Source organism: Psychrobacter fulvigenes (genome assembly GCF_904846155.1).
Taxonomy (GTDB): Bacteria; Pseudomonadota; Gammaproteobacteria; order Pseudomonadales; family Moraxellaceae; genus Psychrobacter; species Psychrobacter fulvigenes.
Genome location: NZ_CAJGZP010000001.1, coordinates 1,094,992 through 1,152,662 on the forward strand (window position 1 = coordinate 1,094,992; position 57,671 = coordinate 1,152,662).

The window sequence follows — 57,671 nt, forward strand, 5'->3', positions numbered from 1 at the left end:
CTCTGGCACATGGAACTTCACGGATAGTAGCATGATGATAGCCAACGCACCGATGGCGTAATGCGCACCGTGTTCAAGATAAATGAACTCATCAAGCGTACCTTTGTCCACCAAAAAGATGGTCATAGAGCGGACAAACATGGCACCAATCGCTAGACCTAACATAATGACAATCACGTCGTTGGTAATGGCAAAAGCACCAATCACACCGTCAAAACTGAATGAGGCATCAAGTACTTCAAGGTATAAGAAACCGATAATACCACCTTTCATAATGGCACTGGTTGCTGCTGCACCCGATCCGTCTTCTTCTAGCCCTTCCTCAAGGTCGCCCTCAAGCATACCAGATACAACCTGTACACCAAGGTACACCAAAATACCCCAGACACCCGCAATCAGAACAGCCGCTGACTGATCAGCGTTGGCCCACGATACGGCAATCATTAAGATAATGAGTGCAACAAATACGCTCATGGCATCAACTTTGCCCAGCTTCGCAAGGCGGCTTTCAAGCCAGTTGAACCAGTGCACGTCTTTGTCATCGAACACGAAGTTTAAGAATACTAATAGTAAGAAGATACCACCAAAGGCTGAGATTTCTGCATGGTGTGCCATGAGTCTGGCAGAGTATTCTTCTGGGTTATACAACGCCAGATTGATCACTTCCATCATGCCAAGGTCTGCGGTAACCGCAACGATGACAATTGGGAATACCAAGCGCATACCAAATACCGCGATCAAAATACCAACGGTTAAGAAGATCTTTTTCCAAAACTCGTCCCAGCCCTTAAGTACTGAGGCGTTGACCACCGCGTTATCAAACGATAACGAAATCTCCATGACGGCCAAAATGGCAGTAATCGACAGCGTGGCTATCAGCCCGCCCATACCGCCATGTGAATATCCCCACCACGCCGCTACCGCTAAGGCAATGGCCGTGAAGATAAAGTCTAAATAAAAATGTCTCATGACACATCCTGTCTGGTTGCGTAAAGCTAAGGTCGGCCTATTATAGACACAAACCGCAAAAAAGTGGCTATTGCTAACCACTTTTTATGCATAATTTTAAATGGAACATAAAGCATTATTGAACGTTTTGCTATAGAAAATTGTGACTGTTTTGCAACTATTTGCGCTTTACATTGATCAGCACCCATTGGCAGTATATTGACGACCAATAAAGTGCTGAAACCAGCCTAGATTCAGTATTAGATATTGACGCCATACTGCTGACACATTGCTTGTAGACCACCTGAATAGCCTTGGCCTACCGCACGGAATTTCCACTCACCGTTATGACGATAAACCTCACCAAATACCATCGCGGTTTCGACAGAATAGTCTTCTGCCAAATCAAAACGTACGACTTCAGTACCAGTCTCTTCGTTAACGACACGGATAAAGGCGTTGGCGACTTGACCGAAGTTTTGACTGCGTGCAGCAGCATCATGAATAGTCACTGTGACGACAATTTTATCGACGTCAGCAGGCACTTGAGTTAAGTTTACTTTGACCACTTCATCATCACCGTCACCTTCGCCAGTACGGTTGTCACCAGTATGCTCAACAGCACCGTTGTCAGACTTTAGCTGATTGTAGAAGATGAAATCATGGTCGCCGCGCACTTTGCCCGCAGTACTCAGCAAGAACACGCTCGCATCAAGATCAAACTCAGCACCCGAAGTGGCGCGCTCATCCCAACCAAGACCGATAAGCAGTTTGGTTAGGTTTGGGTCGGTTTTCGTTAGCGATAAGTTACCGCCTTTATTCAGTGATAAAGCCATGAGTATTTCCTTATTGTAAGTGTAAAAGTTACTGCCGATTTATATATGCTAATGGCAACGCACTATCATAACAACAAAAAATGACCCAATCAAAGTGGGATGGGTCATTCTTAATGAGAATAAATTTTTAAGCTTAGGGTCTGTTGAATACAACTATTATGGGTATTCATTTGCTATTTTTTAGGTGAGAGCTACTATGTCTTATCAGTTTATGTTTCTTGACGATGGCGAATCTCAAAGCTTTGATGAATGGGCTTTTTGATATTAAAATCAAAACCAATCGTCTGATGGGTAATATTGGTAACGTCATAACGCTGAGAGAGTTGTTCATCCAGCTCAAAACGGGTGAAATTGTTAGAGAAATATAATACTCCATCAGAAGTCAAACGGTTCATGGCGCGGTTGATTAAGGCGGCATGATCGCGCTGCACATCAAAGGTTCCTTGGAACTTTTTTGAATTTGAGAAAGTCGGTGGATCAATAAAGATAATATCATATTGTTCGGTATTGTCTTTAATCCACTCAAAAATATCGGCAGCCACAAATTGATACTTGTTACGGCTTACATCCAAACCATTCAGGACAAAGTTTTGCTTGCCCCAGTCCAAGTAATTCTGTGATAAATCGACACTGGTGACTTTTTTGGCGCCGGCAAGCGCAGCATGCACACTGGCAGTACACGTGTAAGCAAATAGATTCAACACGGCTTTGCCGCGACTATTGGCTTTGATGCGCATACGCATATTACGGTGATCAATAAATAAGCCAGTGTCTAGATAATCAGTAAGGTTGACATAAAAATATGCACCATCTTCACGGGCGACATAGAACTTGCCACGTTTATCTGTTTGACCTTGCTTACTATATTGCTCATTACCTGATTGACGGGCGCGGGTTTTGATAAAGACCTGCTCGCGGTTGATATCAAACACCTCACGGATACCCATCAGGGCGAGGTTGAAGCGTTTTTTTGCGGTCTCAGGCGGGATGGTTTTGGGCGGTGCGTATTCTTGCACGTGCGCATAATCACCATACAGGTCAATGGCAACTTTAAAGTCGGGCAAATCAGCGTCATAGACACGAATATTGCTGACATTGTCTTTTTTGGCGAGTTTTTTAAGCTTGGCGAGGTTTTTTTGTAGACGGTTGATAAAGTCTTGCCCGCCCTCTACCGTGATGTCACGCTTCTCAAAACGACTGACCAGATGGCCTATTTGCCCAGCGATAAGGGAACCATAACGAAAATAAACCGTAATGGCACCGTTGTGACAGCGCAGAGTTTTTGGTTCTTTGATTGGTAAGATATCGACCTGTTCGACACGAGCGGCCAAGATGCCAAGCATTGGATTAATGCCACTACCTGCAAAGCTGTCTTGCAAAATAAGCCCGATTGACTGGTATAAAGGCTTGATAATGTCTTCATCGCCCAAGCGCTCGCCATAAGGTGGGTTGGTAATGACAAGCGGATTGCTCAAGCGGTCGTCATCGACCAGCGGCTTTAGCACACCGCCTAGTTGATTGAGCGCGCGCGTCTCGATATCAAGCAGCGGCAACAGCTCTTGCAACCCTGCGGCGATCAGGTTTTTTTCTGTGGCGAGTATCGCACCGCTATCAGCATCAAAACCCAAAATCAACGGCAAGGTATCTGGCTGCTCTTGAGCAATGGCGAGCGCCTCGCGAAAACGGTTTTGGGCATCCTCAATCATCTGCTGCCAGAGCGCATCATCATGATGTTGCCATTCATAAAATCCGAATTGATTGGCTGCTTTATCGATACCGACAGCATAATCACAATGCATCAAGAGCGCTTCGATAATAAACGTACCTGAGCCGCACATAGGATCGATAAGAGCGTTATAAAAAGGCGCGTTGCCTGCGTCGTTTTTCTTATGCCAACCTGCGCTATAGAGTAGCGCTGCGGCTAGGTTTTCTTTTAAAGGCGCATCGGTCATGGCCACACGATAGCCGCGGCGATGCAAGCTGGTACCAGATAGGTCTAGATACAGCTCGGCTTGCTTGTCATTGACAGTAGCAAACACAGAAAAATCTGGGTTTTTGCTGTCGACGTTGGGGCGGCTGTCATATACTTCATTGAAGGTATCGGCGATGGCGTCTTTGATACGCAGCATCGCAAACTGCTGACTGACCGCCACGCGCTTATCGACAGACAGACGGATGGCAAAGGTTTGCTCTAAGTCAAACTGCTCAGTCCAGTTGACAGACTTTGCCAAACCATAGAGCTGCTCAGCCACATCATATTCGGTGTTGATGTTTTTGCGTTTGATCAGCATCAATACCCGTGAGGCCACACGTGACCAGAGGCAGATCGTATAGAGATCACGCAATGTACCCGTAACAGTCAGACGACCTGTGCTTTTGATTTCGCTTGCAATGCCAAAGCTAGTCAGTTCAGTCTGTAGCGGTGCCTCAAGCCCATCAGCACAAGTAACGATAAGATTGAGCGACATGGTTTGTGAGGATGCTTGTACAGAGGGAGGCGTGCTTGATGCGGTCATACGGATACCTGTGGCTAAATGTGCTGAACGAATAATAAAATAGGAGATTCAACCGGCAATTTTACCATATTTCAAGAGTGGATGGTTCAAAGCGTATAGGTTTAATATAAAGCTCATCTCAACACAATAAGGGCGTACTCTAGTCATCTTTTGTAAGAGTGACTCCTTCTGTGAGCACTTGCGTCGTCGTGGCAAACGGTTTAGTTGCAATAGGGTAGTCGACGTCCTTTGGCATGAGCAGGCGCATATGCGGGTAAGGGGTTGAGATGTTGGCCGCATCAAATGCAAGTTTGATCTTTTCTTGCAGGTCTTCTTTTATCTTAGGCATGCGAGCAACTGACGCAGGCTTGACCCAAAAACGCACGATGAAAAACACCCCATACTCCCCAATCTCAGCTACTGTCGCTGAGGCCTCAGGGCGGCTGAGCACCACATCAGTATCGGACAGAACTTGCAAAATCTCCTTACGAGCAAGGTCAATATCATCCTCAAATGCAATACGCATACGAATATCAAAGCGTATGAAGTTTTTGGAGGTCAGGTTGGTCACCTCGGAGGAGGCCACGTTAGAGTTTGGAATGATGACCGTAATATTGTCTCGGGTCAAGATATGCGTGGTGCGCAAGGCGATAACCACGACACGACCTTCATTGTCATTAATGTTAATCCAGTCGCCCACTTGAAAGGATTGCTCAAGTAGGATCGTAATGCCAGCGATGAAGTTGGCAAGCGTCGACTGGGCAGCAAAGCCCACTGCCAAACCAACAATACCCAAACCTGCGACTAAAGAGACAATGTCAAAGCCAAATTGCGCCATGACACTGGCCGTTCCAAGTATCCAAATCAGTACTGAAAAAACATTCTTAAGCAGCTGTTCAATAGAAGCATTGAGTCCATAATGCTGCAATACTTTATGGATAATATGATCGGATGTCGTCCAGAGGACATAATAGATACCCGCCCAAATACTGGCTTTTGCTGTGGCTTTAACGGTATCTGGCTCAAAACTCATTTGACTCATGACGGCAATTACACTGGCAACCACCCACATATAACGCAGAGTAGAGCGTGCCATTTTAATGCGGCGCTCATTCAAGCGCAGACGCGTTTTGTTTTTCTTAATAATATAGGTCGCTAACCAATAAAAAAATCCCAATACCGCAAGCAGTATTAGGATTTTGATGCCAGTACTGACTAACTCAGCTGCATAAGAAGACCAGTTGAGTGAATCCTCTTCTATCGAGCCACCAATGGCGAGATATAGGCTGGTATGTAAATCACGAATGATTTCTTCAAAAAAATCAGTAATACCAGCGATTGCCATTATGTTATCCATGAGTATTGGGTAGTTGATACTTATCTAAAATTGTAACCGAGTCATTGTTTAAAAGCCATCTTCCTCTCTCTTTTCAGCTTGATGTGGGATAGACATTTGCTTTTGTACATCTCGTAGTGCGCTGCGTAGTCCCTCTAAAATAGTTGGATGATAAAAAGGCGTGTCCAGCAGCTCCTTAACGCTCAACTCATTGGTAACGGCAACGGCCAATATATGGGCGACATACTCAGCATCAGGACCCACCATACATGCGCCCAAAATCTTATCGGTTTCTTTGCAAGCATAGATGTGCAATAGACCACAGTTGACTCCCATAATACGGCTACGCCCTTGGTTATCGAAACTGACTTTACCAGTGACATGCGTGCGCTCTGAACGTTCAATCTCTGGTAGTGACATACCAACGTTAGCGATTTGGGGCTCACAAAATACAATGCCTAGTGGGATAGCAGGTGGGCGAATATAAGCACCGACATTATCACGGCAAACCTCGCTTCCTGCACTGAAACCTTCGTCACTGGCGACATGAAGAAGAGGTAAATGTGCATTAGCGTCGCCAACGATATATAGCTGCAAGTCGCCGATCTGGCCAGTATTGATGTTTAGGTTTTTTGGACGATTTTTGTCATCGAGCTCGACTCCTAGGTTTTCTATCCCTAGCTGATTGATATTGTTGCGACGTCCAGTCGCTACTAGAACGCACTCACCTTGCCACTGCTGCGATTGGCCAGCACTGTCTTTATAATCAATAAATGCTGATGGAGCTTCATTGTCTGCATTGGTTTGCGTGCCAACGTCTATGATTTTACTGTCGAGCTGCATAGTGAGCTCATGACCTAGGCACTCAATGGCTTTTTGATTGATGTCTTCATCTCTTAAACCACCGACACGATTGACACGATTGAATAAGGTGACATCGACGCCCAAGCGAGTAAACGCCTGTGCCAGCTCTAAGCCAATAGCACCCGTGCCAACGACAGCCATAGATGCTGGCAGGTCTGTTAGTTCAAACACAGTATCGGAGGTAATCAGAGTTTTACCGAGCTTATCTACCCAACCTTCTGGTACAAATGGTGAGCTACCTGTGGCGACAATGATTTTATCTGCGGCAATCAGCTCATCGTTTACCTCGATCAGTCCTTCTTTATTAATATAAGCACGCCCTGATATCTTTTTATCCTCAGGCCAGCTCTCAACTTGTCTTTTGACGAACCCAGCAAACCGATCACGCTCAGCTTGTACTCGGGACATGACTTGCTTGCCGTCTATCTGCACATCTGCATGAACGCCAAACTCCTTGGAGCTCTTTGCTTCATGGGCGCGAGCTGCTGCTGCAATCAGTAGTTTGCTTGGCATACATCCAATGGTGGCACAGATTGTGGTCCAAATCCCATCATTGATAATTACAATGTTTTCAGTGGTTTTCTGTGCTTGGCGAAAGGCGTTTTGCCCAGCTGTACCAGCACCAATGACTGCAACTGAGACTTTGCGGGTTGTTTTTTCAGAGGTATTCGTAGAGGCGTTGTTAGATTTTTGGTTCATATTACTCTCAAGTTAGTGATTTTAGTTATGATTTTGATAGCTAGATTTTCGGAGGTAAATTTCAATTATTAAGGCATCCTTTATTATCACTCAGCAGCATTAGGGTAGCAAGGAATAGAAAAAACACTGCCATCATCACTACTTTAATTAACAAATACTTACTATTTCTGTGGCATATAAATTGCAGTGAATTGCCGCATTTAATGAATAAACATGCATTATTTTAGTTTGTATGTAATGGAGGTTTGAAAGAAGAGCTGTGCATTATTTTTATACCACAGCTTTGATTGAATCATAAATTAAAAATATTAAATTATATAATTGAAGGCGACTTAATGGAATGTTTTAGCAAAAAGCCATTGCTATCTACTATTGATAGCACTGGTAGCGATGCTGTGTTACAGCAAATAAAGTTTGAACCTACTGATAAGAGACAAAATTTTTATTCATTTGACTTAAAGTTGCCTATCATAAGCTCTACCGCTTTAATGCTCGCTGCCTGTGGAGGCGGAGGTGGAGACGAATCGCCAAGCACAAGTTCTGGGAATACAAGTTCTGGGAATACAGGTTCTAGCAATACGGGCCCTGATAGTAGCAAACCCACTCAAAAACCTAACAACCCTTCCACCCTTCTGACTGATACTGACGCTGCTAGGTTCTTACAACAAGCCCAATTTTCATCGACGAAAGCTGAAATTGAATCGCTTAAAAGTATCGGTATCCATCAATGGTTAAATAATCAATTTGCTATGCCCATTGCGATCACAGGTTATGACTGGTTACTGCAACGCGGTGTGAACAATGAAAAGTATCGCTTTGATAGAAACCCTGTGGATTGGATGGCATGGCAACAACTGTTCTCTTCTAAAGATACTTTACGTAAACGTACCGCTTTAGCTCTTTCTGAAATTTTGGTCGTGTCTTCTCATGGCGTGTTTTTGCCCTTGCATTCTTTTTCTATCGCTGCCTACTGGGATGTTCTCAATGAGCATGCTTTTGGTAACTTTAGAGATCTTCTAAAGGCGATTACCTTAAACTTAGCGATGGGAGACTTCTTAGATTTAATCAGTAGCAAAAAAGCCAATGATAGAGGGCGTAGGCCAGATGAAAATTTTGCCCGTGAGCTTATGCAGCTGTTTACTATTGGGCTGATAGAGTTAAATCTTGATGGTACACCTAAGTTAAATGGTGGCCAGCCAATAGAGACTTATACTCAAGAGACGGTGACTAATGTTGCTCAGGCATTGACTGGATGGAGCGTAGATGAATCTTATGATACACACTACACTACTACAGATCCTAGCGCGCATCGTGCTCCCATGGTTAATTCACCAGACAATCATGATACTCGTAGCGTGAGTTTTTTTGGTATCACTGTACCAGCAGGAGCAAGTGGCGAGCAAGCGTTAGATATTGTAATGGACACCTTATTTAACCACGCTAATATTGCTCCTTTTATCTCAAAACAACTTATTCAGCGTCTGGTAACCAGCAACCCAAGTCCTGACTATGTCAGAAGAGTAGCCACTGTGTTTAATCGTGATGATAGTGGTACACGTGGTAATTTAAGGTCAGTTTTACAGGCTATTTTAACCGATATTGAGGCGCGAAAGTTGCCCGTTAAAGATATACCGGCTATTGGTAAAGTGCGTGAACCTATAGTGAGATATATCCAGTGGGTACATACTTTTACGAACCGTAAAAGCATATCAGGTGAGTGGGCTATTAGTAACACGTTAAGTAGTAGATGGCACTTCAATCAAAGCCCACTCAAAGGGCCTTCTGTATTTAATTTTTTCGATGTCGATTATGCGCCTAGTACTAGTGACTTCGTTAGTAATAACTTAGTAGCCCCAGAATTGCAGTTGCATAATGAGACTTCTACAGTGGGCTACATTAATTTTATGAAAATAATTATTCAGAATGGGGTGCATTATTTATTTGATGAGTCCCAGCCTGAGATATTGCCAGAATATAGTGAAGAAATGAAACTATATGATCAACCTGAAAAGCTCGTTGCTCATCTCAATCTGGTTCTGTGCGCGAACCAGATGTCAGACGATACTACATCCCTTATCGTTGAAGCGCTAGAAGATATAACGGACCGAGATCCTGATTGGGGTAAAAACCGTGTCTATTCAGCGGTATTACTGACAATGGCCAGTCCTGAGTACTTGGTGCAAAAATAAGAGCATTGTTATTGCTATATATCAAGCATAGTACTTCGATTAAAAGATTATGAGTAAATGATTATGAGTGAACTATCAAGAAGAGCATTTCTAAAGCGTTTAGGCTACTTAACGGCAGCAGGTGTAGCCAGTCCTCTTACGCTCAATATGATGGGTGTGGCAGAAGCAGCTACACACACAGCTACCGACTATAAAGCGTTAGTCTGTGTATTTTTGGACGGGGGTAATGATCAAGCAAATACTCTTATTCCAATCGATACTACCAACTACAATACTTATAAAAAGGTGCGACAAGACATTGCGTTAGATCGATCCGCCGTGTTGCCATTGAGGCCAACGACCAACTTAGCAGATGGGTTAAAATGGGGATTTCACCCTAAGCTTACAGGCTTAAACAGTTTGTTCCATCTTAAAAAGCTTGCGGTCTTACAGAATGTCGGCACCTTAATTGAACCAACCTCGCTTGCTCAATATAAAAGCAAATCTGTCGCGCTACCACAAAAGCTATTTGCGCATAATAGCCAAAAGGATTTATGGGAAACGACCGCTTCCAAAGCCTTTAGAGAGGGTTGGGGAGGAAAGATTGGTGATTTGATTCTGAATCAGAATACGCAATCTATGTTTACCTGTATTAGTACCACTGACAACTCTTTGTTCTTAACAGGAGACCGTGCCACTGCAATAAACGTCAGCTCTGACGGTATTATTCCTATTTGGTATGCTAGAGAAAACAGTTGGCTATATAATTCACAAAAAACCGCCGCAGCGTTGAGAAAAATTATTACCTCACCCCGTAACAATATTATGGAAAACCATATTAATTTAGTTACTAGGCGTTCTATGGAGGCTGAAAAGCTTATGTCGTCTGCCCTAAGAGAGTCTGGTGAGTTAAAGACGCAGTTTACTACTGGTAATTCACTGGCTGATCAGCTAAAGACCGTGGCAAGATTGATAAAATCTCGTGATACTCTTGGGGTCAAAAGGCAGGTGTTTTTTGTAAAAGTTGGTGACTTTGATACCCATAGTAATCTGCTCAGTAGACATGAAAAGCTGATGGCTGTGCTCGATGATGCTTTATCTAGCTTTTACCAAGCCACTGAAGAATTGGGTGTGACTCAAAATGTTACTACCTTTACGGCATCAGATTTTGGACGTACCTTTAGTAGTAATGGTAACGGCTCCGACCATGGTTGGGGCAGTCATCATCTGATCATGGGTGGCGCGGTTAACGGTAGGGAGTTTTATGGGAAAGCGCCAGAGATTGGTTTGGATACTCCTGAAGATGTAGGTCAAGGTAGATTGCTTCCAACGACATCTATTGACGAATATTCAGCGACGTTAGCAAAGTGGTTTGGGGTATCAGATAGTGATTTGGGGTTGATAGCACCAAATCTTTATAAGTTTGATAAGCCAGATCTAGGATTTATGAGTCGCTAATACCAATCCTACAATCAGTCCTGCGATAATATTCAAATAAAGTCTTGCCCAAGGTTCATTCTTAGGCAAGACTTATGATTTAAGAAGCCAGCACAGCCAATAAACGTTCTGCATAGTCTTTGGCACGTAGGTTACGCTGAGCATGAGTGAGCGTACCACTTTTATCAAACACAAAGGTAGAGCGTACGAGTCCAAGCGTGATTTTGCCATACATATTTTTTTCTTTAATCACATCAAAGTATTGACATAGCTTTTCATCGCCATCACTGATTAACGGGATATGCAAATCGTGCTTGGCAATGAACTTCTCATGTGACTCCACACTATCACGCGATACGCCGATAATATCGTAGCCAAGCGTATCAAAATCATTGATATGAGCAGTAAAGTCTGTGGCTTGCGTGGTACAACCAGGCGTGTTGTCTTTTGGATAGAAATAGAGAATAAGTCCCTTGCTAGAGTTTGTCACCAACTCTTTTAGACTGATATTATCATGGATAAAGTTACCATCGAGCTCACGTACGATAGTGACTGGAAAGTCGGGTAGGTCAATCACTTCAGTAGTAGGTTTAGCCATTATAAATTCCTTGTCATTTATATATTGTTTGTGAATGTTATTAGAGCTTTAGTACTGTTTGATGATTAGTTTCACACTTTGCTCTTACATTGGCAACTGCAAAACGAAAAAAAGACTGACGATTGCCAGTCTTTTATATGAGACATTTTACTTATGAGGTTAAGCAGGTTTTTGTGGCTGCTTTAGATCCAGCCCTTCGGTGCATTGCTGCAAGTCTTTTTGCATCTTTTTAACGTATGGCAGGCTTGAAGGATCTTTTTTATCCTTAGCATAGCTCTCGATTTCCCACATTTGACCGATGGTCATTTTACTACGGACACCAATGGTACAGTTACACAGTTTTGTCGCAGTACTTTTATCAGCGACTTTGTATTTGACGGCGCCAGCGACACACTGATTGATATTATCTTGCTTGATATCGGTAGCGTTCGCTTGTGGTATAGCCATAAGACCGATCAGCGCTAAAGGTAGTGCTTGCAACAGCTTCATAAACTTCCTCTTATTTACTATGAATACAGTGGTTCATACGATAGCAATTATATTGACTAAATAACACCGTACGCGTGCTGTCTTGATGCAAGTAAATGTTACGCTTTTGTTTATACTATCTCGAAGCCGCCAATGCTCATACATAGTTGCCACCTGAAAGCGCTTGAGCTAGCAACTAATTTTGAGACTGATATTGGGGCTGATAGTGAGTAGGATCAGAGACGCCAGCTTGAGCAAACCCTTGACGGCGTAGCGCGCAGCTATCGCATAATCCGCATGCACGGCCTTGATTGTCTGCTTGATAACAAGAGATGGTTTGCGCATAGTCAACCCCAAGCGATAATCCAAGCTCAATGGTTTTTGCTTTAGAGAGCTGTTGTAGTGGCGTTTGAATGGTTAGCCGATGACCAGTAACCCCAGCTTTGGTTGCTAGGTTGGCCATATGTTCAAAAGCGGCAATATATTCAGGACGGCAGTCAGGATAGCCAGAGTAATCCACTGAACTGACACCGATGACGATGTGATTGGCATCGGTCACTTCTGCAACAGCAAGCGCATAGGACAAAAATATCGTATTACGCGCGGGTACGTAGGTATTAGGAATGGCATCGTTATCAATCGTATCGTATTTTTTATTAGGAAACTTATCAGCATCACTGTCTGGCACGATCATACTGTGATCAGTTAGGGATGAGCCGCCAAGCTGGGCAATGTCGATATCAATAATGCGGTGATTGACTCCAGCCGTTTCGGCAATAGTCTTTGCCGCGACAAGCTCGCTATTGTGGCGCTGACCATAGTTAAAGCTTACCGCGGTGACAGCTGCATAGCGCGCCTTAGCCCAATAAAGACAAGTGACCGAGTCAAGCCCTCCTGACAATAGAACGACAGCGTTCTGATTATTCTCTAGAGTGGTCACAGTAGAGTCAGGTTCTTGATTCAGTGAGGTAGGTGGCAGCGAAACATTAGTCATAGTGTTGGGTCTATCAACAATTGGCGAAAAGCGGCTATTTTAGCAAATTTAGCCTCATTACTGAACCGTAAAGGCAAAACGACAGAGGCTATGCTAAAAATACTATGCTAAAAAGACCATACTAAAAAGACTGAGCTACAAAGCCTATGCTCAATAGCGATTATATTTAACGTCATCATTTAATGGCTATCTTTTCAAACTGTTAGCAAAATTTGTTATAATCGCTGGGATTTTTATGAGACGCTTCATTTCACCTCATTGACAGTCGCCTTCTTGCAAACCATCCCTGTAATGATATTGAGTAATTTATGACCACAGCCAATCTATATGTACCAGAGTTGGTGCCATCATCTAATGTTACATCTACTGACACCGAGCCGTTCAATAGCGACTCTGATCATGGAGATATTGGAAAGGATAATACTGAGCAAGTGGCGACTGAGTCAGCAAGCTTTCGTAAATTACAGAAAAAACTACGCAGACAAGTATCATGGGCGATTCGTGACTTTAATATGATCGAAGAGGGTGACGTGGTAATGGTTTGTGTGTCAGGAGGCAAAGACAGCTATACCTTGCTAGATATTCTGCTGTTATTAAAACGCATTGCACCGATTAGCTTTGATATTGTGGCGGTGAACTTGGACCAAAAGCAGCCTGGTTACCCAGAAGATATATTGCCTAACTACTTAAACGAACAAGGCATCGCCCATTATATTTTAGAAAAAGATACGTATAGCATTGTCAAAAGCGTGGTGCCAGAAGGTAAAACTTACTGCTCGGCATGTTCACGCTTGCGCCGCGGCTCCTTGTATGGCTTTGCCAAACAGATTGGTGCAACCAAAATAGCCCTTGGTCATCATCGCGATGATATTTTAGCAACTTTTTTTCTTAACCTTTTTCATGGTGGCGCGCTAAAAGCCATGCCACCTAAGCTGCTCAGTGATGACAAACAAAACATTTTAATTCGTCCATTGGCCTATGTTGAAGAAAAAGACATCATCGAATATGCTCGTATGAAAGAGTTTCCAATTATTCCTTGTAACCTATGCGGCAGTCAAACCAACCTACAACGTGCCATCATCAATGACATGCTACGGGAGTGGGATGACGCACATCCACAGCGTTTGGCGTCCATCTTTAAGGCAATGCAAAATGTCGCACCGTCGCAATTAGCAGATCGTGAGCTGTTTGATTTTGAGCGATTAAATTTAGAGCGTGATGATGATGAGCGCTTATTTGAAGGTGATAATATTCAGGCAGGGCAGACCGAGAGCCTCGCTGATATTGGATTGCCAGTTGCCCCAAAAACGCAGACCTATAATCCAAAATTTGCCAATAGTAAGCTATCAGCAAATGACAGTACGACTAGCGATAATTCCAGTGTAGCGCAGAAAATACCAACGATTAATCCCGTTATTTAATCAGCATCAACACAATAAAAAACCAGCTATTCAATGGCTGGTTTTTTTATTGGAAATAATTATGATGTGTTAAAGAGTCAGATCTGGCACTGTCCACTGTCGGTAGTACTTTTTATTGATTTAACCGTGGCATATAAGAGGTATCATTAAGATTCTTTTGCAAACACAGGCAATGGATTAAAGATCACTTCTGCACTGGGCAGTTTTGCGACATCCTGCATGCGCCAATCATCCTTTCCATCATTACTTACCTGCAAGTAGTATTTGGCCTTGAGTGGATCAAGATCTACCTGAGCGCTATATTTGTTACCACCTTGATGCTCGAGAATGACATCACGATCTTTTTTGATATCAGTAGCATGAGAGATAGATAACTCCAGCTTATCTGGATAAGTGAGAGGCTCACCATTTAAAAGCTTGCCAGTTTGTAGGCTTTGCTCTGGATAATTGAGCTCAAAGACAATCTCCCCTTCTGGTGAGAACTGCAAGTCACCACGTAAGTCTAAATCATAAGTGAGCTTGTCACGCGATACATCATGATACAGTGTTTTACCATCCATGTACCAGTCGTCACGTACCACGCTATCACGGATTTGATAGGAATAATAAACGAAAAAAATACAAGCCACCACGACGAAGGCTGGTAGCCCGATAACAAAGATAATCACCATGTAGTTTTTGTACCATGGCTGGCTATCTTGATGCTTAAAGTTTGGTGCTTGAGTTGGTGTAGACATAATATACCTATATGCTGTAGCAGAGGCTTACTGGATCAGAGGAAAAAACTGATAAATAACAATAAGTTCAGACAAAATTTTATACAGCCTCTAGTCCTTATTATAGCTTGATTATCCAAATCTTGCATCTGCTAAGTATGCGCTTAATGCATACCTAGCATTACAAGTTTGGCATTCTAGTCGGCTATCAGCTTATTGACCTTGAGTCGTAAAGACGTTTTGCTTACTTACTTTATATTTGCCATCTTCACTGGCGACTGTCAAAACAATGGGAGTTTGACCTGGCTCTACAATATCCGGATCACCATAAATACTAACAGACATATCGAAGCTTTCACCCGCTACAAGCGGCACATCATTAAAACGTAGCTGCAAACTTAGCCCGTCTTGCGGCTCAAGTGTAATCTTGTAGGTATGCTCATCTTGTGTTTTATTGGTCAGTTTGACGATATAGCTGTTTTCAATCATACCCTGATTATTAATCGAAGATAGCTGATTGCGGTCACGGCGAATATCAATCTCTAGCGGCACACGATCTATCAAGGTATATAAAAGTCCACCACATAATATAGTGAGCACCGCTAAGTAAGCAAAAAGACGCGGACGTAAGACACGACTTGGTTCTTTTTCGGCTAACTGTCTTTCGGTCGTATAGCGGATCAATCCACGTGGATAGCCAACTTTATCCATGATTTCATTACAGGCATCGACACAAGCAGCGCATTGAATACAAGCGACTTGCAGACCGTCGCGAATATCAATGCCAGTAGGGCAGACCTGCACACACATGGTACATTCAATACAGTCGCCTAAGTGATCTGGATTTGTGCCTTTTTTGCGGGCCCCGCGAGGCTCGCCGCGCTCATAGTCATAAGAGACAATCAAGGTATCTTTGTCAAACATTACGCTTTGAAAGCGACCATAAGGACAGATCTGAACACACATCTGCTCACGCATGTAGCCGGCGTTTGCATAAGTGGCAAAAGTAAAGATAAACATTGCTATCCATACCCACGTTGGCCAATCAGGGAATGGGATGAAGCCTATCATCTGCCAATTGCCGTACATAAAGTCAGTACCCGCAACGTAGCTGACAAAAGTCGCTGCGGTAATGACAGATAACACAAACCAAATAAAGTATATCAAGAAGCGTTTAAAGGCTTTAGTCGCGCTCATTGGCGACTTGTCGAATTTGATGCGCTTGTTACGCTCGCCAATAACCCACTTCTCTATATGTTGATACAGGTGTGTCCAAATGGTCTGTGGACATGCATAGCCGCACCATACGCGTCCAGCGTAAACCGTTACCATAAATAAAGTAAAGGCAGAAATAATCGCGAATGCCGCGACAAAATAGAAGTCTTGCGTCAAAAACGTCAAGCCAAAAATATAATAGTGCTGAGAAGGGACATCAAACCAAATGGCTTGTCTGCCATTATAACGCAGCCAAGGTAATAGCAAGAACGCTGCCAACAGCGCATACATGGTAATGACACGGATGTTTTGATAAAAGCCTGTCACAAATCGAGGATGGACACGTTTCTTTTCGGCGTTGAGATCTATTTGTTGTACGGGGATTTTATTGGGTTGTTGTGCTGACATAAACTTGCCTCTTTAAACAAAGAATCAGTCTGCTGGCATGAGTAACAAGCACCTACTAAGAAAACTGGGGTGCGTGGGCTTGAATTGTTATCAATGTCAGTAAGTAGAGAGTAGGTATGTCAAAAATAAAACCACCATACTGTCTACCAAATGAACGATTATATAATACTGATTATTATAATGACTATTTTATCATCTCCCTCATAATAATGGGGAATCAATATGAAAAAACAATCACTGAGCGCTCCAAAGCCTCAATATGTTTTGACGCTGTAGTGGGAGCATTGAAATAAAAAAGGAGAACTGTAGTGACAGTCCTCCTTTTTATAACATCTTTCAATTCCATATGAAGCAATTGCTTAAAAAACTAATATTCAGCGGCGTATATCACATAAACCATCGAATCAATATCAATTTGCAGCAGTAGCTTCAGCGGCATTAGTAGCTGTGGCTGTTGCAGGAGTTTTGTCTGATAGTGAGTAAACATAGGCAGCTAGTAGCATAATACGCTCATTACCCAGTTTAGTCTGCCACTCAGGCATCACACCAGCACGGCCATAACGTAAGGTTTCACGGAGTGATTCGCGAGTATCGCCCCATAGCCAGATATTGTCAGTTAGATTTGGAGCACCCGTAGATATCATGCCCTTACCATCTTCACCGTGACAAAGCACACAGTTAGTAGGTTCTTTAAATAAAGCCTCACCCTGTGTAACCATCGTCTGGTCTAGATCATAATCTCTTTGATTGCCAGAGATTGACAGTACATATTCTGCTACAGCACGTATGCCATCTTCGCCAAGATCGTCGCGCCAAGCAGGCATCGGCAACGCAGCAGGATTCTTGCTGTAGTCTATACCAGCATTTCGACCATTGTGTAAGGTCAGCAAGATATTTTCAGGCTTGCCTCCATGTATCCATTCATTATCCGTTAGATTTGGATAACCAATGGCACCCTTAGCGTTAGAGCCATGACAGACCGAGCAGTTCTGTAAGAAGAGACGGCTACCAACTTTCAATGCATTTGGATCTGAAGATAGCTTTTCAACATAAGGCGCTAATTCAGTGACTTTGTCATCGATCTGAGTTTGTAGGTCTGCTGGTGGTTCTTCATTGCGACGCAGAGTCGTTTGCATATCAGCAAGTGCTGCTAGCGTTTTTGTCGCGTCACTGGCACCAGCCTTTGCCAAAATGTTTTGCTCAAAGTTATCGGTGAATACTTTGTTATTGCTTTCAAGTTCACTATATAACTCATTTTTTGACGACCAAGGTACAGTCTCGCCATCGACTTCTACCGTTGCGATGCCGTCCCAGTTTGCTGGTTGAATAGCTGGGAAAAATACCCAGTATGCAGCACCCCAAATGATTGAGCCAAAAAATATTACCAACCACCATTTAGGAAGCGGTTTATCGTATTCTTGAATACCGTCATAAGTATGACCAGTAGTACCGTCTTCTTCGAGATCAGGTTTATATTTTAATACATATAACAAGACCCCAAGAATACCTGCCCAACACATGATACTGAGGATGGTAATCCAAGAACTCCAAAAAAATGTCATCGTTCATCCTTATTGCGCTGCTCTTCAGATAAAGGCTCTTTGACCTCGTCATCAAGCGCAAGTTGTGCATCTTCTTCGAAGCGTTTTTTGTTTTTTGGCGAATACGCCCACCATGCAACGCCTATAAAGGCAATGAAGGCAGAAACGGTTGCAATTGTTTGTAATTCACCAATACCCATTAGCGCTGTCCTTCCATTGCAGTACCTAGCTGTTGCAGATAGGCAACCAGAGCGTCAAGTTCAGTAGCGCCGAGCACTACATCAGGGGCCCCTTCGATATCTTCTTCAGTATAAGGAACGCCGAAACGATCGCGGAATAGACGCATTTTAGTATGGACTTTTACACCATTAACTTCGTTGGTGGCAAGCCATGGAAAGCCTGGCATGACTGACTCAGGAACTAATGATTGTGGATCAATCAAATGTTGTTTTTGCCATTCCTCTGAATAGCGCTGACCAACACGTGCCAAGTCAGGTCCAGTACGTTTTGATCCCCATAAGAATGGATGATCCCATGTTGACTCAGCAGCGCGTGTGTATGGCCCATAACGTTCAACTTCAGCACGTAGCGGGCGAATCATTTGAGTGTGACAAACGTGACAACCTTCACGAATATAAATGTCACGACCTTCAAACTCAAGCGCAGTCCAAGGCTCCATAGCGGGCAGGGGAGCATTCACCCCGCCATCTTCAGGACTTTTGTTATCATAAATCAGCGGTACGATCTCAACCAAAGTTGCAAAGCTGATTGCGATGACAATAAAGATGACCAATAAGCCTGTATTTTTTTCAATAATTTCATGCGGTGTACCAGCCATGATCGCTCCTTATACGTTAGCTGTCTGTGGTGCATCGACACTAGGTTTATGATCTGTTGGATCAGCCACATCAACTGGCTTACCTTCAGGCATTTGGAGTGTCTTGTAGACGTTGTACGCCATCACAAACATACCAGTCACATATAACAGACCACCAAAGGCACGCCCGATATATGGGTAATGCGAGAATTCAACCGTATCAACGAAGCTATATACCAAAGTACCATCAGGGTTCGTAGCTAACCACATCATGCCTTGACCAATACCTGAGATCCACATTGAAACAATATAGAAAATAGTACCTGCAGTTGCAAACCAAAAGTGAGTATTAATCAGACTGATAGAATACATTTTTGGTTTGTTATAGATACGTGGTAACAGTACATATAATGACCCTATGGTAATCATACCTACCCAACCAAGCGCACCTGAGTGTACGTGACCTACTGTCCAGTCAGTGTTATGCGATAACGCGTTGACCGTCTTGATAGACATCATTGGGCCTTCGAAAGTTGACATCGCATAGAACGACAATGCCACAATCATAAAGCGAATGATTGGATCAGTACGTAGCTTATCCCAGCTGCCAGACAAGGTTAAAACACCGTTGATCATACCACCCCAAGAGGGTGCGAATAGGATGATAGAGAATACCATCGCCAGTGACTGCGTCCAGTCTGGTAGTGCTGAGTAATGCAAATGGTGACCACCAGCCCACATATAAGACGCAATGAGCGCCCAAAAGTGAACGATAGACAAACGATAAGAATAGATAGGGCGACCAATCTGTACAGGAACGAAGTAATACATCATTCCCAAGAATGCCGCTGTTAGATAAAAACCTACTGCGTTATGCCCGTACCACCACTGCACCATGGCGTCAGTTGCACCGCCAAATAGTGAGTAAGATTTAAACGCACTAACAGGAATAGCCATACTGTTAACGATATGCAGTAATGCAATCGTAATAATAAAAGCTGCAAAGAACCAGTTAGCCACATAGATATGTGAGGTTTTACGTTTAATCAATGTTCCAAAGAAAACAATGGCATAAGAGACCCATACCAAAGCAATTAGAATATCGATTGGCCACTCAAGTTCAGCGTATTCTTTGGTAGACGTTAACCCTAAAGGAAGCGTAATGACAGCTGCTACAATAACGGCTTGCCAACCCCAAAAGGTAAACCACGCCAGATAAGGTGCGAATAACCTCGTTTTACACGTCCGTTGGACAATATAATAAGACGTCGCGAACAGGGCAGAGCCACCGAACGCAAAAATGACGGCATTAGTATGCAATGGTCTTAGACGACTAAAGGTCAACCATGGAATGTCAAAGTTAAGTGCTGGCCATGCCAACTGTGAAGCAATGAACACACCAAGACTCATGCCGACGATGCCCCAAACTACGGCCATGATCGTAAAAAATCGTACGATAGTGATTTCGTATTCACGGTCAACTGGGGCGACTGCTGTGTTTTGTAAACTCATTGGATGATTCCTTTACAGCCCGAATTATCAACAGTATTAACTGATTCTACGCATTGTATAGTCTATAGCAAGGTATTTAAAACTATAGCAACACAGTAGCACATGTCATTGTCTGACTTAATTATCACCGTAACAATTCATTAATTATCTGTTTAGGTTGTCGCAAGTTATCAGCGAAACTGATAAGAGATGAGCACTGAGAGGCGCTATGATCTCGGCCAAGCAAATCTGAGATGATTAATACACTGTTAAAGTTGATTGAAAAGTAAGCTGTCTTTCTAGCATCAAACATCTGACTGTATAAAAGTATCGATACTTGGCTAATAAAAGCCTAATAACTATAGAGGTATGCTAATAGCAGCTGACAAAACATGCTTAAGTAACGTTCAGTTAACACTCCCGACTCTGTTTGAAGGTATTGTAACGCAATCTTAATGAAATATCATCAGGACTATACGCCAAATACAAACTCTTTAATAAATAATTTAGCCGACTATCTTTACTAATGCCTAGTAGAGCAGCGATAAATCCCTATTTGTTAATTAAGATTAGAAGTAATGACAAGGCAAACGCCATCAAGCCAAATAATCCGCTCACTTTGTGTGCTAAATACTATTTATATTATTCATACATATTATCAATCTCTAAAAGCAGCGCTTTCTTGTCATCAATACTGACTCGTTATTGATAACCATATGATTTAACTTATGATACTCTGATAAAGGCAAGATGTTAAGAACAAATTTATCGGAGGGTGTTTGTGATTTTTAGTTAAGTTTGACTATACGGTTAGCTTGATAATATGCATGAATAACAATCTTAGCCATCATTACCGGCGCTTATCATAACAAAAAACCCTAATATATCAACATAAGATGTAAGGGATTACTCTAAACGCTTGTTAGAACTCTATGACTGCTAGCAGTTTGGTAGAAGGTAAACGATGCTAAAAGGTAATAGGCTGTTTTTTATAAAAGATAACCGTCCATAGACCCAAATCCATGATAATTTGTTACAATTTGGCAAATGGTGAGGTTTTTGGTTTTACTTATAACAAAACCACGCCATAATGGAGCGCAGTAGTATTAATAATCATTAATTCTTAGAGGATAATAAGATGGCAGTTTTTTTGACAGACGCATGGTTTGAGCAAGTTGAGCAGTTGGGGAATGAGGCTGGCGAGTTGAACTTACCACCGGCATTGGCCACTATGGTCATTAATCTAAAAGTTTCTGACGCTGAGCAAGACATTGAAGCCAATTACGCCAATGGTTTGTTACATAAAGGCTTGAATGACAACGCTACCACGACGCTATTGTTAGATCGTGATACTTTACAGTCTATTGTCACTGATTTTGATATGAATCAGATTATGGGCGCGTTTATGAATGGTAATATCCGCGTGGAAGGGGATATGTCACAGTTGATGGCGCTGCAAAGCGCACGCCCAAGCTCAGAACAAAAAGAGCTATTCAGAAACATCAAGTCAATGACGACATTGGCATAATCACGTAAGTTTGCAATATATAAAAGCCATAAAGAAAGCCCCTAACATGGTTAGGGGCTTTCTTTATGGCTGCTGTTGCATTAGAAAAGACAGTCATCACAAGATGAAGTCTGCCAAATGCGGTCGTTATCTAGCTCGCTTGTGACTGCTGATTTGATGATTCAGAGTTTTGATTCTCTTTGTAGATCGCAGCTTGGAGCCAGATATTTGCTTGAATATAATCATTGACTTGGATAGCTTGAGTCTCTGTTGTATTGACTACGCCGATACGAACCACAAATGGGGTAGCATTTTGCTCACGCAATATGACGACATCAAACAAAAGGATGGACTTGCCATTGAATGAGGTCTCCTGCTTGCCTAATACTTGACCTTGACACCAGGCTTCATCTTCTTGGCCCAAGGTATCGCCGAATAGATAGGCGCACATATGACCTAGGTTAATCTCTACTGGAGCCATTTGTTCTTCGGTTTTGGGCTGCCAATTTTGGATTTGCTCTTGGATATCGTCTGGAACTTGTCCATCGTTAGCAGCAACGATGTCGTTAAAGGCACGGTGATAACGAATGGCTTCTTTATCTTCTACCATGATGACTTCGTCTTGCTGACTAAGCGTAAACTCATGAGCCCAGGCGCTAAAATTGACAAAGTAAGGCGTGTTTTGTTGATATAAATGACGGTTGGCAGTATATAGTTGGTCAAAAGCATAAATGATGCTGCCATCATCACTCCGCAGGCGTAGTACTGCGTCATGTGAATTGTCATTAACGATCATACGTTCGATGGTGCAAGTCAGACCATAGGGGCCATTGATACAAGGATAAGCGTTGATAAAGCATTCAGGCTTGCCATCTTTCATGGCCAACACTTGGTTAATATGGCATGGCTGATCTTCTGAAAGCAGCAAGCAGTTGTCTTGAGTGCTAACGTTGGCGTTTAGGCCTTTTGGTAATGCCGCTTTTTCGATCATCTGCTGCAACCATTCTGGCACATCATGACTCATATCGTCGGTTAAAATACGCCAATGATCAGCATGACCAGCGGTCTGCTCGTCAGATAAGGTGATTTTTGTGGGAGATTGTACGTTTTTATATTGATAATTGATGGTCATGAAAATACTCAAAATTAAGTCAGCCATGTCATTTGGTCGCGAAGACTTTATTACTAGTCTTTGTTGCTAGTACAGTAAGTTAATGTCTAAGCAATCTATAAGGTCTTTGCTAGCTGATATGCTATGTTTATGCAGCTAATATGACTAGCAAAGGCGTACCAAACGACAATGATGGGTTAATGACAATTGTCCTTAGCATACAATATATAGGTATGGAAGCAACTAATAGCAAGCCCCTCACAAAAAAATAATAACAAAGCCAAGTTTTTTGTTAGAAAATACCCAGCAGTTTTTGCGAATGATTGGCATATGTTAGATAAATTGTGTCAAACTATCCACTTTTTGGCAGCGCCTGTTAGGGCATGTCCTCAATTCAATCGAAGGATACCTAAATGGGCTAAAAATGGCTGAATCTTGCCAAACAGCGTCAAGTAGCTAGGTAATATCCTGATATTATCTGCGCTATTTTGCTTGTTTGACGGCAATTTATCTCATTTTTAAAATGAGGACACGCCCTAGATAAAATTAAGTAAATAAAAATAGTTAAATAAAAGCCAGATAAATAGCTGGCCTGTCTTAAACCAGATTGATGTGCCTAAGATAGCCAAAATAGGTATGTGAATAAGATAAAGAGTTTGAATATGTTTCGTCCTTTAGCGTTATTTATCGGCTTACGGTACACCCGAGCAGAGCGTAGTAATGGCTTTATCTCTTTTATATCGTTGATATCAATGGTGGGTTTGACCCTTGGGGTTGCGGTACTGATCACAGTCTTATCGGTAATGAATGGCTTTGATCGTGAGTTAAAAACCCGTATTTTGGGGATGGTGCCGCAGGCGACAGTGACATCTCCTGAGGTTATTAGCGATTGGAAGTTGTTGGCTGATCGTATTGAAGAAGATCCCGAAGTCACCGCAGTTGCACCTTTTATTCAGCTGCAAGGGATGCTGACAGCAAACGGTCAAGTCGCTGGAATTATGGTGACTGGTATAGAGCCTGAATATGAAAAAAACGTCTCTATTATTGATAATCATATGACAGAAGGCAGTATTGATACGTTAAAAAACGGTGACTTTAGTATCGTGCTGGGTGAAGAGATGGTGCGGTCTTTAGGGTTGGGGTTAGGTGACAAAGTCACGCTGGTATTGCCAGAAGCCTCCCCATCACCTGCAGGGGTGATACCACGCTTTAAGCGTTTTACCTTGACGGGTATCTTCAGCATTAGTCCTGAAGTCGATAGCTTAATGGCCTTTATTCCGATGAATGATGCGGCCAAGCTCCTACGTCTGCCAGAAGGCGCACAAGGGGTACGTATGAAGCTTGACGATCTGTTTAACGCACCCATTGCCGCCCAGAATGCTGCTGCCATTGCGCCTCAGCAGTTGTATCCAAATGATTGGACACAAACCCATGGCAATCTATTTGGTGCAATCCAAATGGAAAAAGCGATGGTTGGTTTACTGCTGTTTTTGATCATTTTGGTTGCCGCTTTTAATATTGTCTCAAGCTTGGTCATGCTAGTGACGGACAAAAAAGCAGACATTGCGATCTTAAAAACTTTTGGCGCCTCACCGCGCTTGATTACGCAAGTTTTTATGGTGCAAGGTGTTGTGATTGGAGTGATTGGTACGGTCGCAGGTACGATACTTGGGATTGTGTTTGCCCTAAGTGTCAGTGATATCTTAGGCTGGATTAATCAAAGCTTTGGTCTGAACCTATTTGATGCTTATTTTATTAATTATCTGCCGTCACAGCTGCGTTTGTCTGACGTGGTGCTCATTACGGGTGCTTCATTTGTATTGAGCTTTTTGGCAACCATTTACCCTGCACGTCGCGCAGCCAAAATTCAGCCTGCACAGACGCTGCGTTATGAGTAGCTCACAATACGCCCTATAGAGTTATAAAAACTACAGGGCGGTTTTTAAATTGATAATAAGTATAAATGAAGGAAGCAGTATGGCGGCCATCTTAGAAGCAAGTAACATCAGTAAGATATACGATGAGGGTGCGGTGCGTACGCAAGTACTGACGGGTTTGGATCTGTCCGTTAATGCTGGCGAGCGTATTGCTATCGTTGGCACTAGTGGCTCAGGTAAAAGTACTTTGTTGCATTTACTAGGGGGGCTGGACACTCCGACCAGTGGTGAGGTATGGCTACATGGCAAATGTCTAAACAACATGAATGAAACCCAGCGCGGTGCAATGCGCAATCAGTATTTGGGATTTATTTATCAATTCCATCATCTATTAGCAGAGTTCACGGCGATAGAAAACGTTGCAATGCCTTTATTGATGCGTCCAAAAGTCTCCACCACGGATGCGCGGCAGCAAGCAGTTGAAATCTTGGAAAATGTAGGTTTGGGACACAGATTGAATCATAGACCAGGTGAGCTGTCAGGCGGTGAGCGTCAGCGTGTGGCCATCGCCCGTGCACTAGTGACCAAGCCGTCGGTTATCTTAGCAGATGAACCCACTGGTAACTTAGACTATGACAATGCCCAAAGTGTCTTCGGTCTGTTGTCAGAGCTACAGAGTACCATGCAAACCGCACTATTGATGGTCACGCATGATCGTAATTTAGCAGCACTGGCAGATAGACAGTTGTTGTTACGCAACGGGCATTGGGAAGAGTATTAAGCTTTATCACTAATATAGTCGACCCACTATAAAATAAACACAGTGCCACTAGGATGAATTTTGTGCAGCCTCTGTGAATACAGCACGCAAGGAAAATTTATACTAGTGGCACGCTATCATAATCGTACTTTTTTATTTAGGGTTTACTATAAAGTCGCAAGATAGCTTCGACTTTAACCTACGTCATTCAAACTATAAAAAGCAACATTATGAATCAAAATGATGCTCCGGTTTCTGCTTTTGATAGTATCGAAAAAGGGAATGACCCATTTAGATAAGATAAAAGCCGTTTTAATAACGGCTTTTTTGATTTTTAGTTCTGACTATGATGAGAGACTTGATTAAAATTTTGGTGGTTTGTTTGAACGCTGTCGTTGACGTTTTTGCCAACTAGTGACAGTTTTGTAACGCCAAGTACCTTTGAATGCCAATCCACAAATAATACTGGTGATAATTGCCAGTATCGTTAACCCCAAGCAGAACGCCGTCAAAGATACCGTGCCACTGTAGGTAACTAAGGGATTGGCGCCATCTGACAATACCCATAAGCTAAAGTCAGCAATCATCCTGCCGATCAGGCGTAAGCTAATCATCGGTTCACCCATAATCTTTGCGCCCACATAGTAGCCGGCATAAAAAATGGGTAGGGTCGTCAGAGGATTGGTAATCCATGTCAGGCCAAGTGCCATAGGTACATTGGCACGAAAAATAAGCGCTCCAATCAAGGCTAGCAGCATTTGTCCTGGTAGTGGAAAAAAAGCACTGAGCACACCAATATATACCGCTTTATTCAAACTGTGGCGGTTGAATTGCCACAAACGCGGGTCAGCCAGATGCGGCGCAAATAGTTTTAAGGTGCGACTTGCTAGTATTGTTTCGGGCGTGGGCAGTAGTTTTTTAAGACTTTTATTGGGCACAGGCTTGCCTTAAATCATTATCTACATTCCGCTGAGTATAATGCGAAAGACTGGTGTGCGATTACACGATCTTGAGTAGAAAAATAGGATGGTAAGGGTCAAAAATTAGCGAATAAATGTATCCGCGACATGCCTAATTAGTATAGGCTAATATAGTAATAAATGCTATTGTCGGTGCTTTACAATGAGATATTACAAAGTAGGTTGTCGATGAGCTGCTGCTATTTTTGATGCCACTTTTCGCTATCTAAAGCCAGAGTCTATGATGGTCTATAGTAGGTCGTGTCGGTAATTAAAGTATTTATACTTCTACCCTCGTAATTTAATTGATTATAAGCCCTAAATTGAGAGTCAAATATTCTTGGTAAATTTTTAAATCATCAAGCAAGGAGTGCTGGTGTATTGGCTAGTTGGTATTTTAGTGATTACTATCATGATAGCGGTATTGGACATCGCTGATGATATTGCTTTGCCAAAGGTTTCACTATTAGAAAGTATGCCGAGCTCCTTGGTTTGGCTTTTCTTAATCATAACGACCATCCTTTTATTATTTATCATTCAGCGCAACGCTTTGCCATTAAATACTAGCAATAGTTCACTTTCAAAAACCCAATCGCTTACTCGTGCTTTGTTCTTCAAGTTTTCTCGTCATCTATTGGCGATTTTAATAGCCAGTCTTGTAGTTATTGGCAGTGCGCTACAAGCGTTATCTGGCCATTGGCAGGCAGAATCGACAAAGCTTACTGAATCTATGCGAGTACAAGCATGGGTCACCGTTGAGGGCATTAGTGATAGTGTCTATGACCCTGAGACCAACAGCGGCTATCGCCAAGTGGCGACAATACAAGCACTTTCCCCCTTGGTTTCTGAATTAAGCTCTCAAGATTTGCAGACACAAACGCAAGACTATCTTAACGAAAATAGCCTAAGTAGCATAGAGGGCGATAATAATCTCCAATATCGAGTTTTACTTAATGCATATCCACAAAGTGCTAATAAAAATAATGATTTGATGGCTTTAAACCATCTGCAGCCTAACGATCAACTGCTAATGACATTGGCAATTGCACCGTTGGCAACCTCACAGCAGGCTCTTAATAACCCATCTGGCTTTGACAGTTATCGTTGGTTGCGCGCTCGTCATATTGATGGGGTGGCGACTGTTATAGCAGCTGGAACCCCCATTAAATCAGTCAATAGCTCAGAGACTTTGGCAGCTGCATCTGAGAGCTTTTCTAACTCTGCGTCTCACTCGTCCTTGAAACGCTTACGCATTCATATTGATCAATGGCGCTGGCAGCTACGGCAGCATTTCTATCAAGATTGGGCATTACACACCACCGCCGAGCAACAAGCCAAAGCGGTGACGCTAAGCCTGCTGACGGGAGATCGCAGCTTAATCAACCGCGATACCAAAGACCTATACCAACTGGCAGGTATCTCGCATTTGCTAGCCATCTCAGGCACGCACGTTTTATTTTTGGCGATTATGTTGGCCAGTACCGCAGTATTATTATTCGATCGTCTGTGGCCCGCGCTGTATCGCACTCTACCGCGTTGGCAAGTGCGTTGGTGGGTGATGATCAGTGCCGCTTTTATCTATGCTTTATTCACAGGGTTTGACGTACCAGCTGCGCGTACCGCGTGGATGTTATTAGCAATAGGGCTGATCAGATTGACTTTATTGCCCATCAGTACTATGCGCGTACTACTGGCATTAGCCGTATTGATGGCGTGGATTGATCCCTATGTGCTGTGGCAAGCGGGATATTGGTTGTCTTTTATCGCCGTGGCGCTGTTGCTAAAATATGATGATACCCTGCACACGCAAAGTCACTCACAGTTACCACAACCTCATCGGCGAGCCCCTAGCCATACTATCCATAAAAATAACACAGTGCTCACGCGGATATGGCTGACAGGGAAACGCATATTCAAACTGCAGTTTTGGCTGTTTATAGCGCTGCTACCTATTACCTTGCTATTGTTTGGTAAGGCATCGCTATGGGGTTTGGTTATCAATCTATTTGCCATCGGTCTATTTGGCTGGGTTATTGTGCCACTGAATCTGTTGGCAGGGCTTTGCTTTGTGTTATTACCTACTGTCGCTGATAGCATTTGGGCATTGGTCAGTATGATAGTAGCCAGTTTACATGAGCTGATAGTGTGGCTGACATCATTGCCAGCATTACCAGGTGCATGGCTATATACACCAGTGAATATGGCTATAATATTGATAGCGTTAATGGCTATGTTGCCTTGGATATTACCACGTGGCGTGATCAGTCGTTGGTTGGTCCTGCCGCCATTGACTCTTCTAATGATGACAGTCTATGCCAATCAGCAGTCATTCTCTACAACGCCAACATTATATGTCTTGCCAACGGGTGATCAATATATAAGTGCCGCACTGTTGCAGTATCCTATTGAGGATAATAAGGGTGCTAGTGGAGACTCACACTCAGCTGCAGGTAACGTCAGCTGGCTTTTTTTAGCAGATCATCGACTACAAAGTAAACATACGATGGCTAGTACGCTAACGGCGGATAATCTGTCTGCGACTTTAGAGCAACAGTTGCGTACATTGTCTGTCAAACGCATAGAAGGTATTGTGGTACAGACCAGCGTGCCACAATTAACCGATACGCTATCGAAGCAGTCATCAAATTCATTAACGCCTAATAACAGCGCTCGTCATAATACACAAGTGTCTGAGCTGCTGCCGATGACCGTTTTACAATTGAGCCAGAGCTTGCCGACTAATCAATATTGGCAGGCAGGAGGTCATGAACGATGGTCGACGTTTCAGCAGTTATATAGCGACAGTAATCCATCTACAGCGGTAACGACTATCAGCGCCCAAAATTGTGATCAGGGTAAAGCTTGGCAGCTTCCCACTGGAGATTTAATGCTGCAAGCAATGACAGGTTGGAGTGAAATAGCAGATAGTAGCGTTTGGGATTGTAGTATCGCGATTGATAGTGGGCAGCCAATTGAAGTGGTTCAATACAATGCTGCCAACCCGCAGCAGCCGTTACTACTCAATACTCAAAAGCTGACTACAGAGCTATCAACAGTGTCTAGGCCACTATTAAAGCAACTGCCAGAACCAAACTCAATATCACAGCAGGATACTTATCAACCAGAGCGTCTGCAATCACGTCTTGTGCTAGATACAGCGACTCATCAGCGTGTCTGGCAACTATGGTCACTAATATGCCCCGCTGAGCCATTGGCTACTGACAGGATGCCTAACCTTTCCGTTCAGCGGTCAATTGCTCTATCTACTCGGTGGGTAACTCATAGTATGTCGCAAGTTTCTCCTGATGTGCTAAGTCGTCAGCAAGTAACAGAGGTAGTAAGCTATGATGGTAAGGATTTAGCAGTGGCTTTACCTCTTGGTTCTGTACCTTAAAGCAGGTCGTAGTATTGCTATAGTCAAGGAGTTTTAAAATCGCTACAAGGCGACCGACCGCAGATAGTACACTAAGTACCTCTAGGGCGGGTAACACCGTAGCGGTTTAAAAGTGCTCCGACTATAATTGTATAATAAGGCGACATTTCACGCTTTCACTATTGAACCGCAACTAAAAAGCCACCATACTTAGTAGCTTATTGTTTTGTTGATATCGATCTGATATCAAAATCGAATAAATACTTTTTTATTTATCGTTTTAGATTGAATCTTACCTAGGAAGTTATATGCCTAACTGGCCGCCAGACCCTAATAAACGTCCTGATAACGGGACAAACCAGCCAGCGCCAATGCAACAAATGTCGCCAAATCAGCCGAGTGGACAAGAGTGGCGTCTCATTGAAAAAACTCTACTGGCTAGTGTGGAAGAGCAGCGTCGCTCGAGACGTTGGGGTATCTTTTTTAAACTACTGACTTTCGGTTACATCTTATTGGTATTTATTACCATTGGACGCGGTTGTAGTGCTGAAAAACCAGCGACCCTTGACGGTATCGATACCACTAAACCACATTTGGCTGTCGTCGAGGTGCAAGGTACGATAAGTGCTAATGATGTTGCCAACTCTTACGATGTGAGCAAGGCTTTGACTCGCGCTTTTGAAAATAAAAACTCAAAAGCGGTAGCATTAGAAATTAACTCGCCTGGTGGCTCACCAGTGCAGTCGGATGAAATCTGGCAAACCATGATGGACTTACGCCAAGAGTACCCTGATAAAAAGCTCTATGCTGTCATTGGTGATATCGGTGCCTCTGGCGCGTATTACATCGCTTCTGCTGCAGATGAGATCTATGTGAATCCTTCAAGCCTTGTTGGTTCTATTGGCGTCATTATGCCAAGCTACAATATCGAAAGCTTGATGGACAAGGTTGGCATTGAAGATCGAACCATCACTGCAGGTGAATATAAAGACATCTTGAGTCTGTCGCGTCCACTAAGTAATTATGAAGCGCAGCATGTCGAAAAAGTGCTGGACAACACCCACAAGCACTTCATTAATGCGGTTAAAGAAGGCCGCGGCGACCGTTTAAAAAACCCAGAAGATAACAAACTGTTTTCGGGATTATTTTGGACAGGCGAGCAATCAATTGAGCTTGGATTGGCAGATAAAAAGGGCAGTATTGCCAGCTTAGAAAGACAGTTGGAGCTCGATAATGTGGTGAACTATACGCCGCGAGATCCATTCCAGTTATTCATGGAGCGTTTTGCAGTTAAGTTAGGTGCAGGCGTTGGCTCAAGTATCAATCTTGATGTTTTACCAAAAGAAGATGGTAATGTTGAGATGCGCTAAGTATTTTCTATAGTCGATTAAATGTGTATGATTGTTAAGGCTGAGTATATGGTTATGCTCAGCCTTAATTATATATAAAACCTTACAATTATAAAAAACACCAAATAATCATATAAACCCACGGGAGCCTGTCATGAGGGAACTAAGCTTACAGAACTTTGCGTCATTACCTGTATCTCATAAAACAAAAAAGCCTGTCATACATTTTGCGCACGCCAACGGCATGCCTAGCGCTGTCTATGAGCCATTCTTTGCTGGACTGGCTGAGCTTTTTACCATCGAATATATTCCGATGATGGGAGTCGATCCAGATTATCCTGTTGATGATCACTGGCGCAGTTTAACGCAGCAAATTATTGATAGTGTGGAGCGTACCTGCGAGCAGCATGGTGTGAAACAGCTAGTAGCCGTCGGACATTCACTTGGTGCTATGTGTACGTTGCAGGCGCTGTATCGCGCGCCTGAGCGCTTTAACCAAGCAGTACTGATGGATCCGCCTTGGATTTATGGGACGACCAGTCTGCTGTGGCATCTGGCGAAGACAGCGGATAAGTTGCCCCTGATGAATAATCGCTTGATGGATAAGTTGTCGCCTTCTGGCATTTCCAAAAACCGCCGAGACGTGTGGGACAGCCGCGAAGAAGCCTATGAAAAAATGCGTCATAAAGGGTTTTTTAAGAATTTTGATGAGCGTAGCTTTGACGGATATATTGAGCATGGATTACATGACTGTGCGAATGGCAAAGTAACATTGGCGATACCCAAAGCGACTGAGGTGGCCGTGTTTCGGACCAACCCGTCTTGGTATTGGCTGGTACCGAATCGTAGACCTAAGCCACCTGTTACCTTGATCATCGGTGACGATAGTATATTTTTGAAACAGAAATTTCCCAAAAAAATTAAAACGCGCTTGGGTATCTCTTATGAAACCCATGCTGGTGGTCGCATGTTCCCCTTAGAATATCCAGAGTCTGTCTCGAAGCAAGTCTTAACGCTTATCAATCAGCAGCTATCGACTTAGAGTTTGCTATTACTGAGACTAGGCTCTCTATAAGAGCCGATATAGTCGGAGCGCTTTTAAACCGCTACGGTGTTACCCGGCCTAAATGTACTTAGTGTACTATCTGCGGTCGGTCGCCTTGTAGCGATTTTAAAATTCCTTGACTATAGGTTACCATCTTGAGTTCCTGTTCTATGACAAACCATAATAAGCTTAACCCTGTTTCCGTTTTAAACAACACTGCCTCTCAGCCTGATTTTGGCCGTACACCTTTGTTTTCACGTTTGGGTGCGTTTTTTCTGGTCATCGGCATGATAGTGGCTTTTTTTATCAGCCAATTGATAGGAATATATGTGGCAGGCAAGTGGTTATTGCCGGCAGTTAAGACTGCGACAGTGGGCGATGTTTTTCTTTTTGGCGGTAACGACGGCACGGTGGTCAGTGTCTCAATCATCATCAGCTGTGCATTAATAACAGCGCTTAGTGTTTTAATCCTACGATTAAAATCTGCTGATGTGCGTCAGTATTTGGCGCTCAAACCGTTTTCATTAGCGGTCGGTATGGGTTTGCTTGGGGTGCTCATTCTCTTTATGATTGGCAGTCAGGTGTTGACCTATGTATTAGATAAGTCACCCTTGGTGTTTGTCGATCCTTTATATCAATCTGTCAGTTCGGTATGGCTGTTGGTTTTTGCGATGGTGATTGTCGCACCGATATATGAGCAGTTGGTGTTTCGCGGTATCTTGTGGTCGGCGATCGCTGAGCAGTTCTCCGCGCCCTCATATTCGGAGCAGCGCTGTGCGTTGGTTGCTAGCATAATCACCAGTCTTATTTTTGCCGTTATTCATTTGCAATACGGTATTTATGAGATAAGCACCATCGTGGTATTGGCTTTGATATTTTGTTATGCGCGCCTCAAATCAGGCTCTTTAATACTGCCAATATTGTTACACATACTCAATAATGGCACAGCGATGTGGCAGTATCTATCGCAAGTTTCTTAGTTGCTAGAGGTTTTAAACATTTGGCGAAAATGCCAATAAAACTAACTATGCGTTAGGATTTAGCTGCAGCACCTCAGATGCTGCTTGTTTAATATCTGCAATCGTTAAATGCGGTTTGCCGCTCAAGGCTTGTCGCCATTTGCGTGCACCCATTAGCCCTTGAAACAATCCTAAGTAATGTCGCGTCATCGTCGGCAGCGCTTCACCTTTTGCGACTTGCTCTTCTAAGTATGGATACAGCTGCGCCAAAATATCTGAGCGTTTCGGTGCGGGCTGATCCCATAAGCTATTGGCCTCTGCTAATAGGTAAGGGTTGTGATAAAAGGCCCGACCAATCATCACTCCATCGATATGCTGCAAGTGTGCTGCAATGTCTGCGACAGTGTCGATACCGCCATTGATCTCGATATCAAGCGCTGGAAACTCTTGTTTCAGGCGGTAGACATCGTCATAACGCAGCGGCGGTATCTCACGGTTTTGTTTGGGACTAAGCCCTTGCAGCCATGCAGTACGCGCATGCACAATAAAGCGTGTACAGCCAGCCGCAGCTACTGTCTGCACAAACTGCGACATAAACTCATAACTGTCAAAATCATCAATACCAATACGATGCTTCACCGTCACTGGAATGTCGACGGCCGCTTGCATATGTTTTACCAAATCAGCAACCGTCTCAGGCTCAGCCATTAAACAGGCACCAATCTTATTATGCTGTACACGGTCGGATGGGCAGCCAACATTGATATTTACCTCATCATAACCATGCTGCTGAGCGAACTCGGCGCACTCGGTCATCTCACTAATATCTGCGCCACCAAGTTGCAGCACAAGTGGATGTTCGAGGGAATCAAAGCGTAGGTGTCGTTGTCGATTGCCATGGATCAGCGCACCCGTACTTATCATCTCAGTATATAGGTACACATGCGGATTAAAAAGCCGCGCAAAGTAACGATAATCTGTGGTAGTCCAGTCAATCATAGGAGCGACCGACAGTCGCTTATTGGTCATATCAACCATGGTATCACCCTTAATTTTTATGCGTTCAATATCTATCTGCTATCAGCTTAGAAAGCTAAACGAGCTGATTGATTTGTTTGAATTCGGGCAGATTATAAAAATAAAGCCCAATGATTATCCCGATAAAGCCAATAAAAGCGATATACAATGCTGGTGAAAAGCTCACAAAAACAGTGGCATAACTGAGCGCAAAAGGCACTAGGCCGCCTACGATACCATAGGTCACGTTATAAGAAAAAGCCATCCCCGTCAGACGTACATTGGTTGGGAATAACTGTACAAAAATCGCTGGTATCATACCGACGATGCCTGCACAAAAACCCAAAAGAGCATACATGATGAGGATATAATCACCACCTGCATCCAAATGATAGAAAAAAGCAAAAACTTGCGCGATGAGTAATGCAGACCCAATGACTAAGATTTTACCGAAGTTTTGATAATTAGATAAAATGCCATAAAAAAGACAGCCAAAAATCATGAAGATGATACCAAGGCTGTGCGAAAACCCAAACAAATCACTGTCTATGGTAAAACGTAGCGTGATTAACTTTGGTAGGAGCAGCACCACGACAGTGACGAGGCTAGAGATAATCAATGTCAATATCATGCCGATGAATATTGAATGCTTACAATGTTTGAATAGCAGAGTGAATGGCTTTGCAAAACATTTACCAGGTTTTTGCTCTTTCATTTCGATAAAGAATGGTGACTCACTGATATAGCGCCATGCCAAGATGGGCAAAAAGCTGAGAATGGTCGCAACGATAAACGGTAAGCGCCAACCATCAGTGATTAACTGCTCTGTGGTCATCGAAGCCGTGAGCCACATAAAAAAAGCATTGGAAAATAACACACCTAGCAAAAAACTTACCATGATGTAGCTACAGCCAGCCGAAAGGTATTGCCGAGGCACATGCTCAGCGACGAAAATCCATGTTAATGGCGCAAAGACACCAAAGGCCATGCCTTGTATGATGCGAAGTGCAATAAATAAAGCTGGAGCAGCCAGTCCCCACTGTGCATAAGTAGGTAACAATGCCATCGCTAGCATAGAAGCTGCAGTGACTAGTATGCTTATTAATAACACAGGCTTGCGGCCTTTGATGTCGCCATAACGACCAAAGATAATGCCACCAAGCGGGCGGGCTAAGTAACCAATGGTAAAGAGCCCAAGCCCTTGCAATCTAGTAATTGCAGAGTCAGCATTGGCAGGGAAAAAAGCTGCCGAGATGACATCTACCATGTACAAGTAGATCAAAAAATCAAAGAACATCACGGCACTGCTAAAGCAAACAAATAATACTATATTTCTGTCTTTAGGAGACATGAGTTCATATTGAGGACGAGAAGGCATAATGTATCACGCATCCACATATAAAAGCGGTTATAGAGTCGGTCATCAGGTAGACAACCAACATCATAAAAAAAGCTAAGCCATTAGTATTAACGAATGACTCACCAAAATAAATATAAAGATTTTTAGATAAGCGTTGTTGCAGAAGGTTCAAGACTTAAGAGAAGACAGATATAAATAGATGCTCTCAAAGCCCTAGAGCAGCCAATCAATTGGTAGCCACGACATGACGGTTAGCCAAACATGATCTTTAAAATCTACCTTTGGCTCTGAGGTATAAACTACTTTTTCGCCATTTTCGAGGGTATGCCACTGCAGCTGATCACTCTCTACTAACCTGACTTCATAAGCTTGACTCAGCAGATTGTCGCCAAGTGTTTCGTGCAATTGCCGTGCCAGCTCATTATCATTAATGAGTACACCCATTTCAGTATTGATATTGGCAGAACGGGGATCTACATTATAAGAACCGATAAAAACTTGATGATCATCAACCGCAAAAGTCTTGGCATGCAGACTGGTTGATGATTGACTGCGAGCTTTCCACAGTTTGTTTTCACGTTTCTCTTCACTGGCAGTAGACTTTAGCTCATAGATTTTGATACCTGAACGTAGCAGTCTGGGTCGCCATTGACTGTATCCAGAATGCACAGCAGTGACATCGGTTGCATCAAAGGAGTTGGTCAAAATCTTGATATCGATACCAGATTCTGCCAGCTGTACCAGCGTATTAACTCCGTCTCTAGTAGGAACGAAGTACGATGAAATGATGGTCAGGTTTTTAGAAGGACTGCCTAATAAGGTACGCAGCTGATGAACAAGATTGGTGTCAGCTGGCACAGATTTGGTCAATTTACCAACATCGTCACTCAAAAACTGCATGTCTGTCCAGCGAAACGGCACGCGCTTATTGACCAGATCGGTATCGATAGAGGAGTCCTCAATAGCGGCTTTATAGATGGCTAAGCTGCTACGCGAGTTGGTCTTTTCGTCTTCGTCTAACTTATCTAGCCCCGTCAAAAAATCATTGGTAGCGCCTTTATTGAGCGTCACCAGCGTTTCGATATCAAAAGATATTGGCGAAGACCAGTAGCTAGCAAAGCTATTATCAATGTCGGCCACTACTTTGCCAATCAGCAAGACATCTAAGTCTGCAAACTGGCTGTTTTGATCATTGCTCAGATATTCGTTGCCAATATTTCGGCCACCGATGATGGTAATCTGTCTGTCAAAAGTCATGCTTTTATTGTGCATACGTCTATTGATGCGGGGCAGTCCAGTCACATAGTTAAGTGATTGAAATTTACGATACATCAATGGATTTACGATACGCACGGCAATATTTGGATGACTAGAAAAGCGCAGTAGGTGTTGATCAAACTTAGCATCGTTATTAAAATCGTCAAGTAATAAGCGCACAATGACCCCGCGCTCAGCTGCTTCCCACAAGTCCTTTAACATCAGCTGACCAGCTTGGTCATCGTGCCAGATATAATATTGCACATCAATATTACGAGTGGCCATATCAGTCAAAATACTACGTGAGGCAAAAGCATTCGCACCAGTGACAATGGGGTGATAGCCTGACAGTTCGGGATGACTCTCGTTTTGCTCAGTAATGGCTGCTACCAGATTGGTGTTTTCTATATCAGCAGGCAGTGAGTTCTCGCCATTATTTTGGTTATTATTGCTTTGAACATGATTAATATTGCTACTGCTGTCAGTTTCTTTATTTTGAGCTTCTTCTAGGTTGTTTTCTTGTTGATATAGAGCATTGACACGTGCTGATAAGGCTTGGCTTTCAGGCAAGTGTGGCTGTCCGGGCAAAATTTGACACGCACTAAGCCCCAACGTCAGTCCAAGCGTTAGGCTGAGTGACAAGTTGCTTGGCTCTATACTGAACATCGACATAACTATTTACCTTGATGAGCTTGGTTTATTGTAAAGTGTACTGTAATTTAATAAGGCAAATCTAGCCATAATCTGGTCCAAAATACTCGATTAAGAATACTGGGTGAAGCAAAAGTCAAATTGCCGCTAAGCTTAGCAGGTGTAGTGATATCTTCCTATTAAAAATTCGTTATTTTTCTTAGCGTGGCCAACACAGTCTGATATTCATAAGCAAGATTTGTGGCTCGTCAAAATAAGATGTTTGGAATAAAGTGACATGATATGATAACGCTGCATTTAGAGCTACTCTACAATCAAGGTTCAGATAGTCATTAATGGCGTTTCGGGCATATTCAATATGTCCTTGTGCTAGTCTTTTTAGGATTAGCAAAGTCCAAAAGTATGACCAATGCCAGCATGAACGATAATATCAATAATAGTAATGGAAAAGTTATGAGTCAGTCGCAAGCGCATGATGATAGTGGTTTAGATTCGAACTGGCGTGATGACGCCCTCGATTTGGAATTGGGTTATGGTATGCAAACCATCGCTGTACGAGCAGGACACCACCGTACCGATGAGGGTGAGCACTCAGAAGCGATATTTACGACCAGCTCATACGTCTATACTTCAGCAAGCGATGCGGCCGCGCACTTTAATGGCACTAAGACGGGCAACGTTTACTCACGTCACACTAACCCAAGTGTGCGCACCTTTGAGCGCCGTTTAGCAGCCTTAGAAAATGGTGAGCGTGCGGTCGCTACGGCCTCGGGTATGGGCGCAATTTTGACCATGTGCTTGGCTTATCTAAAGGCGGGTGATCATCTGCTTGCCGCCAATCAGTTATTTGGCTCATCTATTGGCTTATTTAATAACTACATGGCTAAGTTTGGTGTCGAGGTCAGCTATGTTGATTGCTACGATAATGAAGCATGGGCAAACGCTGTTCAGCCGAATACCAAGGTTATTTACTGTGAAAGCCCAAGCAATCCCTTAGCGCAGATTTGTGATATTGGCTATTTAAGTAAGCTGTGTAAAGCCAATCATATTTTGTTGGTCGTTGATAACTGCTTTGCAACGCCTGCGCTGCAACGCCCATTAGATTTGGGTGCCGATGTGATTATTCATTCTGCGACCAAATATCTAGATGGTCAGGGTCGAGTGCTTGGCGGTGCGCTCGTGGGTAGTGATAAGCTGATGCAAGAGGCGTTCACTGTCGTACGCTCTGGTGGTATCAGTATGAGCCCGTTTAATGCTTGGGTATTTACCAAAGGTCTTGAAACGCTCAAGCTCCGTATGCAGGCTCACTGTGCCAACGCCAATCAAGTGGCACAGTTTTTGGTTAATCATCCTAACGTCAGTAAAGTGCATTTTTCGGGGTTGTCCGATCATCCTGCTCACGAGTTAGTGAAGCGTCAGCATCATATGCCAGAGGGTTATGGCGCAATTATGGGGTTTGAGGTAAAAGCTTCTGCTAACCGTGATGCGACCGCGGCTGCTTGGCATATCATTGACTCGACGCAAATGATATCTATCACCAATAATCTTGGTGATGCCAAAACGACTATTACTCATCCTGCAACGACCACTCACTTCCGCCTGACTGCAGAGGCACGTGCTGAAGCGGGCGTCAACGATAGCCTTATTCGCTTGTCGGTTGGACTGGAAGATGTAGAAGATATTATTAAGGACTTGGCGCGCGGTTTAGACAGTTTGTGAAGATGACTGTATAATCGCTGTCAACGCATGCCAATAATGCATGCTAATAACACATGAAAGCGACGTTAATTAGCTATGTTAGTTAGCTACATTAATTAAAAATGACGTTATTACTAATGACTCATTACTCCAAAATGCAAAGAGGCAACTATGAATATTCAAGCACTGATGCAGCAAGCACAAACGATGCAAAAGAAAGTCGAAGCAAACGTTGAAAACGCCAAAAAAGACCTAGCCAATAAAGAAGTTCAGGCAGAGTCGGGTAGTGGTTTGGTAAAAGTGACCATGACTGGACGTCATGTAGTGAAACGCTTGACCATCGATCCAAGCTTACTTGAAGATGAGCCTGATATGATCGAAGATTTGATCGCAGCTGCGATTAATGATGCGGTGCGTCAAGCGGATGAGCTGTACGAAGAAACGATGGCTGGCGCGACTTCAGGTATGGGTTTACCACCAGGTATGCAAGGCCTGTTCTAAGCATTTTTATGGTAAGTACTGTATATTGAAGACAATAATGGGGTTGTTATCTATAGGATGCGACCCCATTTTTATAGCTACGGTTTATAGATAAAGGAAGCAACTTTGCTCACAGCCAAATTTGATCATCTGGTGAAACAATTGCGTATCTTGCCTGGCGTTGGCCAAAAAAGCGCCCAACGTATGGCGCTGCATCTGCTTAGCAAAAAACGCCCACAAGGCATGGCGCTTGCACAAGCGCTTGATGAGGCGATGCGTGATATCGTAGAGTGTCAGCGCTGTCATAGCTTTAGTGATGACGCTATCTGCCCATTATGCCAAGATCCAAGGCGTGATGATGGGTTACTATGCGTGGTTGAGACCGCAGCGGATGTGATGGCTATTGAGCAAACGGCAGGCTACCGCGGACGTTATTTTGTCCTAGGGGGACATCTGTCACCTATTGACGGTGTCAGTGCTGATGATTTAAACATTGATCAATTGGTATGGCGTGTCAAACAGGAGCCTGTCGAGGAGCTGATACTGGCAACGGGTACTACTGTAGAAGGCCAGACCACCGCGCACTTTATCAGCGAAGCAGTGAGTCGCTATGTTAAAAAAGTCACCCGTTTGGCACAAGGTGTGCCCATGGGCGGCGAGCTTGAATACCTTGATAGCATGACCCTTGGGCAAGCCATGCAAAACCGCTCTTTCTTATGATCTGTCATGGTCTCTCCATTCAATGAAACTTTTGTAGACTAGAAATCACTGTAGACTGAAAGCTCAGTCTTTTATCTAAGCGCTATTGTTAGCGCTTTCTTTTCTTTTAATTATGCAGGTATTTGCCCGTGTCTGACCCTTTATCCAATATAAATACTCAATCTGACTCTTCCTCATACGCTCACCCTGCTGATTCTATGCAAGAACAGCAGGGAAAAACAGCGACAAACACAAACGAGGCAATGTTACCTGCTGAACCTGATATCGATGCATTATTAGACATTGCGGATGAAGTCGCCATCACGTGGGTGCGAGAGCAAAGCCAGTTGGATGAAGTGATTGATGCGTTAGAGACTTGCGGGCGGGTGGCACTTGATACTGAATTTATCAAGCGTGATACTTATTATCCGCGTCTCGCCTTAGTGCAGTTAAATATTGGTGACCATATTTATTTGTTAGATGCGCCGCAGCTGCGTTTAGAGGAGTTATGGCAGGCACTGACCGAAGTTGATATTGCTATTTGGCATGCTTGCGGAGAAGATCTGGGTATTTTTTACCTGTTATCTGGCTGTCCTCCATTGACCAATATTTTTGATACCCAGATTGCACTGTCTTATTTGACAGGTCAACTACAAATGGGCTATCAGCAAGCGCTCGATGAGCAGTTGGATATGCACATTGACAAAGAACACAGTCTGTCTGATTGGCTCCAGCGTCCACTGACTGATGAGCAGGAGCAATATGCGATTGATGATGTGCGCTATTTACCCGCACTGTATCTCAGTATTGAGTATGCACTGAAATCGCAAGGGCTGTATGACCATGTATGGGAAGACTGTCAGCTTTATGCTCATGAGCTGTATCAATCGCAGCATGTCGCAGATGATGCCATATATCTGACCATGGCAGATTATCGTTATACCTCGCAGCAAATGGCAGTACTAAAGTCAGTGGCGACTTGGCGTGAGGAATTGGCTCGTGCGACCAATCAGCCGCGTACTTTTGTCATCAAAAAACAAGCGGTGCGGGAGATTATCACTGAGCAGCCGACGAGTATGCGTGGGCTTGCGCACAAAACCACGATGCACCGTAGTATGCTCAGACTATATGGTGAGGAGCTGCTAAAAGTCATCAAAGACGCCAAAGCGCTTGCGCCTGTTGAATATCCAGAACCGCCGCTACCGCCTTATCGCTCAAAAAACAAAGTGCTGTCAAAGGCCGTGCAGGAAGCGATTGATGAGCAGGCTGAGAAGCTCGGTGTCCCAGCCAATGTGCTGATGCGCAAAAAGTGGCTTGGGCAACTTTATGAAGTCATTGCTTTTGATAAAGATCTAGCAGACATGCCACAAGGTTTGCAGGGTTGGCGCTATGAGTGGGTGACACAAACGCTTATTCCAGTGATTGAAGTGCATAAAACTGAGCTACAGCAGGGCATGGGCATCAGGAGTTAGCGGTGTCTGACTATCAGCTAGCGTTTAAACTGTCCATGCTGTAAGAAATGCGCTGTTTGCCAAGCGACACCTTTATTGATAAGCATACCCGTATGGGTGACGGGCATGATGAGATGGTCGCTAGCAGCGTCAAGCTTGGTCTCCGAGACATAGACAGTACCATCGTGGGCGAGCAGCTCATCAGACAGCGCCGTACCTGATTTGCGTAGTTTGCGGTTATGATAGTGCAAAAATGGCTGTCCCAACCCTTGGGGCTTATTGCCAGCAATCACTCCTAAATCAATATGCTCAGGCAGTGGCGCAGCAGTGCCATCTAAGGCGTTTTCATATGACTTGCCGACGATCGCTGGCGTGAGTTGCCAAATATAATCCGCGCAGACGCTGCCATTATGCGGCGTGCCGAGCGTCACGCAGCGACCAATCTGCCACTGTGGATAATTGTAAATAAAATCACGAACAATTAAGCCGCCCAAGCTATGCGCTACCAAGTCTAGCAACTGGTCAGGATGGTGATTGGCTTCAAGCCAGCTATTAAGGCGGGCGCTATTGGTCTTGATGCCATCACGCATACTGCGATAGCCATATTGATAAGTATCAAACCCTTGTGCTTGCATGCGTCTAGCCATTGGGCGCATGATAAAGGGCGCTTGATGCAGACCATGAATAAGAATCAGGCGGTTTTTTTGGCTCATGCGGTTGTCCAATGGCTATGTAATAGTAATTTATTGATCAGTAAAGCAAACAAAACGTGCCAAATCAAGTGCTGACATAGAGGGCGCCTTAGATATGATGAGCCTTAGCCGTTCAAAAAACTATCTCTCAAACTTACCATACTTTAAAAAGTAAGCGGTCTGATAGGCGACACTGTCATCTACCAACATCTCCATGTGCGAGACAGGCAGAGTAATATGGTCTGCAGCGTTGGGTAGCTGGGTCTCGTAAACAAAAACGGCCCCATCATGCTCGCGTTCATCGAGCGTCAAGTTGGCCTGATATTCATGATACATCAAAACAACTTGGCTAAAGTTATTGGGCACATTACCTGCAATGACGCCCATGCAAACCCCTTCTTTCAATGGTGCTATGTTGCCATCTAAGGATTTTTCATAGGATTTACCAATCAGAGGTGGTATCAAGTCCTTTATGTATTTTGCTTTGATACTGCCAATGTGAGGCGTACCTAGAGTGACGCAGCGGCCAATCTTCCATTGTGAATAGCGGGCAATAAAATCTCTGATCATCAGACCACCCAAACTATGCCCAACCATATTAATGGCTATATTTGGATCGTGGTTTTTTTCCAGCCAATTATTTAAGTTGTCACTATGCTGGTCAAGCGTTTCACCCAAGCTATCGTAATCAAACTTAAAAGGATGAAAGCCTTTGATTTGTAGTTTTTTGGCCAAAAACTCCATATACAATGCATTTTGGTGCAGTCCATGAGTTAAGACGACGAAGGGCTGTGAGGCATCATGCTCTGTTGTTGGCGGCGTATTACTAGAGAATAGGCTGGTAAGCATGATATTTCATTCCATGGGGTGTTGGTATGGCTTTGAGAATTAATGGCTGTATAGCGTTCTAATTATTAGTAATTATACTGACCATATCAAAAAACCTCCAAATCATCGCTGACTTGGAGGTTTTTCTTTAATTTATGACAGATCAGAGTTTGCGTCTGTCAGTATCGAGGATTACATATAATTTTCGATACTTGGGCAAGAGCACATTAGGTTCTTATCACCATAGACATCATCGACACGGCCAACCGAAGGCCAGAACTTATTCTGACGTATATACGGTAATGGGAATGCCGCAACATCACGGCTGTACGGATGTTTCCACTCATCAGCAGTGATGACTGCTGCAGTATGCGGCGCATTGACTAGAGGGTTGTCCTCTAACGTCCAACCCCCTTCACCCGCTTTGGCTTTCATGGCTTCAGCTTTGATAGATTTTAGAGCATTGATAAAGCGATCTATCTCTTCTTTTGATTCAGACTCAGTAGGCTCAATCATCAGAGTCCCTGCTACTGGGAAGCTCATGGTTGGCGAGTGGAAGCCATAATCCATCAAGCGCTTAGCGATATCACTTTCAGTGATGCCAGTCTCTTCTTTTAGCGGACGAATATCGATGATACATTCGTGCGCCACACGGCCATTTTTACCCGTGTACAAAACAGGGTAGTGGTCTTTTAAGCTGTCAGCCACATAGTTGGCATTCAACAATGCAAGCTTAGTCGCTTCAAGTAGACCGTCACGTCCCATCATCGCGATATACATCCACGAGATTGGTAAAATGCTTGCTGAGCCATAAGGCGCAGCTGATACAGCTGAGCAGTCGTTTTGCGCGTTATGCACAGGGCTAATAGTATGGTTGGCGATAAAGGGTGCTAGATGCGCTTGCATACCGATAGGACCCATACCTGGGCCACCGCCGCCATGGGGAATACAAAAGGTTTTGTGCAAGTTCATATGCAACACGTCGGCACCGACTTCAGCAGGCTGCATGATGCCAACCTGTGCGTTCATATTAGCGCCATCCATATAGACCTGACCACCATGTTTATGGATGAGGTCACAGATATGGCGGATGCCTTCTTCAAACACACCATGTGTTGATGGATAAGTGATCATCAAAGCGCCTAGATTCGTGCTATGCTCTTCACACTTAGCAGTTAGGTCATCGATGTCTACGTTACCATTTTCGTCAGTTTTGACCACCACAACTTGCATACCCATCATGATTGCGGTCGCAGGGTTGGTACCGTGTGCTGACTGGGGAATCAAGCAAATGTCACGGTCCGTCTCGCCAAGCGACTCATGATAGCGGCGAATAGCGAGCAGACCTGCATATTCACCTGATGCACCAGAGTTTGGCTGCATGGATATCTCATCGAAGCCAGTAATGGCTTTTAACTGCTCTTGTAAGCTATCAATCATTGAGATATAGCCAGTGACTTGGTCACGCGGCGCAAAGGGATGCACATTGGCAAATTCAGGCCATGTGATTGGTAGCATCTCACTGGTCGCATTCAGCTTCATGGTACAGCTACCCAAGGAGATCATGCTGCGGTTCATCGCCAAGTCTCTGTCTTCAAGGGTCTTTAGGTAGCGTAGCATTTCGTGTTCGGTATGATGTGAGTTGAACACTGGATGCGTTAAGATGTCGTCAGTGCGCAGATGCTCTGTATTGAGTGAAACAGTCGCTTTTGCAGGCAAGTCGTGCGCTTTATTGACAAACAACTGAGTTAGGACATTAAAGTCCTCTTGGTTACTCACTTCACTAAAGGAGACGCTGATTTTGGTGTGGTCGATCCGCCATAAGTTAAAGCCAACGTTATCTGCATTTTCGAAGATTTGAGTGGCCAGCTTCTCTGAACCGCAATCAACGACGACGGTATCGAAGAATTGATCATGTACCACACTCAATGAGTCGCTGTTGTTTCTAATCACCTCAGCAAACGCAGTAGCCATCGCATGGATACGGGTTGCGATACGCTTAACGCCCGTTGGGCCATGATAGACGGCATACATACCCGCTAGGTTGGCGAGCAATACTTGCGAGGTACAGATGTTTGAGTTGGCTTTTTCGCGGCGGATATGCTGCTCGCGCGTTTGTAGCGCCATACGTAGAGCAGTATTACCTTGCGCGTCTTTTGAGACACCAATGATACGACCAGGCGCTGAACGCTTGGCTTTATCAGAAAAAGCAAAATAGGCGGCATGTGGACCACCAAAGCCCATAGGAATACCAAAGCGCTGCGTGCTACCTAACGCCACATCTGCACCCATATCAGCAGGTGATTTTAATAATACCAAGCTCAAAATATCGCTGACAACTGAGGTATAGGTTTTGTTTTTCTTAACAGCGCTGATCACGTCGGTTAAGTCTTTGACATCGCCTTCTTTACCGACATACTGAAATAGGGCACCGAAGTAATCACCAGATTTGGCGGTTTCAAAGTCACCGACCACCACTTCCCAGCCAAAGTATTTAGCACGAGTACGAATCACGTCTAGGGTTTGTGGGTATATGCGCTCATCGACAAAAAACTGCGTGGATTTGCTTTTGCTCATGCGCTTTGACATGGCCATCGCTTCAGCGGCTGCAGTCGCTTCGTCTAGTAGTGAAGCACCAGCCAGCTCAAGGCCAGTTAGGTCGATACATACTTGCTGGAAGTTTAATAGTGCTTCAAGGCGACCTTGGGCAATCTCAGCTTGATAAGGGGTATAAGCGGTATACCAGCCTGGATTTTCTAGGACGTTGCGCTGAATGACGGCAGGCATACGTACCGGCGAGTAACCTTGACCGATATAGCTTTTATTGACAGTAATATTGTCCGCCATCGCTCGTAGTCTGGCGAGTGCGCCATGTTCGCTCATCGCTTTAGGTAGGTTTAAGGCTTTATGCATACGCACAGGCTCAGGGACAGTACTATCGATAAAGCTGTCCATATCTTTATAACCAATAGCATCCAGCAAATCAGCCTGCTTAGCATCATTAGAGCCTAAGTGACGGTAGACGAACTCCGCTTCATTAAATAAACCTGCAAAGGTGTCGAGCGTCGGGTTTTGAGAGGTAGTCATGACATTCCTTAATAGAGTCGATGAAAAAGACAGTAAGTGTGGCAAAAACAAGTTTGATAAATAATAACCTGCTAAAAGACGGTCTTAGCAAGGTAGAACGATATAAAACAGATCTATACGTAATGTACAAGCTGATCTGGATCAAAGCGAAACTGTGTATGGTAGATACCATTATCAGCACGTGCACCTGCACCGATCATCATAACAATATGATGATCGTCGCCAAGTCCAAGCAGCTTTTTCATAGCAGGTTCATCAAAGCCGCCCATCGGGCAGCTATCAAACCCATGCGCACGTAACGCTAGCATCAGGTTTTGTGCCGCAAGTGCTGCATTGTTGGTCGCCCAGTTTTTGACATCATCAAACGTATAATACGGCGATTTGATCGGGCCTTTTGCTCGTCTTATCACTTGAATAGTGCCCCATTTAGCAGCGGAGACGATGTTGACAGGCCCTCGTAAGAAGTCTAACGTGACGACTTTGTTATAGTAGTCCTTGACTTTTTTTGGTACGGGGTTGACTGGATATTCACGCAACACTTGTTTGGCGTGATCATGCCAGTTATCGGTGCGTGCCACCACAGCGATTAAACGTGCAGACGTTTTTGCGGCGTTTTGGTTCATGCAGTTTTTGATAGCACGTTTTCGGCTGTCTACGCTGTCTATGACGTAAAACTCCCACGGCTGCAAGTTGCTAGAGTTTGGGGCGAGCATAGCCAGTCGCAAACAATCATCAAGCACGGCATCAGGAATCGGCGTATCGGTAAAGCGGCGCACTGAGCGACGCGACTCAACGACTTCACGAAACGCTTGTAGATTTGGAGTGTGAATGGATGCTGCTGTGCTGTCTGCTTTGTCTATACTCATATTAATAGTATCCGCTTTATAATTAAGAGGCATTAACTTAAAGGCACTAGTTGCGAGCCACTACCAGTCGTACTGTAGTGTTGTCAAAGTATTTGGACCATAAAATCGTGTGACAGTTAGTCGAATGTTTGAACTTAAGTATGGGTGATACCTAAAGGCAGATATCAACAGACCGCTAATATCTGCAATCGCTATAGTTGGTTCGCTTTAAGACCGATACGGGGCTACTGGGGGCTTCGTTTGACATTGCTATCGCTGCCTTTGTGCAGCAGTATGTAAAGAAAACCTATACCAGTAGCATGTGTCATTAGGCTATCGGTTTTATTTTGAACAGATTATATAGCTACTGATTCGGCAGCAGCTTATTAGTATTGGCATTTATCGCTTACAGCTCGTTTTCGTACTCTTCAGCAGTCATTAAGGCTTCGTAGTCTGCTATATTGTCAGGCTTCATTCTAAAGAACCAGCCTTCACCATATGGGTCTGAGTTGATGATTTCTGGATCGTCTTCAAGGCTTTCGTTAACCGCAACGACTTCGCCTGAAAGAGGAGCGTAGATGTCAGAGGCCGCTTTTACCGACTCGACGACCGCTATCTCATCGTCGACAGCGATAGTATCTTCCACATCAGGTAGCTCGACGTAGACGACATCACCTAACGCATCTTGTGCATGGTCCGTGATACCAACGGTGATGGTGCCATCTTCTTCTAGGCGCAGCCATTCGTGACTGGCGATATATTTGAGTTCTGCTGGGATGTTGCTCATAAAGTACTCCTTTGAGGATAAAGATCAAAAATGAGAATGATAGACTAACCGAAGGCATCAGCGAAAATATCGGTTAACCCATAATCAAACAGTATTGCTTAAAATTAGTCAATACTAAAACCAAAACAAGGCATTATCAATTAAAGTTGTATTTAGTCAAACTGCTGCTTGCCATTACGGACGAAAGGCAGCTTTAGGACACGAGCATCAACAAACTTACCTTTACCGCGCAAGTCGATTTGTACCTTATCATCATCTGATAGGCTGGCAGGCACACGGGCGATAGCGATAGATTGCTTTAAGCTAGGAGAGAAAGTACCACTGGTAATGAGGCCTTTTTGCTCATTGTCTTCTCCCTGATTAATAGTCACTTCCATGCCTTCACGCAATACGCCACGAGTGGTCAGCAATAGGCCAACTTGCTTCATCGCTGTATTGTCTTCTTTGGCTTGTTTGCGCTTGCTCACCAATGCTTCACGCCCAACAAAGTCACGCTCGTCTTTTAATGCCAATGTCCAGCCCATGTTGCACTCATAAGGGCTGACGTTCTCATCCATATCATGGCCATACAGGTTCATACCTGCTTCCATACGCAGAGTATCACGAGCGCCAAGTCCAGCAGGCTTGATGCCCGCTGCTTTTAATTGTTCAAATAAATCGGCCGCATCATCAGCAGGCATGATCACCTCGACACCGTCTTCGCCAGTGTAGCCAGTACGTGCGACGAACCAATCTGGTCCTTCGAGATCAGTCAGATCAGCACCAACAAAAGGCTTGAGCTCAGCGATAATGTCAGCCCAACCAGGCTTGACTTGGGTGAGTTTGGTGACTGCATTTGGGCCTTGAACGGCGAGCATAGCAAGCTCGTCGCGCTCAGTAATGGTAACATCAAAACCTGCAGCAGTTTTATGGAAGTGGGCGATGTCTTTGTCACGAGTCCCTGCGTTCGAGACGATACGGTATTCGGTTTCATCTGCATTCGATAGATAGACGATAAGGTCGTCAATGATGCCGCCTTGTTCATTAAGCATAGGAGAGTATAAGGCCTTTCCGACTGTTTTGAGCTTGTCGACATCATTTGCCAGTAGCTTTTGTAACCATGCTTTGGCATCAGGACCTTTGACGTCAGCGATGACCATATGTGAGACGTCAAACATGCCTGCATCAGTGCGCACGGCTTCATGCTCTTCGATTTGTGAGCCATAATGAATGGGCAGCTCCCAGCCAGAAAAGTCCACAATTTTGCCACCGCTATCGACATGAGACTGATATAAAGGAGTACGCTGAGGGGCTTGAGTATTCGTGTTTTGAGAATTGGTATCGGTCATAACAAATCCTTATGTAGACGTTATCAGCACCAAGTAAAATAAGTACGGTGTTTGATAAGCGTCGTAACAGTAGCGAGAAGCAAGTATGCAGGGTGCAGACATTGCGCTAAAAGGTGCCACAAAAAAAACAAAGCCGTGTGCCAAACAGACGCCAAACGTCGGTTTAAGCAAAAGCCCCATCTGTCCTGTGACCTGAGATTTTCAACACGATAGCTGTATATCAAAGGCTATGTACTCAATATGAGCTCAAAACCTATAGCGTCGTGTTTTCTCCCCTTCGGTGGATAAGGCATCGTTTGTCCTTACCGCTCTCCAGATTTGTTATGCGGTGATATAGTTTATCGCGTCAGCAGATAAACATAGCAGGCATGTGTCTTTCAGTCCTTTTACCTGAGCGATTGGCAGGGTGGATGCGCCTTCGGTGGTTGTATGACAGTATGGATGGCGTTTAATAAACGCGCATTGCTGTCAAAAAACTCTCTCCTGAAAAACCCTTTTATTATGAAAGGTTCACAACCTTTTTACAAGTCATCTACAGGATTAATGTCAATAATTTTATAAAAAGCCACTAAACCACGGGTTTTAACCGTTAATGAGACTAAGTGTAGCGATAATCTCAATAACGATAGTAGCAAGAATCTTAGCCAGTATGACTGATTATTAACGGTAGCAGCCATAGAGCAAGAGAGTATGAAAGGGTAAGCTTGTATAGTAAGTTATAACCAAATGCTACTCTCAACTATTCTACAATTATTGGTGTAGGCTGGTGCTTTTAGCCCAGCATTTTGCTTATGTAAAGTTTCAAAGCTGGGCTGAAAGCACCAGCCTACGATAGTTCATACTAAGTTGAGAGTCAGGTATAACTAAATGTCACTATAGATAGTACAGTAAACCGTGCTAGGCTTAGTATCTCGTTATGTTCGAGTTGTTTTTAAGTGTTTTGAAAGACTGTTATAATCCACATTTTTTAATTCTTAGTATGAGATAGGGTGCCTTATGCATTGTGATATTTATAAATTTCCCAAACATGACGACATGTATGTGTACATCGCTCGTCCTGACTATCCTGATGATACCGAGGACATTAAAGATTGGTTAGGTGTGTTGCCAAAAGATTTTCGAGCAGGGCTTGGAGTTAGCAAGTTTGTCATGCATTTAGACCTTACAGAGACTACCAAGCTTGCGCGCGTTGACAAGGAAGAGGTGTTGGCAAAATTACAATCACAAGGTTATTTCGTCCAAATGCCACCGCAGGATGTCATGCGCCGACAGGCTGAGCTACGTGCTCGTGAAGCTCAAGATAATATTTACGACTGATTATGAGTAGAGTCATGCTTCACAACACTAAACCGCTACTAGTGAAGGGAGCGTGGCAGAGGTGATTGATAGTTGAGTCTGTATAAAACGGCTACCAAAAGCCCACGTAAAAAAGCCTCTCGATAAAAGGTGAATATGCCTTTTACTATAAAGTCGTGATAAACTAGCTACTTATCAAGCGTGCACGTTCAGCGTTATCTAGCAACCTTAACCCATCAAAGTTAAACCTTGTTGGATGCTCGGATGACTGACTTGCTAAGCCATATCAATGTCGCGCGCGACCTATAAACGCAGGTGTTTAAACACGCATGGACTGGTTAAAAAGTATTTTACAAAGCTTACCCCTAGATAAAATCAGTGACCTTCTCGGTGAGATCGTCATTTGGTGGAGTCAGATGGTAAAGGGTGTGCCGCCCGAAGATCTCCCAATGTATGCTTACCTTGGTGGCAGCGTTATAGTGCTGATTCTATGGATACTGGTTGCCCGCATGCTACCACGCCCATTGGGCGGTATGAGCTGGATGGTGATATTTGCCGTCTTACTTGCCCCAGGCACAGCGCTCGGTGATCCCAGTCAAATAGCACCAGCCAGTATCAGTGTTGTCTATGCGATTATGATGAAAGACATTGCTGGGGCGGTTGCCAACTCTTTACCCATTTTGGTGGTATTGGTCGTCGGGTTATTTGTTGGTTTTGTCTGGCAGCTTATCCGCGGGGCATTTGAATCAAGCCTGGACAAGGCGCGTCGCAGTACTGAGGAAGATGCGCAAGCAAATATGCAACTGGCGACAGGGAATTATTTAGGAAAAGAAACTGCTTTAGAAGAAAAAAGCTCAGAAAAAAAGAGTGGTAAGCACTTGGTAGAAGAAGTCTTGGCAGCTAAAAACTCAAAAATGAAAGCGCCACCAGAGAGTAGCCAGCTAACCAAGCAGGAGTCTGAAGTAAGTTTGCAGAAGCCAAGCTCCGTTGATAGCAAGGCTGATTTGGCGTCACCAATTGCCCTAGAAAAACCAACCGAGCCTGTTGGTAAAGCGCTTGATGAACCTATTGATACTACTAACACCACCACACCTGTTAAAGAAGTAACTGATAAAAAGCTGTAATCTATACGCTTACGCTATAGTTATACCAAACCCAAAATATATAGTATAATCCACTTATGACTATACCAATACATAACCTAGAAGACCATGACTTTGGCAAACACTCAAAGACTGAGCGCAATCCCAGAGCCCGACTACGCCTGCTCATCTTATACCAATATAGTATAGGCAAAGCCACCAACGATATTGCCAAAGACCTCTGCATACATCCTGAAACTGCCAGATGGACGTTGAAGCGATACTATGAACGAGGACTTGAAAGTCTCTACGATCGTCATCGTCGAGGTCGTCGCAGCAAATTGGCAGAAGCAGACACAGCCGCTTTTAAAGCCATGATAGTCTCTGAACAAGAAAAGCGCGCTGGCGGTCGTCTAACCGGCAAAGACATTCAGCAATTGGCTAAAGAACACTACAACGCTCACTACACCGTTAACGGTATCTACGAGCTACTCAAGCGTATTGATATGAGTTGGATAAGTGCTCGTAGTCAGCATCCAAAAGCCGACCCACAAGCTCAAGACGCTTTTAAAAAAACTTTATAGCACAGGTTAAGGCGTCACTGCCTACTGATGTGAGCCTAGATCAAGTGGACATCTGGTTTCAAGATGAAACTCGAATAGGACAACAAGGCTCATTGACCAGAGTTTGGCATTACCGCGGTGGGCGACCTCGACTGATCAAGCAGCAACAGTTTCATTCCGCTTATCTGTTTGGTGCCTTTTGTCCAGCGACAAAGAAGGCTGTCGGCTTAGTACTGCCTTTCGTTAATAAACACACCATGTTATTGCATATGCAAGAGATTAGTAAAGCCGTTCCAAAAGGACGTCATGCGGTGGTGGTGATGGATGGCGCATTATGGCATCCACCAAGCTTGAATCAGGCTAATGTCACTATGCTTAAACTACCGCCTTATTCACCTGAGCTTAATCCCTCTGAGAGAGTATGGCAGTACCTTAAGCAAAATGAGCTATCTAATCGTTGTTATGACAGTTATGAGGCTATTGTCGATGCCGCATGCTTGGCTTGGAATAATCTACTTAAACAGCCACAAAGGATTCGGTCTTTAACTACTCGTACCTGGGCGCAACTTTAATTGTTGGGTTTGGTATTATATAAAGATAAAAGACACCTATGAGTGTCTTTTTTTATGGCAATACGCTAACTTAAAGTCATTGAAAATATTTAAGATTTGTTAGAACGCGCTCTAGTTAACTGCGAACGCATAAGTATTTTGGCATTCAGTAGGGCTGTGCTAACCTAAACCATCATTTTTTGTATTGATCCTCTATACCTTCTAATAATACTGATTGAGACTTAACCATGAGTACTGAAAATAACATCGCAAAACCAAGCTTTACGGGTACAGATAGCTATATTGCCACTGATGATCTGCAACTGGCAGTCAACGCGGCGATGACGCTACAAAAGCCACTGCTGATCAAAGGTGAGCCAGGCACAGGCAAGACCTTATTGGCAGAGGAGGTGGCCGCAAGTTTAGGTATGCCGCTGATTACCTGGCATATCAAATCCACGACCAAAGCTGAACAAGGGCTGTACGAGTACGATGCAGTATCGCGCTTGCGGGATTCGCAGTTGGGCGATGATAAGGTCTATGAGATTGGCAACTACATCAAACCTGGTAAGCTTTGGGAAGCCTTTACCAGTGATCAGCGCAGTGTGCTCCTGATTGATGAAGTGGATAAAGCAGATATCGAGTTCCCTAATGACCTGCTGCATGAGCTCGATAAAATGTCTTTTTACGTTTACGAGACTGGTGAGACTATTACTGCCGAGCAGCGCCCAGTCGTGATTATTACTTCAAACAATGAAAAAGAGCTGCCAGATGCATTTTTGCGTCGCTGTTTTTTCCATTATATTGACTTCCCTGATGAGCATACCATGCGTCAAATCATTGACGTGCATTTCCCTAATATTCAAGAAAAACTGGTCAATGATGCGCTCGATATTTTCTATAAGTTACGCAATATTCAAGGGCTTAAAAAGCCACCATCAACCTCAGAGTTGGTTGATTGGTTAACCTTATTACTCGCTGATGATATGGCACAAGAAGAGTTGGAAGAGAACTTACGCGGTGAAAAGTCTATTCCGCCATTGTATGGTGCGCTGCTGAAAAACGAAGCCGATGTCAACTTATTACAGCGTTTTGCCAATATGATGCGTCGTTAAGGTTAAACACTATGTTTATCAAACTATTCTATACCTTACGTACTTACGGCGTGCCTGTTAGTACGCGCGAGCTGCTTGATTTAAATGCTGCGCTTGAGCAGGGTTTGATGATGCAGCCACATCCTGAATATCCAGATGACCCAGAGCTGCGCGATTTTGCCAGTCGGGAAGATATGTATCGGCTCATTCGTTTGTGCATGGTCAAGGACGAACGCCACTTTGATAAATTTGATCGGGCGATGGCCGATTACTTCGAGGGAATCGACAGTTTAGACATCGATGAGCTGATGGCAAAGCTCACTGATATTCCACAAGAGTGGCTCGACTTAAAGCTAGATCCGAGAAATCTAACAGAGGAGCAGCGGCGACTGCTAAAAAAGTACGGTTCGCTTGAAGAGTTGATGAAAGCTTTAGAAGAGCGTCTCAAAGAGCAAAAAGAGCGTCATCAAGGGGGCAGTAAGTGGGTTGGCACAGGTGGCACCTCGCCGTTTGGCGCTTATGGCGATCACCCAGAAGGTGTACGCGTGGGTGGAGAGTCACGTAAACGCAGCGCAGTCAAAGTCTGGGAGCAGCGTAAATACCGTAATCTTGACGATGATAATCTGCTTGGCACCCGACAAATTCAAATGGCACTGCGTAATCTGCGCCAATTTGCACGCACAGGTAGCGCTGATGAGCTAGATATACATGAGACCATCAAGCGTACTGCCAAAAAGGGTGTACTCGATATTCATATGCAGGCTGAGCGCCGTAACCGTGTCAAAGTCCTGATGCTATTTGATGTGGGCGGTAGTATGGATGTCCATATAGAATCGTTAGAAAAGCTGTTTTCTGCTGCTAAAAATGAGTTTAAAACACTTGAGTTTTTCTACTTTCATAACTGTCTTTACGATTATGTTTGGAAGGATAATAATCGTCGTCATAGTGCGCCTATGCCAACGTTTGAGCTGCTAAATAAATATGGCCGTGAGTATCGAGTAATCTTCGTAGGTGATGCATCGATGTCGCCTTACGAGCTATTTTCAGTCGGTGGTAGTGTTGAGTATATGAACAAAGAGGCTGGCGTAGTGTGGCTAAAGCGCGTCCTTGATCATTTTGACAAGGTCGCTTGGCTAAATCCTGAAAACCAAGCTTATTGGCATTATACTCAGACGATCGTCGAGATAAAAAAGTTGGTTGATAATCACATGTATCCGATGACATTACATGGGATAGAAGACATGACAGCCTATTTAGCACGCTAGTTGTTAGTCGATACTGAATAACCATGCGCTGGTATATTTGTGCGAGTGCTCTGAGTTTATTTAACATAAAAAAGCAGCCACTATTGATATAGTGGCTGTTTTTTTATTAGCTTATACCAAGCCCAAAAAGTACGATTAACTTTGTCAAACTTGCTAAGTCTACTAGGAGTAGTACTTGCAAAAGTTTTCCGCTTAATCTAACTTTTGGGAATGGTATTATTTGACCTAAAGACATATATAAATAAGAGTCAAAATAATTTGTACCAACCATTCTGGTCGCGCAGGTGTTACAAGAATGTCTATCAATAATCCTATCGTTAAGTCTTGATAGCAATCATGACTAGACTTGCAGGAGCTTAATTCAACACTGGTTTTTTATGAACTTAATTCGATTTATATTATTTGAATTTATAGATTGAAAGTTGAATGATATCTTAAGATATTCATACTTTCTAAAAGTCCATAACTATGGAAGATACGAGTTACTTAAGTTAAATCCTAATGATGGTTTTATAAGTTACTGTAATATATAGTGTTTTTAGTAATAACTGTGGTGAGGGGTTGCTATTTAAGCAGAGTTATTATCTATATTTATCTGTTATTCATATGATAAATGACTATTATTAACCAAAAATCATGCATAGAGCATAAAAAGAAAATAGTAAATTTAATCGAAAAAAATCGATAGATATATGACGAACGGTTGTTAATGGCTGCTGAACGGTGTTGTCTGTTTTCATAAATATCCTGTAATATGAATATATATAGAGAGGTAGGCGAATTTAAACAAGATGCTGCATTTTTTAAACCTTAATAAGAATTATATTGAAGCTTAGAGTTTCAAATCATCTAAGCTTACAGCTCGTTTCATATCGTAATTTTGACTCTCTATATCATAGGTTTTTGATTTGGATCTAATAGATCTATACTGGAGTATATGTTATGAATCGCAACTATAAAGTCATATGGAACAACGCTCTTAACTGCTTCACTGCTGTCGCAGAATATGCGAAGGCACGTGGTAAGTCGTCGAAGTCTAGCGTAAGTTCTAACGCTAGAATAAACACTACTTCTAAGCATTCTTCTACAGGTATTCTGCGCTCAAGTGCGATTGGAATAGGGATGATGGTCGCTGGTTTTGGTATTCAAGCAAACGCAGCTCCTCCTGTGCCTCTTTGTGTAGGTATGACTTCAGTAGAATGCGGTATAAATGCCAATGCCAATCCTTATTACGCTATTGCTATAGGCAAACATGCTCAAGCTGATGGTGTGCTCTCTACTGCTGTGGGGACACATGCTAGAAGTAAGGGTGTTGCATCCTCGGCCTTTGGTGCAGGAGCTTTCGCGACTGAACATGGATCAGTCGCGCTTGGTGCTGGTTCAAGAACAGATAGCGCTGCTACTTCTGAGAAAGTCATGACTGTCGGTGGGGAAACTTATAAAATCGCTGGCAACGTTTTATATCACAACAACACCCTAATGCCTGGTGCGCAAGTATCAGTTGGTTCTGCTGGGTTTGAAAGACAAATTAAAAATGTGGCAGGTGGTAAAGTCAGTAAAACCAGTACCGATGCTGTCAATGGTAGTCAGCTTCATGCAACTAACACCACCATCAATCGTGGCATCAAATTTAATGTGAATGACACGCACAAGAAAACCTTTGCCTTAGGTGAAGAGATTAAGCTTGATACGGACGCCAACCTAACCACCACGCCGTTATCTACCAATGATGGAATTAAGCTAGCCCTTAACGATGTAGTCAACATTGGAACTGCCCAACCAATCACTATCGACGGTACCGAAGGCACGATCTCAGGGTTAACCAACACTACATTTAATCAAGACATGGCCTACCAAGGTGGTCAAGCAGCTACCCAAGAGCAGCTGTCACAAGTCAATACCAATATCAGCACCACGATAGATAAAGGCTTGAGCTTTACGGGTGATGATACCAACATCGTCGTCAACCGTAAGCTGGGTAAAACGCTTTCTATCAAAGGCGGTGCCACTGAATTGACTGAAAATAATATTGGAGTGGTAGCTGATGAAGATGGCAACCTTAATATCAAGCTAGCCGAAAATATAGCTCTTGGCGCAGACGGTAGCTTTACCATAGGCAATACCTTAATAAATCAAAGTGGTTTTACTTTCATTAGTGAAGGGGGTTCAGAGAAGACGGTTATGCTTAGTAGTAGTGGCCTGAACAATGGTGGTAACAGAATCACTAATGTGGCCAGAGCTACAGAAG

General features: G+C 43.7%; 46 protein-coding genes and 2 riboswitches (2 of these 48 only partly in view). Of the genes, 21 read left to right on the top strand and 25 right to left on the bottom strand.

Going from position 1 to position 57,671, the window contains the following annotated elements; translation table 11 throughout:
• The 5 genes from JMX03_RS04935 to JMX03_RS04955 form a co-directional block, all read right to left on the bottom strand.
• On the bottom strand, positions 1–969 hold the 5' portion of the coding sequence (locus JMX03_RS04935; RefSeq protein WP_201575167.1) for a DUF475 domain-containing protein. The gene continues 99 nt to the left of window position 1, outside the view; the window shows 969 of its 1,068 coding nt (coding positions 1–969); it begins with the start codon at positions 967–969; the stop codon falls past the left edge of the window.
• 239 nt (positions 970–1,208) lie between these two features.
• Positions 1,209–1,784: a TerD family protein gene (locus JMX03_RS04940; protein ID WP_201575166.1), complete on the bottom strand. Its 576-nt coding sequence runs from the start codon at positions 1,782–1,784 to the stop codon at positions 1,209–1,211.
• A gap of 209 nt (positions 1,785–1,993) precedes the next feature.
• On the bottom strand, positions 1,994–4,300 hold the full coding sequence (rlmKL, locus tag JMX03_RS04945; protein ID WP_201594918.1) for a bifunctional 23S rRNA (guanine(2069)-N(7))-methyltransferase RlmK/23S rRNA (guanine(2445)-N(2))-methyltransferase RlmL: 2,307 nt from the start codon (positions 4,298–4,300) through the stop codon (positions 1,994–1,996).
• A gap of 139 nt (positions 4,301–4,439) precedes the next feature.
• On the bottom strand, positions 4,440–5,624 hold the full coding sequence (locus JMX03_RS04950) for a mechanosensitive ion channel family protein (protein ID WP_227677778.1): 1,185 nt from the start codon (positions 5,622–5,624) through the stop codon (positions 4,440–4,442).
• Between the two features lie 60 nt (positions 5,625–5,684).
• Positions 5,685–7,178 (bottom strand): dihydrolipoyl dehydrogenase, encoded by a 1,494-nt coding sequence (locus JMX03_RS04955; RefSeq protein WP_201594920.1) that lies wholly within the window; start codon positions 7,176–7,178, stop codon positions 5,685–5,687.
• A 335-nt stretch (positions 7,179–7,513) separates the two neighbouring features.
• Between JMX03_RS04955 and JMX03_RS04960 the strand changes: the two genes are divergently transcribed.
• On the top strand, positions 7,514–9,367 hold the full coding sequence (locus JMX03_RS04960; protein ID WP_201594922.1) for a DUF1800 domain-containing protein: 1,854 nt from the start codon (positions 7,514–7,516) through the stop codon (positions 9,365–9,367).
• A 63-nt stretch (positions 9,368–9,430) separates the two neighbouring features.
• On the top strand, positions 9,431–10,804 hold the full coding sequence (locus tag JMX03_RS04965; protein WP_201594924.1) for a DUF1501 domain-containing protein: 1,374 nt from the start codon (positions 9,431–9,433) through the stop codon (positions 10,802–10,804).
• Positions 10,805–10,883: 79 nt separating this feature from the next.
• Here the strand turns inward: JMX03_RS04965 and JMX03_RS04970 are convergent, their stop codons facing one another.
• The 3 genes from JMX03_RS04970 to queC form a co-directional block, all read right to left on the bottom strand.
• Entirely contained in the window at positions 10,884–11,381 is a 498-nt protein-coding gene (locus JMX03_RS04970) for a peroxiredoxin (protein WP_201594926.1), read from the bottom strand.
• Between the two features lie 159 nt (positions 11,382–11,540).
• On the bottom strand, positions 11,541–11,870 hold the full coding sequence (locus JMX03_RS04975; protein WP_201575159.1) for a hypothetical protein: 330 nt from the start codon (positions 11,868–11,870) through the stop codon (positions 11,541–11,543).
• 175 nt (positions 11,871–12,045) lie between these two features.
• A complete protein-coding gene (gene queC / locus JMX03_RS04980) occupies positions 12,046–12,843 on the bottom strand; it encodes a 7-cyano-7-deazaguanine synthase QueC (RefSeq protein ID WP_201594928.1) in 798 nt (265 codons plus the stop codon).
• Positions 12,844–13,151: 308 nt separating this feature from the next.
• On the opposite strand from queC, the gene ttcA reads away from it, so the two are divergent.
• Complete coding sequence (gene ttcA / locus JMX03_RS04985; protein ID WP_201594930.1) at positions 13,152–14,264, top strand: tRNA 2-thiocytidine(32) synthetase TtcA; 1,113 nt, start codon at positions 13,152–13,154, stop codon at positions 14,262–14,264.
• Positions 14,265–14,410: 146 nt separating this feature from the next.
• On the opposite strand, the gene JMX03_RS04990 is transcribed toward ttcA, so the two are convergent.
• The 6 genes from JMX03_RS04990 to ccoN form a co-directional block, all read right to left on the bottom strand.
• Positions 14,411–15,001: a FixH family protein gene (locus JMX03_RS04990; protein WP_201575156.1), complete on the bottom strand. Its 591-nt coding sequence runs from the start codon at positions 14,999–15,001 to the stop codon at positions 14,411–14,413.
• A gap of 192 nt (positions 15,002–15,193) precedes the next feature.
• Positions 15,194–16,603 carry a cytochrome c oxidase accessory protein CcoG gene (ccoG, locus tag JMX03_RS04995; RefSeq protein ID WP_201575155.1) on the bottom strand — a complete coding sequence of 470 codons (1,410 nt, stop codon included), beginning with the start codon at positions 16,601–16,603 and terminating at the stop codon, positions 15,194–15,196.
• A 410-nt stretch (positions 16,604–17,013) separates the two neighbouring features.
• The gene (gene ccoP / locus JMX03_RS05000; RefSeq protein WP_201594932.1) at positions 17,014–18,165 is read right to left on the bottom strand and encodes a cytochrome-c oxidase, cbb3-type subunit III; all 1,152 of its coding nucleotides are present in this window, start codon (positions 18,163–18,165) and stop codon (positions 17,014–17,016) included.
• Entirely contained in the window at positions 18,162–18,344 is a 183-nt protein-coding gene (locus tag JMX03_RS05005) for a cbb3-type cytochrome oxidase subunit 3 (RefSeq protein ID WP_201575153.1), read from the bottom strand. Before JMX03_RS05005 ends, ccoP begins: the two co-directional genes overlap by 4 nt.
• On the bottom strand, positions 18,344–18,982 hold the full coding sequence (ccoO, locus tag JMX03_RS05010; protein ID WP_201594934.1) for a cytochrome-c oxidase, cbb3-type subunit II: 639 nt from the start codon (positions 18,980–18,982) through the stop codon (positions 18,344–18,346). Before ccoO ends, JMX03_RS05005 begins: the two co-directional genes overlap by 1 nt.
• 9 nt (positions 18,983–18,991) lie before the next feature.
• The gene (gene ccoN / locus JMX03_RS05015) at positions 18,992–20,473 is read right to left on the bottom strand and encodes a cytochrome-c oxidase, cbb3-type subunit I (protein ID WP_201575151.1); all 1,482 of its coding nucleotides are present in this window, start codon (positions 20,471–20,473) and stop codon (positions 18,992–18,994) included.
• 1,117 nt (positions 20,474–21,590) lie between these two features.
• Between ccoN and JMX03_RS05020 the strand changes: the two genes are divergently transcribed.
• Positions 21,591–21,980: an SCP2 sterol-binding domain-containing protein gene (locus JMX03_RS05020; protein ID WP_201575150.1), complete on the top strand. Its 390-nt coding sequence runs from the start codon at positions 21,591–21,593 to the stop codon at positions 21,978–21,980.
• Between the two features lie 130 nt (positions 21,981–22,110).
• Here the strand turns inward: JMX03_RS05020 and JMX03_RS05025 are convergent, their stop codons facing one another.
• The gene (locus JMX03_RS05025; RefSeq protein WP_201594936.1) at positions 22,111–23,091 is read right to left on the bottom strand and encodes a hypothetical protein; all 981 of its coding nucleotides are present in this window, start codon (positions 23,089–23,091) and stop codon (positions 22,111–22,113) included.
• Between the two features lie 641 nt (positions 23,092–23,732).
• Here JMX03_RS05025 and JMX03_RS05030 point away from each other — a divergent pair.
• Together JMX03_RS05030 and lolD are read left to right on the top strand one after the other, a co-directional pair.
• Positions 23,733–24,968 (top strand): lipoprotein-releasing ABC transporter permease subunit, encoded by a 1,236-nt coding sequence (locus tag JMX03_RS05030; protein WP_201575148.1) that lies wholly within the window; start codon positions 23,733–23,735, stop codon positions 24,966–24,968.
• 79 nt (positions 24,969–25,047) lie between these two features.
• Positions 25,048–25,728, top strand: coding sequence for a lipoprotein-releasing ABC transporter ATP-binding protein LolD (gene lolD / locus JMX03_RS05035; RefSeq protein WP_201575147.1), 681 nt, complete (start codon positions 25,048–25,050; stop codon positions 25,726–25,728).
• A 341-nt stretch (positions 25,729–26,069) separates the two neighbouring features.
• Here lolD and JMX03_RS05040 read toward each other — a convergent pair whose 3' ends face one another.
• Entirely contained in the window at positions 26,070–26,645 is a 576-nt protein-coding gene (locus JMX03_RS05040) for a DUF2062 domain-containing protein (protein WP_201594938.1), read from the bottom strand.
• 397 nt (positions 26,646–27,042) lie between these two features.
• Here JMX03_RS05040 and JMX03_RS05045 point away from each other — a divergent pair, with 397 nt between their 5' ends.
• From JMX03_RS05045 to JMX03_RS05060, 4 genes are all read left to right on the top strand, one after another.
• Positions 27,043–30,060 carry a ComEC/Rec2 family competence protein gene (locus JMX03_RS05045; protein WP_201594940.1) on the top strand — a complete coding sequence of 1,006 codons (3,018 nt, stop codon included), beginning with the start codon at positions 27,043–27,045 and terminating at the stop codon, positions 30,058–30,060.
• A 287-nt stretch (positions 30,061–30,347) separates the two neighbouring features.
• Complete coding sequence (gene sppA / locus JMX03_RS05050; protein ID WP_201594942.1) at positions 30,348–31,409, top strand: signal peptide peptidase SppA; 1,062 nt, start codon at positions 30,348–30,350, stop codon at positions 31,407–31,409.
• Positions 31,410–31,542: 133 nt separating this feature from the next.
• A complete protein-coding gene (locus JMX03_RS05055; protein WP_201594944.1) occupies positions 31,543–32,430 on the top strand; it encodes an alpha/beta hydrolase in 888 nt (295 codons plus the stop codon).
• 173 nt (positions 32,431–32,603) lie between these two features.
• Positions 32,604–33,413, top strand: a complete 810-nt coding sequence (locus JMX03_RS05060; protein WP_227695334.1) for a CPBP family intramembrane glutamic endopeptidase — start codon at positions 32,604–32,606, stop codon at positions 33,411–33,413.
• Positions 33,414–33,458: 45 nt separating this feature from the next.
• Here the strand turns inward: JMX03_RS05060 and dusA are convergent, their stop codons facing one another.
• The 3 genes from dusA to JMX03_RS05075 all read right to left on the bottom strand — a co-directional run bounded on the left by dusA (position 33,459) and on the right by JMX03_RS05075 (position 37,698).
• Positions 33,459–34,430, bottom strand: a complete 972-nt coding sequence (gene dusA, locus JMX03_RS05065) for a tRNA dihydrouridine(20/20a) synthase DusA (protein ID WP_201594946.1) — start codon at positions 34,428–34,430, stop codon at positions 33,459–33,461.
• Between the two features lie 55 nt (positions 34,431–34,485).
• Positions 34,486–35,787: an MFS transporter gene (locus JMX03_RS05070; protein ID WP_201594948.1), complete on the bottom strand. Its 1,302-nt coding sequence runs from the start codon at positions 35,785–35,787 to the stop codon at positions 34,486–34,488.
• A gap of 195 nt (positions 35,788–35,982) precedes the next feature.
• On the bottom strand, positions 35,983–37,698 hold the full coding sequence (locus JMX03_RS05075; RefSeq protein WP_201594950.1) for a phospholipase D family protein: 1,716 nt from the start codon (positions 37,696–37,698) through the stop codon (positions 35,983–35,985).
• 432 nt (positions 37,699–38,130) lie between these two features.
• Between JMX03_RS05075 and JMX03_RS05080 the strand changes: the two genes are divergently transcribed.
• The 4 genes from JMX03_RS05080 to JMX03_RS05095 all read left to right on the top strand — a co-directional run bounded on the left by JMX03_RS05080 (position 38,131) and on the right by JMX03_RS05095 (position 42,026).
• The gene (locus JMX03_RS05080) at positions 38,131–39,396 is read left to right on the top strand and encodes an O-succinylhomoserine sulfhydrylase (protein ID WP_201597814.1); all 1,266 of its coding nucleotides are present in this window, start codon (positions 38,131–38,133) and stop codon (positions 39,394–39,396) included.
• A 150-nt stretch (positions 39,397–39,546) separates the two neighbouring features.
• Positions 39,547–39,876 (top strand): YbaB/EbfC family nucleoid-associated protein, encoded by a 330-nt coding sequence (locus tag JMX03_RS05085; protein WP_201575139.1) that lies wholly within the window; start codon positions 39,547–39,549, stop codon positions 39,874–39,876.
• Positions 39,877–39,981: 105 nt separating this feature from the next.
• On the top strand, positions 39,982–40,575 hold the full coding sequence (gene recR, locus JMX03_RS05090; RefSeq protein WP_201594952.1) for a recombination mediator RecR: 594 nt from the start codon (positions 39,982–39,984) through the stop codon (positions 40,573–40,575).
• Between the two features lie 128 nt (positions 40,576–40,703).
• Positions 40,704–42,026: a ribonuclease D gene (locus JMX03_RS05095; protein WP_320158298.1), complete on the top strand. Its 1,323-nt coding sequence runs from the start codon at positions 40,704–40,706 to the stop codon at positions 42,024–42,026.
• 17 nt (positions 42,027–42,043) lie between these two features.
• Here the strand turns inward: JMX03_RS05095 and JMX03_RS05100 are convergent, their stop codons facing one another.
• The 6 genes from JMX03_RS05100 to gcvT form a co-directional block, all read right to left on the bottom strand.
• A complete protein-coding gene (locus JMX03_RS05100; RefSeq protein ID WP_201594954.1) occupies positions 42,044–42,718 on the bottom strand; it encodes an esterase/lipase family protein in 675 nt (224 codons plus the stop codon).
• A gap of 120 nt (positions 42,719–42,838) precedes the next feature.
• The gene (locus JMX03_RS05105; RefSeq protein WP_201594956.1) at positions 42,839–43,546 is read right to left on the bottom strand and encodes an esterase/lipase family protein; all 708 of its coding nucleotides are present in this window, start codon (positions 43,544–43,546) and stop codon (positions 42,839–42,841) included.
• A 171-nt stretch (positions 43,547–43,717) separates the two neighbouring features.
• Positions 43,718–46,612: an aminomethyl-transferring glycine dehydrogenase gene (gene gcvP / locus JMX03_RS05110; RefSeq protein WP_201594958.1), complete on the bottom strand. Its 2,895-nt coding sequence runs from the start codon at positions 46,610–46,612 to the stop codon at positions 43,718–43,720.
• Positions 46,613–46,725: 113 nt separating this feature from the next.
• Entirely contained in the window at positions 46,726–47,478 is a 753-nt protein-coding gene (locus JMX03_RS05115) for a nitroreductase family protein (RefSeq protein ID WP_201594960.1), read from the bottom strand.
• A 385-nt stretch (positions 47,479–47,863) separates the two neighbouring features.
• Positions 47,864–48,244, bottom strand: coding sequence for a glycine cleavage system protein GcvH (gene gcvH / locus JMX03_RS05120; RefSeq protein ID WP_201594962.1), 381 nt, complete (start codon positions 48,242–48,244; stop codon positions 47,864–47,866).
• A gap of 152 nt (positions 48,245–48,396) precedes the next feature.
• A complete protein-coding gene (gene gcvT / locus JMX03_RS05125; RefSeq protein WP_201594964.1) occupies positions 48,397–49,572 on the bottom strand; it encodes a glycine cleavage system aminomethyltransferase GcvT in 1,176 nt (391 codons plus the stop codon).
• 170 nt (positions 49,573–49,742) lie between these two features.
• A riboswitch (glycine riboswitch) is annotated at positions 49,743–49,898 on the bottom strand.
• A 42-nt stretch (positions 49,899–49,940) separates the two neighbouring features.
• A riboswitch (glycine riboswitch) is annotated at positions 49,941–50,068 on the bottom strand.
• Positions 50,069–50,568: 500 nt separating this feature from the next.
• Between gcvT and JMX03_RS05130 the strand changes: the two genes are divergently transcribed.
• From JMX03_RS05130 to JMX03_RS05160, 7 genes are all read left to right on the top strand, one after another.
• The gene (locus tag JMX03_RS05130) at positions 50,569–50,889 is read left to right on the top strand and encodes a YcgL domain-containing protein (protein WP_201594967.1); all 321 of its coding nucleotides are present in this window, start codon (positions 50,569–50,571) and stop codon (positions 50,887–50,889) included.
• 308 nt (positions 50,890–51,197) lie between these two features.
• Positions 51,198–51,992 (top strand): hypothetical protein, encoded by a 795-nt coding sequence (locus JMX03_RS14935; protein WP_227695336.1) that lies wholly within the window; start codon positions 51,198–51,200, stop codon positions 51,990–51,992.
• A 56-nt stretch (positions 51,993–52,048) separates the two neighbouring features.
• Entirely contained in the window at positions 52,049–52,534 is a 486-nt protein-coding gene (locus JMX03_RS05140; RefSeq protein ID WP_201594969.1) for a winged helix-turn-helix domain-containing protein, read from the top strand.
• Between the two features lie 44 nt (positions 52,535–52,578).
• Positions 52,579–53,085, top strand: a complete 507-nt coding sequence (locus JMX03_RS05145) for an IS630 family transposase (protein WP_201594971.1) — start codon at positions 52,579–52,581, stop codon at positions 53,083–53,085.
• 227 nt (positions 53,086–53,312) lie between these two features.
• On the top strand, positions 53,313–54,179 hold the full coding sequence (locus JMX03_RS05150) for an AAA family ATPase (RefSeq protein ID WP_201594973.1): 867 nt from the start codon (positions 53,313–53,315) through the stop codon (positions 54,177–54,179).
• A gap of 11 nt (positions 54,180–54,190) precedes the next feature.
• Positions 54,191–55,423, top strand: a complete 1,233-nt coding sequence (locus JMX03_RS05155) for a vWA domain-containing protein (protein ID WP_201594975.1) — start codon at positions 54,191–54,193, stop codon at positions 55,421–55,423.
• Positions 55,424–56,365: 942 nt separating this feature from the next.
• A protein-coding gene (locus JMX03_RS05160) for a YadA-like family protein (RefSeq protein ID WP_201594977.1) crosses the window boundary here: on the top strand, positions 56,366–57,671 show its 5' portion. The gene runs 1,217 nt beyond the window's last position; the window shows 1,306 of its 2,523 coding nt (coding positions 1–1,306); the start codon lies at positions 56,366–56,368; the stop codon falls past the right edge of the window.

Bases quoted from the DNA above. Each gene is read 5' to 3' on its own strand.
- JMX03_RS04940 (WP_201575166.1), bottom strand. From the start codon at position 1,784: ATGGCTTTATCACTGAATAAAGGCGGTAACTTATCGCTAACGAAAACC.
- rlmKL (WP_201594918.1), bottom strand. From the start codon at position 4,300: ATGACCGCATCAAGCACGCCTCCCTCTGTACAAGCATCCTCACAAACC.
- JMX03_RS04950 (WP_227677778.1), bottom strand. From the start codon at position 5,624: ATGGCAATCGCTGGTATTACTGATTTTTTTGAAGAAATCATTCGTGAT.
- JMX03_RS04955 (WP_201594920.1), bottom strand. From the start codon at position 7,178: ATGAACCAAAAATCTAACAACGCCTCTACGAATACCTCTGAAAAAACA.
- JMX03_RS04960 (WP_201594922.1), top strand. From the start codon at position 7,514: ATGGAATGTTTTAGCAAAAAGCCATTGCTATCTACTATTGATAGCACT.
- JMX03_RS04965 (WP_201594924.1), top strand. From the start codon at position 9,431: ATGAGTGAACTATCAAGAAGAGCATTTCTAAAGCGTTTAGGCTACTTA.
- JMX03_RS04970 (WP_201594926.1), bottom strand. From the start codon at position 11,381: ATGGCTAAACCTACTACTGAAGTGATTGACCTACCCGACTTTCCAGTC.
- JMX03_RS04975 (WP_201575159.1), bottom strand. From the start codon at position 11,870: ATGAAGCTGTTGCAAGCACTACCTTTAGCGCTGATCGGTCTTATGGCT.
- queC (WP_201594928.1), bottom strand. From the start codon at position 12,843: ATGACTAATGTTTCGCTGCCACCTACCTCACTGAATCAAGAACCTGAC.
- ttcA (WP_201594930.1), top strand. From the start codon at position 13,152: ATGACCACAGCCAATCTATATGTACCAGAGTTGGTGCCATCATCTAAT.
- JMX03_RS04990 (WP_201575156.1), bottom strand. From the start codon at position 15,001: ATGTCTACACCAACTCAAGCACCAAACTTTAAGCATCAAGATAGCCAG.
- ccoG (WP_201575155.1), bottom strand. From the start codon at position 16,603: ATGTCAGCACAACAACCCAATAAAATCCCCGTACAACAAATAGATCTC.
- ccoP (WP_201594932.1), bottom strand. From the start codon at position 18,165: ATGACATTTTTTTGGAGTTCTTGGATTACCATCCTCAGTATCATGTGT.
- JMX03_RS05005 (WP_201575153.1), bottom strand. From the start codon at position 18,344: ATGGGTATTGGTGAATTACAAACAATTGCAACCGTTTCTGCCTTCATT.
- ccoO (WP_201594934.1), bottom strand. From the start codon at position 18,982: ATGGCTGGTACACCGCATGAAATTATTGAAAAAAATACAGGCTTATTG.
- ccoN (WP_201575151.1), bottom strand. From the start codon at position 20,473: ATGAGTTTACAAAACACAGCAGTCGCCCCAGTTGACCGTGAATACGAA.
- JMX03_RS05020 (WP_201575150.1), top strand. From the start codon at position 21,591: ATGGCAGTTTTTTTGACAGACGCATGGTTTGAGCAAGTTGAGCAGTTG.
- JMX03_RS05025 (WP_201594936.1), bottom strand. From the start codon at position 23,091: ATGACCATCAATTATCAATATAAAAACGTACAATCTCCCACAAAAATC.
- JMX03_RS05030 (WP_201575148.1), top strand. From the start codon at position 23,733: ATGTTTCGTCCTTTAGCGTTATTTATCGGCTTACGGTACACCCGAGCA.
- lolD (WP_201575147.1), top strand. From the start codon at position 25,048: ATGGCGGCCATCTTAGAAGCAAGTAACATCAGTAAGATATACGATGAG.
- sppA (WP_201594942.1), top strand. From the start codon at position 30,348: ATGCCTAACTGGCCGCCAGACCCTAATAAACGTCCTGATAACGGGACA.
- JMX03_RS05055 (WP_201594944.1), top strand. From the start codon at position 31,543: ATGAGGGAACTAAGCTTACAGAACTTTGCGTCATTACCTGTATCTCAT.
- JMX03_RS05060 (WP_227695334.1), top strand. From the start codon at position 32,604: ATGACAAACCATAATAAGCTTAACCCTGTTTCCGTTTTAAACAACACT.
- dusA (WP_201594946.1), bottom strand. From the start codon at position 34,430: ATGGTTGATATGACCAATAAGCGACTGTCGGTCGCTCCTATGATTGAC.
- JMX03_RS05070 (WP_201594948.1), bottom strand. From the start codon at position 35,787: ATGCCTTCTCGTCCTCAATATGAACTCATGTCTCCTAAAGACAGAAAT.
- JMX03_RS05075 (WP_201594950.1), bottom strand. From the start codon at position 37,698: ATGTCGATGTTCAGTATAGAGCCAAGCAACTTGTCACTCAGCCTAACG.
- JMX03_RS05080 (WP_201597814.1), top strand. From the start codon at position 38,131: ATGAGTCAGTCGCAAGCGCATGATGATAGTGGTTTAGATTCGAACTGG.
- JMX03_RS05085 (WP_201575139.1), top strand. From the start codon at position 39,547: ATGAATATTCAAGCACTGATGCAGCAAGCACAAACGATGCAAAAGAAA.
- JMX03_RS05100 (WP_201594954.1), bottom strand. From the start codon at position 42,718: ATGAGCCAAAAAAACCGCCTGATTCTTATTCATGGTCTGCATCAAGCG.
- JMX03_RS05105 (WP_201594956.1), bottom strand. From the start codon at position 43,546: ATGCTTACCAGCCTATTCTCTAGTAATACGCCGCCAACAACAGAGCAT.
- gcvP (WP_201594958.1), bottom strand. From the start codon at position 46,612: ATGACTACCTCTCAAAACCCGACGCTCGACACCTTTGCAGGTTTATTT.
- JMX03_RS05115 (WP_201594960.1), bottom strand. From the start codon at position 47,478: ATGAGTATAGACAAAGCAGACAGCACAGCAGCATCCATTCACACTCCA.
- gcvH (WP_201594962.1), bottom strand. From the start codon at position 48,244: ATGAGCAACATCCCAGCAGAACTCAAATATATCGCCAGTCACGAATGG.
- gcvT (WP_201594964.1), bottom strand. From the start codon at position 49,572: ATGACCGATACCAATTCTCAAAACACGAATACTCAAGCCCCTCAGCGT.
- JMX03_RS05130 (WP_201594967.1), top strand. From the start codon at position 50,569: ATGCATTGTGATATTTATAAATTTCCCAAACATGACGACATGTATGTG.
- JMX03_RS14935 (WP_227695336.1), top strand. From the start codon at position 51,198: ATGGACTGGTTAAAAAGTATTTTACAAAGCTTACCCCTAGATAAAATC.
- JMX03_RS05140 (WP_201594969.1), top strand. From the start codon at position 52,049: ATGACTATACCAATACATAACCTAGAAGACCATGACTTTGGCAAACAC.
- JMX03_RS05150 (WP_201594973.1), top strand. From the start codon at position 53,313: ATGAGTACTGAAAATAACATCGCAAAACCAAGCTTTACGGGTACAGAT.
- JMX03_RS05155 (WP_201594975.1), top strand. From the start codon at position 54,191: ATGTTTATCAAACTATTCTATACCTTACGTACTTACGGCGTGCCTGTT.